At 68.6% G+C, this 56533-nt stretch carries 51 protein-coding genes (1 of these 51 cut by a window edge); 31 read left to right on the forward strand and 20 right to left on the reverse strand.

Translation table 11 applies throughout. The features are described 5' to 3' along the window. Positions 1 to 1237: 1237 nt before the first annotated feature. From DPQ23_RS12065 to DPQ23_RS12075, 3 genes are read left to right on the forward strand one after another with little or no spacing between them, the layout of a single operon-like run. Complete coding sequence (locus tag DPQ23_RS12065) at positions 1238 to 1996, forward strand: ImuA family protein (protein WP_112875110.1); 759 nt, start codon at positions 1238 to 1240, stop codon at positions 1994 to 1996. Next, positions 1911 to 3434: a Y-family DNA polymerase gene (locus DPQ23_RS12070; protein WP_112875048.1), complete on the forward strand. Its 1524-nt coding sequence runs from the start codon at positions 1911 to 1913 to the stop codon at positions 3432 to 3434. The genes DPQ23_RS12065 and DPQ23_RS12070 overlap by 86 nt, the downstream gene beginning before the upstream one ends. Then, positions 3431 to 6700, forward strand: a complete 3270-nt coding sequence (locus tag DPQ23_RS12075) for an error-prone DNA polymerase (RefSeq protein WP_112875049.1) — start codon at positions 3431 to 3433, stop codon at positions 6698 to 6700. Before DPQ23_RS12070 ends, DPQ23_RS12075 begins: the two co-directional genes overlap by 4 nt. Before the next feature lie 59 nt (positions 6701 to 6759). Here the strand turns inward: DPQ23_RS12075 and DPQ23_RS12080 are convergent, their stop codons facing one another. From DPQ23_RS12080 to DPQ23_RS12090, 3 genes are all read right to left on the reverse strand, one after another. Next, a complete protein-coding gene (locus DPQ23_RS12080; protein ID WP_112875050.1) occupies positions 6760 to 7695 on the reverse strand; it encodes a DUF2493 domain-containing protein in 936 nt (311 codons plus the stop codon). Between the two features lie 333 nt (positions 7696 to 8028). Continuing rightward, positions 8029 to 9072: a DUF7146 domain-containing protein gene (locus DPQ23_RS12085; RefSeq protein WP_112875051.1), complete on the reverse strand. Its 1044-nt coding sequence runs from the start codon at positions 9070 to 9072 to the stop codon at positions 8029 to 8031. Then, positions 9072 to 13427, reverse strand: coding sequence for a strawberry notch-like NTP hydrolase domain-containing protein (locus tag DPQ23_RS12090; protein WP_476704032.1), 4356 nt, complete (start codon positions 13425 to 13427; stop codon positions 9072 to 9074). The genes DPQ23_RS12085 and DPQ23_RS12090 overlap by 1 nt, the downstream gene beginning before the upstream one ends. A gap of 247 nt (positions 13428 to 13674) precedes the next feature. On the opposite strand from DPQ23_RS12090, the gene DPQ23_RS12095 reads away from it, so the two are divergent. Then, complete coding sequence (locus DPQ23_RS12095; RefSeq protein WP_112875053.1) at positions 13675 to 13950, forward strand: AbrB/MazE/SpoVT family DNA-binding domain-containing protein; 276 nt, start codon at positions 13675 to 13677, stop codon at positions 13948 to 13950. Continuing rightward, positions 13937 to 14326: a type II toxin-antitoxin system VapC family toxin gene (locus tag DPQ23_RS12100; protein ID WP_112875054.1), complete on the forward strand. Its 390-nt coding sequence runs from the start codon at positions 13937 to 13939 to the stop codon at positions 14324 to 14326. Before DPQ23_RS12095 ends, DPQ23_RS12100 begins: the two co-directional genes overlap by 14 nt. Before the next feature lie 68 nt (positions 14327 to 14394). On the opposite strand, the gene DPQ23_RS12105 is transcribed toward DPQ23_RS12100, so the two are convergent. From DPQ23_RS12105 to DPQ23_RS12130, 6 genes are all read right to left on the reverse strand, one after another. Further along, positions 14395 to 14814 carry a DUF6915 family protein gene (locus tag DPQ23_RS12105; protein WP_112875055.1) on the reverse strand — a complete coding sequence of 140 codons (420 nt, stop codon included), beginning with the start codon at positions 14812 to 14814 and terminating at the stop codon, positions 14395 to 14397. 11 nt (positions 14815 to 14825) lie between these two features. After that, complete coding sequence (locus tag DPQ23_RS12110) at positions 14826 to 15305, reverse strand: DUF6878 family protein (protein ID WP_112875056.1); 480 nt, start codon at positions 15303 to 15305, stop codon at positions 14826 to 14828. Positions 15306 to 15405: 100 nt separating this feature from the next. Beyond that, a complete protein-coding gene (locus DPQ23_RS12115) occupies positions 15406 to 17544 on the reverse strand; it encodes a ParB/RepB/Spo0J family partition protein (RefSeq protein WP_112875057.1) in 2139 nt (712 codons plus the stop codon). A 115-nt stretch (positions 17545 to 17659) separates the two neighbouring features. Next, entirely contained in the window at positions 17660 to 18148 is a 489-nt protein-coding gene (radC, locus tag DPQ23_RS12120; RefSeq protein ID WP_112875058.1) for a RadC family protein, read from the reverse strand. Between the two features lie 225 nt (positions 18149 to 18373). Continuing rightward, positions 18374 to 19351, reverse strand: coding sequence for an ArdC family protein (locus DPQ23_RS12125; protein ID WP_476704031.1), 978 nt, complete (start codon positions 19349 to 19351; stop codon positions 18374 to 18376). A gap of 326 nt (positions 19352 to 19677) precedes the next feature. After that, the gene (locus DPQ23_RS12130; RefSeq protein WP_112875059.1) at positions 19678 to 20946 is read right to left on the reverse strand and encodes an integrase family protein; all 1269 of its coding nucleotides are present in this window, start codon (positions 20944 to 20946) and stop codon (positions 19678 to 19680) included. A gap of 503 nt (positions 20947 to 21449) precedes the next feature. On the opposite strand from DPQ23_RS12130, the gene dut reads away from it, so the two are divergent. The 4 genes from dut (at position 21450) to DPQ23_RS12150 (ending at position 25632) form a co-directional block, all read left to right on the forward strand. Continuing rightward, entirely contained in the window at positions 21450 to 21938 is a 489-nt protein-coding gene (gene dut / locus DPQ23_RS12135) for a dUTP diphosphatase (protein ID WP_112875060.1), read from the forward strand. Position 21939: 1 nt separating this feature from the next. Continuing rightward, positions 21940 to 23055 (forward strand): HesA/MoeB/ThiF family protein, encoded by a 1116-nt coding sequence (locus DPQ23_RS12140; protein WP_240602679.1) that lies wholly within the window; start codon positions 21940 to 21942, stop codon positions 23053 to 23055. 83 nt (positions 23056 to 23138) lie between these two features. Beyond that, positions 23139 to 25187, forward strand: a complete 2049-nt coding sequence (locus DPQ23_RS12145) for a M3 family metallopeptidase (protein ID WP_112875061.1) — start codon at positions 23139 to 23141, stop codon at positions 25185 to 25187. 7 nt (positions 25188 to 25194) lie between these two features. Next, entirely contained in the window at positions 25195 to 25632 is a 438-nt protein-coding gene (locus DPQ23_RS12150; RefSeq protein WP_240602681.1) for a hypothetical protein, read from the forward strand. A 120-nt stretch (positions 25633 to 25752) separates the two neighbouring features. Here DPQ23_RS12150 and DPQ23_RS12155 read toward each other — a convergent pair whose 3' ends face one another. Further along, complete coding sequence (locus tag DPQ23_RS12155) at positions 25753 to 26400, reverse strand: SH3 domain-containing protein (RefSeq protein WP_112875062.1); 648 nt, start codon at positions 26398 to 26400, stop codon at positions 25753 to 25755. A 258-nt stretch (positions 26401 to 26658) separates the two neighbouring features. On the opposite strand from DPQ23_RS12155, the gene DPQ23_RS12160 reads away from it, so the two are divergent. Beyond that, on the forward strand, positions 26659 to 27660 hold the full coding sequence (locus tag DPQ23_RS12160; protein ID WP_112875063.1) for a 2-hydroxyacid dehydrogenase: 1002 nt from the start codon (positions 26659 to 26661) through the stop codon (positions 27658 to 27660). A gap of 418 nt (positions 27661 to 28078) precedes the next feature. On the opposite strand, the gene infC is transcribed toward DPQ23_RS12160, so the two are convergent. Next, positions 28079 to 28669, reverse strand: coding sequence for a translation initiation factor IF-3 (infC, locus tag DPQ23_RS12165; protein ID WP_240602684.1), 591 nt, complete (start codon positions 28667 to 28669; stop codon positions 28079 to 28081). 159 nt (positions 28670 to 28828) lie between these two features. On the opposite strand from infC, the gene DPQ23_RS12170 reads away from it, so the two are divergent. The 6 genes from DPQ23_RS12170 to DPQ23_RS12195 all read left to right on the forward strand — a co-directional run bounded on the left by DPQ23_RS12170 (position 28829) and on the right by DPQ23_RS12195 (position 34116). After that, positions 28829 to 29461, forward strand: a complete 633-nt coding sequence (locus tag DPQ23_RS12170) for a hypothetical protein (RefSeq protein WP_162630731.1) — start codon at positions 28829 to 28831, stop codon at positions 29459 to 29461. Continuing rightward, positions 29458 to 30522, forward strand: coding sequence for a glycosyltransferase family 2 protein (locus tag DPQ23_RS12175; protein ID WP_240602686.1), 1065 nt, complete (start codon positions 29458 to 29460; stop codon positions 30520 to 30522). Before DPQ23_RS12170 ends, DPQ23_RS12175 begins: the two co-directional genes overlap by 4 nt. A gap of 130 nt (positions 30523 to 30652) precedes the next feature. Beyond that, positions 30653 to 31162, forward strand: coding sequence for a bifunctional 3-hydroxydecanoyl-ACP dehydratase/trans-2-decenoyl-ACP isomerase (fabA, locus tag DPQ23_RS12180; RefSeq protein ID WP_112875064.1), 510 nt, complete (start codon positions 30653 to 30655; stop codon positions 31160 to 31162). An 18-nt stretch (positions 31163 to 31180) separates the two neighbouring features. After that, on the forward strand, positions 31181 to 32410 hold the full coding sequence (gene fabB, locus DPQ23_RS12185; RefSeq protein ID WP_112875065.1) for a beta-ketoacyl-ACP synthase I: 1230 nt from the start codon (positions 31181 to 31183) through the stop codon (positions 32408 to 32410). An 18-nt stretch (positions 32411 to 32428) separates the two neighbouring features. Next, the gene (locus DPQ23_RS12190; RefSeq protein ID WP_112875066.1) at positions 32429 to 33217 is read left to right on the forward strand and encodes an enoyl-ACP reductase FabI; all 789 of its coding nucleotides are present in this window, start codon (positions 32429 to 32431) and stop codon (positions 33215 to 33217) included. Between the two features lie 62 nt (positions 33218 to 33279). Continuing rightward, complete coding sequence (locus tag DPQ23_RS12195; protein ID WP_112875067.1) at positions 33280 to 34116, forward strand: alpha/beta fold hydrolase; 837 nt, start codon at positions 33280 to 33282, stop codon at positions 34114 to 34116. Positions 34117 to 34226: 110 nt separating this feature from the next. On the opposite strand, the gene DPQ23_RS12200 is transcribed toward DPQ23_RS12195, so the two are convergent. Further along, complete coding sequence (locus DPQ23_RS12200; protein ID WP_112875117.1) at positions 34227 to 35591, reverse strand: YaaC family protein; 1365 nt, start codon at positions 35589 to 35591, stop codon at positions 34227 to 34229. Continuing rightward, a complete protein-coding gene (gene thyX, locus DPQ23_RS12205; RefSeq protein WP_112875068.1) occupies positions 35578 to 36492 on the reverse strand; it encodes an FAD-dependent thymidylate synthase in 915 nt (304 codons plus the stop codon). Before thyX ends, DPQ23_RS12200 begins: the two co-directional genes overlap by 14 nt. Before the next feature lie 126 nt (positions 36493 to 36618). On the opposite strand from thyX, the gene DPQ23_RS12210 reads away from it, so the two are divergent. After that, positions 36619 to 37047: a VOC family protein gene (locus DPQ23_RS12210; RefSeq protein ID WP_112875069.1), complete on the forward strand. Its 429-nt coding sequence runs from the start codon at positions 36619 to 36621 to the stop codon at positions 37045 to 37047. Between the two features lie 15 nt (positions 37048 to 37062). Here the strand turns inward: DPQ23_RS12210 and DPQ23_RS12215 are convergent, their stop codons facing one another. Further along, a complete protein-coding gene (locus tag DPQ23_RS12215) occupies positions 37063 to 37581 on the reverse strand; it encodes a MarR family winged helix-turn-helix transcriptional regulator (protein WP_112875118.1) in 519 nt (172 codons plus the stop codon). A gap of 60 nt (positions 37582 to 37641) precedes the next feature. Next, positions 37642 to 37932: a succinate dehydrogenase assembly factor 2 gene (locus DPQ23_RS12220; protein ID WP_240602687.1), complete on the reverse strand. Its 291-nt coding sequence runs from the start codon at positions 37930 to 37932 to the stop codon at positions 37642 to 37644. A 69-nt stretch (positions 37933 to 38001) separates the two neighbouring features. Between DPQ23_RS12220 and DPQ23_RS12225 the strand changes: the two genes are divergently transcribed. The 3 genes from DPQ23_RS12225 to DPQ23_RS12235 all read left to right on the forward strand — a co-directional run bounded on the left by DPQ23_RS12225 (position 38002) and on the right by DPQ23_RS12235 (position 41358). Next, positions 38002 to 39204 carry a pyridoxal phosphate-dependent aminotransferase gene (locus tag DPQ23_RS12225; protein ID WP_112875070.1) on the forward strand — a complete coding sequence of 401 codons (1203 nt, stop codon included), beginning with the start codon at positions 38002 to 38004 and terminating at the stop codon, positions 39202 to 39204. 77 nt (positions 39205 to 39281) lie between these two features. Next, a complete protein-coding gene (locus tag DPQ23_RS12230; RefSeq protein WP_112875071.1) occupies positions 39282 to 39665 on the forward strand; it encodes a host attachment family protein in 384 nt (127 codons plus the stop codon). A gap of 151 nt (positions 39666 to 39816) precedes the next feature. Then, positions 39817 to 41358: a phospholipase D family protein gene (locus DPQ23_RS12235; RefSeq protein ID WP_205961459.1), complete on the forward strand. Its 1542-nt coding sequence runs from the start codon at positions 39817 to 39819 to the stop codon at positions 41356 to 41358. A 46-nt stretch (positions 41359 to 41404) separates the two neighbouring features. On the opposite strand, the gene DPQ23_RS12240 is transcribed toward DPQ23_RS12235, so the two are convergent. Further along, positions 41405 to 43552: a malate synthase G gene (locus tag DPQ23_RS12240; RefSeq protein WP_112875072.1), complete on the reverse strand. Its 2148-nt coding sequence runs from the start codon at positions 43550 to 43552 to the stop codon at positions 41405 to 41407. Positions 43553 to 43657: 105 nt separating this feature from the next. Here DPQ23_RS12240 and DPQ23_RS12245 point away from each other — a divergent pair, with 105 nt between their 5' ends. After that, complete coding sequence (locus tag DPQ23_RS12245) at positions 43658 to 44437, forward strand: IclR family transcriptional regulator (protein WP_112875073.1); 780 nt, start codon at positions 43658 to 43660, stop codon at positions 44435 to 44437. 23 nt (positions 44438 to 44460) lie between these two features. Here DPQ23_RS12245 and parC read toward each other — a convergent pair whose 3' ends face one another. Continuing rightward, positions 44461 to 46689, reverse strand: coding sequence for a DNA topoisomerase IV subunit A (parC, locus tag DPQ23_RS12250; protein WP_112875074.1), 2229 nt, complete (start codon positions 46687 to 46689; stop codon positions 44461 to 44463). Positions 46690 to 46924: 235 nt separating this feature from the next. On the opposite strand from parC, the gene DPQ23_RS15455 reads away from it, so the two are divergent. The 10 genes from DPQ23_RS15455 to DPQ23_RS12300 all read left to right on the forward strand — a co-directional run bounded on the left by DPQ23_RS15455 (position 46925) and on the right by DPQ23_RS12300 (position 53739). Continuing rightward, entirely contained in the window at positions 46925 to 47287 is a 363-nt protein-coding gene (locus tag DPQ23_RS15455; protein ID WP_162630732.1) for an SH3 domain-containing protein, read from the forward strand. Positions 47288 to 47313: 26 nt separating this feature from the next. After that, positions 47314 to 48138, forward strand: a complete 825-nt coding sequence (locus DPQ23_RS12260; protein WP_112875075.1) for an SDR family NAD(P)-dependent oxidoreductase — start codon at positions 47314 to 47316, stop codon at positions 48136 to 48138. Between the two features lie 25 nt (positions 48139 to 48163). Further along, positions 48164 to 48364, forward strand: coding sequence for a twin transmembrane helix small protein (locus DPQ23_RS12265; protein WP_112875076.1), 201 nt, complete (start codon positions 48164 to 48166; stop codon positions 48362 to 48364). Position 48365: 1 nt separating this feature from the next. After that, on the forward strand, positions 48366 to 48938 hold the full coding sequence (locus DPQ23_RS12270; protein WP_112875077.1) for a cob(I)yrinic acid a,c-diamide adenosyltransferase: 573 nt from the start codon (positions 48366 to 48368) through the stop codon (positions 48936 to 48938). A gap of 144 nt (positions 48939 to 49082) precedes the next feature. Continuing rightward, a complete protein-coding gene (locus DPQ23_RS12275; protein WP_112875078.1) occupies positions 49083 to 49841 on the forward strand; it encodes an electron transfer flavoprotein subunit beta/FixA family protein in 759 nt (252 codons plus the stop codon). After that, positions 49841 to 50776, forward strand: coding sequence for an electron transfer flavoprotein subunit alpha/FixB family protein (locus DPQ23_RS12280; RefSeq protein ID WP_112875079.1), 936 nt, complete (start codon positions 49841 to 49843; stop codon positions 50774 to 50776). The genes DPQ23_RS12275 and DPQ23_RS12280 overlap by 1 nt, the downstream gene beginning before the upstream one ends. Positions 50777 to 50906: 130 nt before the next feature. Continuing rightward, complete coding sequence (locus DPQ23_RS12285) at positions 50907 to 51782, forward strand: 3-hydroxybutyryl-CoA dehydrogenase (RefSeq protein WP_112875080.1); 876 nt, start codon at positions 50907 to 50909, stop codon at positions 51780 to 51782. Between the two features lie 55 nt (positions 51783 to 51837). Continuing rightward, positions 51838 to 52926, forward strand: coding sequence for a type III polyketide synthase (locus tag DPQ23_RS12290; protein WP_240602689.1), 1089 nt, complete (start codon positions 51838 to 51840; stop codon positions 52924 to 52926). Next, entirely contained in the window at positions 52923 to 53405 is a 483-nt protein-coding gene (locus DPQ23_RS12295) for an isoprenylcysteine carboxyl methyltransferase family protein (protein ID WP_112875081.1), read from the forward strand. The genes DPQ23_RS12290 and DPQ23_RS12295 overlap by 4 nt, the downstream gene beginning before the upstream one ends. A gap of 73 nt (positions 53406 to 53478) precedes the next feature. After that, a complete protein-coding gene (locus DPQ23_RS12300; RefSeq protein ID WP_112875082.1) occupies positions 53479 to 53739 on the forward strand; it encodes a hypothetical protein in 261 nt (86 codons plus the stop codon). Here DPQ23_RS12300 and plsY read toward each other — a convergent pair. The 3 genes from plsY to DPQ23_RS12315 form a co-directional block, all read right to left on the reverse strand. Then, positions 53736 to 54338, reverse strand: a complete 603-nt coding sequence (plsY, locus tag DPQ23_RS12305) for a glycerol-3-phosphate 1-O-acyltransferase PlsY (RefSeq protein ID WP_112875083.1) — start codon at positions 54336 to 54338, stop codon at positions 53736 to 53738. The two genes, DPQ23_RS12300 and plsY, sit on opposite strands and share 4 nt — an antisense overlap. After that, positions 54331 to 55605 (reverse strand): dihydroorotase, encoded by a 1275-nt coding sequence (gene pyrC, locus DPQ23_RS12310; RefSeq protein WP_112875084.1) that lies wholly within the window; start codon positions 55603 to 55605, stop codon positions 54331 to 54333. The genes plsY and pyrC overlap by 8 nt, the downstream gene beginning before the upstream one ends. 87 nt (positions 55606 to 55692) lie before the next feature. Beyond that, positions 55693 to 56533 carry the 3' portion of an aspartate carbamoyltransferase catalytic subunit gene (locus DPQ23_RS12315; RefSeq protein ID WP_112875085.1) on the reverse strand. Its footprint extends 128 nt past the window's final position, so the window shows 841 of its 969 coding nt (coding positions 129–969); its start codon lies beyond the right edge, outside the window — the gene reads right to left on this strand; the stop codon is at positions 55693 to 55695.

Raw genomic sequence — 56533 nt, forward strand, 5'->3', positions numbered from 1 at the left:
ACACCGCCCTCGGCATGCCTGTCACTGAAGCTGTGGGATAGCTCTGACCGGGAGAAGGGCAACCTCGGCCATCACCCGATTTGTGCAACAGAGCCGCCCAGCAGCGGCATGTACATTCTCTGAGCAGTCTGCCTGCTCACTCGAGATGCGTGGTAGCGCAGAGGCAAGCCGACGCATGAGCTCGCAATAGAGTTCGTTGAAATAGCCGTCGTCGTTGTCGTTTCGCGTGTTACGTATAAGATAAACGATGCATTCAGATTTAATGTACAGGGGTGACGATCTGTCTCGGATCTTCAAGGCTGCAACGATCTCCTCGCGCGGCTGTTTGGTCAGCGTTACCAGTGCCTGTTCAACGTCAGCGCGACGCGTGTAGGGCGTGCCGTCAGATCGACACTTGGTAAGCAGTTTTACGTCTCCATTATCCAAATGCATGCTCTTGATCTACCTACACGTTCAGCAATGATAGCCGCACAATATTTACCCCGATAAAACGAACAGCCTTCTATCAACTTTGCTCGCCTATTTTATGAGCATATAGATTGATGATGATAATGATCCCAGAAGCATTTTTTCAATGTTAGATTATGTCGTGATGCGACGAGTGACCTTATGATTATTGGGGCAACATTCCCCCGCAGCGAAGCTACAGATTGGTTTGCTGCAGCTTGGATCAGTGATCCGCTATCCTGATCTTGCCGCACATGTCATGCTGCACCGCGGTCAGTCGGCTTTCTGCCTTTGTAGGTCATTCGCCTCGGCTACCCGCTACGCGTGACATCGACCGCTGCTTACTTTTCTTGCTGCACCTGCGATGCAGCACTGCCGTAAATCCTCTTCCCGCCCATTGTTGACCTCGGTTGGGTGCGTGAGCGGCCGCAACGCGGAAGTACCAATGTCTCTCTGTAGCATAGGTGCCGGTTGGTGTCCGTCGCTCGGACTTCATCCGAGTTAGCTTAGCCGAAGATGTTGAGGGCAATCAAGGTGAGCGCCTAAGCGGGACTGGGCTCGAGATTTCCGATGCTTTCGCGAGTGATCCGGACAAGGTCCCGGATCGCCTGCTGGTTCATGGTCAGATCATACAAGTGGCAAATAACTTACTTCCAGCGGTCTGCACCCACCCTAACGGCCGTGACCCGCATCGCACCTGGATCAGGTTCCTGCCGGACGGATTGACTTTTCACTACGTCGAGAACAAAAAGTGAACTGATAGAGTGCACAAAGTGGAGACCGCCGTCGCATGCCCGCCCAAGCCGATCCTGCCATCGCTGCGCTGCGCGCACGGATTGCGTGGATCGAGGGCGAGGTCGGCTCTGCGCGCGAGGTGCTGCCCTTCGGCATTCCTCAGCTCGATCGCAAGCTCCCGGGCGGCGGTCTGGCGCTCGGATGCCTGCACGAGATCGCCGGCGGCGGCAATGGCGCAATCGACGGAGCCGCTGCAGCCTGTTTCGCCGCCGGCATTGCCACGCGGCTGCCGGGCAAGGTGCTCTGGTGTGTCGCGCACCAGGATCTGTTCGCGCCGGGGCTCGAACAGGCGGGGCTCGCCCCTGACCGCGTGATCCATGTCGAGACCGGCGACGACAGGACTGTGCTGGCCTGTATGGAGGAAGGGCTGCGGCATGGCGGTCTGACGGCGGTCGTGGGTGAAGTGCCGAAGCTGCCGATGACGGCCTCACGGCGGTTGCACCTGGCAGCGCGGGAAAGCGGGACTCTTGGAATCGCGCTCCGCCGTTGGCGGCGGCACGCAGATGCCTCGGACTTCGGCCAGCCCACGGCGGCGATGACGCGGTGGCGGGTCTCGGTGCTGCCCTCAGCGCCCCTGCCGGTGCCGGGGGTCGGGCGGCCGCGCTGGCTCGTCGAGCTGATACGGGCGCGCGCGGGCGAAAATCTCGATATCGAACTGGAGGCATGCGATGGCACGGGTCGTCTCGGTGTTCCTGCCGAACTGGCCGACGGACCGACTAAGGCGGAAGGCTGGCGACACCGCGCCGCCCGTTGATGCGCCTTTCGTCGTTTCCGGCCGCGTCGGCAACCGCCGCATGCTGACGGCCGTCGATGAGGCGGCACAGGCGCTCGGGCTGCGCGCGGGCATGCCGGTCAGCAAGGCGCAGGCACTGGTGCCCGGGCTGCTGATCGAGCCGGCTGATCCCGTGGCGGATGCAGACAGCCTGGAGCGGCTGGCGCTGTGGATGCTGCAACGATTCAGCCCGATCGTGGCGGTTGATCAGTCGGACGGGATCGTAATCGACTCGACTGGCACCGCTCATCTGCATGGCGGCGAGGCGGCGATGCTGGACGCCCTAGTCGGCCGGCTGGTCATGTCCGGCCTCTCGGCGCGCGCCGCGGTTGCGGATACCTGGGGCGCAGCCCATGCGCTGGCGCGTCACGCCGCGAATCCGACCTGTCTGGCAGTACCCGGCACCACAGAGGCGGTGCTCGCGCCGCTGCCGCTGGAGGCCCTGCGCCTCTCACCCGCCATCTCCGCAGGTCTGCGCGATCTGGGCTTCGCCAGCATCGGCGGTCTGATCGGTCAACCGCGCGCACCACTGACCCGTCGCTTCGGGCCGGAGCTCTGCCGCCGGCTGGATCAGGCTTTGGGCGAGATTGCCGAACCCATCGAGCCGGTCCGGCCTGACGACCTGATCGAGATCCGCCGAAGCTTCGCCGAACCCATCGCCGCGGCCGAGACCATCGCCCGCTATATCTGCAAGCTCGTCCTGGCGCTCTGTGAGCGGCTTGAGGAACGCGGTCTCGGCGCCCGCCGTCTCGATCTCATCTGCCACCGGATCGACAACGACCTCCAGATCGTCCGCATCGGTCTCGCCAAGCCGGTCCGCGACCCGAAGCGCCTGACCCGGCTGCTCTGCGACAGGATCGAAACCATCGCGCCCGGTCTCGGCATCGAGATCATGTCGCTGGCTGCCACCCTCGCCGAGCCGCTGGCGGCGAAGCAGACGGCCAGCAGCCTGCTCGAGGACCCGGCGCCGGACCTGTCGGGCCTGATCGACACGCTCGCGAACCGGGTCGGGGCGCGCGCCATCTACCGCTTCGCCCCGGTTCCGAGCGACGTGCCCGAGCGTTCCGTCCGCCGCATCCCGGCGCTCGCCGACGACACCGGCGCCGGCTGGCCCAGCCACTGGCCGCGTCCCGCGCGGCTGCTGCCCCGTCCCGAGCCGATCGAGACCCTGGCGCTCCTGCCCGATCATCCGCCGGCTTGGTTCACCTGGCGGGGCATTCGCCGACGGATGCGGCGCGCCGATGGACCCGAGCGGATCTTCGGGGAATGGTGGACGCGCGAGGCCGAGAGGACGGCCGTGCGCGACTACTTCCGGGTCGAGGACGAGGCGGGCGCGCGCTACTGGATCTTCCGCTCCGGCGACGGCCAGGACACCGCCGCCGGCTCGCACCGCTGGTTCCTGCACGGGGTGTTCGGATGAGCGGAACCCGCTACGCCGAGCTGCAGATGACCTCGCAGTTCTCCTTCCTGCGGGGGGCGTCGTCCGCGCAGGAACTGTTCACCACCGCCGCCGTCCTGGGCATCGAGGCGCTGGCGGTCACGGACCGCAACTCGCTGGCAGGGATCGTCCGCGCGCATGAAGCGGCAAGGGAGACGGGAGTGCGGCTCATCGTCGGCTGCCGGCTGGATCTCGCCTGCGGGATGGCGGTGCTGGTCTACCCGACGGATCGCCCCGCCTATGCGCGGCTCTGCCGTCTGCTGTCGCTCGGCAAGGGACGCGCGGGCAAGGGCAAGTGTCACCTCACCTGGGAGGATCTGGTCGCCTATGGCGAGGGGCTGATGGCGGTGCTGGTGCCGGACCTCGTTGACGACACCTGCGGCCTCCAACTCCGCCGGCTGCGCGAGGCGTTCGGCGATCGCGCCTATCTCGCGCTGACGCTGCGCCGGCGCCCCAATGACCAATTGCGGCTGCACCACCTCTCGAACCTGGCCGCGCAGATGGGCATCGCCACCGTCGTCACCAACGACGTGCTCTACCACGAGCCGGGCCGCCGCATCCTGCAGGACGTTGTCACCGCCATCCGCCACAACACCACCGTGGAGGAACTCGGCTTCCGCCGCGAGCGTCACGCCGATCGCTACCTCAAGCCGCCCGCCGAGATGGCGCGGCTGTTCGCGCGCTACCCCGAGGCACTGGCCCGCACGCTGGAGATCGCCGGGCGCTGCCGCTTCTCGCTCGACGAACTCCGCTACCAGTATCCCGAGGAGCGTGACGACCCGACCCTTACCCCGCAGCAGACGCTCGAGCAGCTGACCTGGGCAGGTGCAGCCTGGCGCTACCCGGAGGGCGTCCCCGACGAGGTGACGGCCACCTTGGGGCACGAGCTGCGGCTGATCGGCAAGCTCGCCTACGCCCCCTACTTCCTGACCGTCCACAGCATCGTGCGCTTCGCCAAGTCGAACGGGATCCTCTGCCAAGGGCGCGGCTCGGCCGCGAACTCGGCGGTGTGCTACGTCCTGGGCATCACCTCCATCGACCCCGGCCGCAACGACCTCCTTTTCGAGCGCTTCGTCTCCGAGGAGCGGCACGAGCCGCCGGACATCGACGTGGACTTCGAGCACGAGCGCCGCGAGGAGGTCATCCAGTGGGTCTACGAGAACTACGGCCGCGACCGCGCCGCCCTCTGCGCCACCGTGATCCGCTACCGCGCAAAGGGGGCGCTGAGGGACGTTGCCAAGGCCCTGGGCCTGCCCGAGGACCTGATCCGGGCCTTGTCCTCGCAACTATGGGCCTGGTCGGCGGAGGGCGTCACCGACGACCAGATCCGCGAGCTGAACCTCGACCCCACCGACCGGCGCATCCGCCTGACCATGGAGTTCGCGGCCCAGCTACGCGGCGCGCCGCGGCACCTCAGCCAGCATCCGGGCGGCTTTGTCCTGACCCATGACAGGCTCGACGATCTGGTGCCCATCGAGCCGGCGGCGATGGCGGACCGCCAGATCATCGAGTGGGACAAGGACGACATCGACGCGCTCAGGTTCATGAAGGTCGATGTGCTGGCGCTCGGCATGCTCAGCTGCCTGCGCCGGGGACTGGACCTGCTGGCCGAGCACAAGGGCCTCCGGCTCGACCTGGCGACCATCCCGCCCGAGGACCCCCGCACCTATGCGATGATCCGCCGCGCCGACACGCTCGGTACCTTCCAGATCGAGAGCCGGGCGCAGATGGCGATGCTGCCGCGCCTCAAGCCGCGCACCTACTACGACCTCGTCATCCAGGTCGCCATCGTCCGCCCCGGCCCGATCCAAGGCGACATGGTGCATCCCTATCTGCGCCGCCGTGCGGGGCTGGAGCCGGTCGACTATCCCACCCCCGAGCTCGAGAAGGTGCTCGGCAAGACCCTCGGCGTACCCTTGTTCCAGGAACAGGCCATGCGGGTTGCCATTGAATGCGCGGGCTTCACGCCTGGCGAGGCGGACATGCTCCGCAAGTCGATGGCGACGTTCAAGTTCACCGGCGGGGTCTCGGCCTTCAAAGACAAGCTGGTCAGTGGAATGGTCGCGCGCGGCTACGATTCCGTGTTCGCCGAGCGCACTTTCCGCCAGCTGGAGGGCTTCGGCTCCTATGGCTTCCCCGAAAGCCACGCCGCGAGCTTCGCGCTGATCGCCTATACCTCAGCCTGGCTCAAATGCTGGCACCCGGACGTGTTCTGCGCGGCCTTGCTCAACAGCCAGCCGATGGGCTTCTACGCGCCAGCGCAGATCGTGCGCGACGCTCGCGACCACGACGTCGAGGTCCGGCCCGTCTGCGTCAACGCGAGCCGCTGGGACTGCACGCTGGAACCCGCAGGCGACGACACCCGCTTCGCCGTCCGCCTCGGCCTGCGCATGGTGAAAGGGCTCGCCAATGTTCATGCCGTGGCCATCGTCACCGCACGGGCCGATCGGCCCTTTGCCTCGCTCGAGGATCTCTGGCGCCGCGCCGGGGTGCCGGTCTCGGCGCTGCCCCGGATCGCCGAGGCCGACGGCTTCCGCCCTGCCCTCAGCCTTGCCCGCCGCGACGCACTCTGGGCCATCAAGGGCCTGCGCGACGAGGAACTGCCGCTCTTCGCCAAAGCGTCGCAGCGAGAGAACACGATGATCTCCGAGGCCGATGAGCCCGCCATCGCGCTCCGTCCCATGGCCGCCGGGCGCGAGGTGGTCGAGGATTACAGCCGCACCGGCCTCAGCCTTCGCGAGCACCCAGTCGCCTTCCTTCGCGAGGACCTGCGACGCCGGCGTATTGTCACCTGCAAGGACGCCATGGAGACGCGCGACGGCCGCTGGCTGGAAGCCGCCGGCATCGTCCTCGTCCGCCAGCGGCCCGGCTCGGCGAAGGGCGTCATGTTCATCACCCTCGAGGACGAGACCGGCATTGCCAACGTTGTCGTGTGGCCGAAGGTGTTCGAGCAGCACCGCCGCATCGTCCTCTCTGCCGGCATGATCGTGGTAAAGGCCCGGGTGCAGCGCGAGGGCGAGGTCGTGCACCTGGTTGCGCACAGGATCACCGATCTCTCCCGTGAACTGGCCAGCGTCGGAGAGCGGGCGGCTTTCCCGCTTCCGCACGGCAGGGGTGATGAGGTCGGCCACGGATCACTCACCGGCAATCCGCACTCTCTGCCCTCCAAAGGGCCCCGCTCCCGCGATATCTACATCCCGGACCTGCATATCGACTCGATCAGAGTGAAGACGCGGGACTTTCGGTGAACGGGAGTGCCGGACATGCCGATCTGATGTCATCGACATGACGGAAGGTAAGGTGGCGCTTACGCGCCACCCTCGAACTTCATGACCGGGATGCCGAGCTTGCGGGCCTTGTCCGCAAAGTTCTCCTGGATCCCGGTGCCGGGGAAGACGAGGACGCCGACCGGCAGGACGTCCAGCATGGCGTCGTTGCGCTTGAAGGGCGCGGCCTTGCCGTGTTTCGTCCAGTCGGGCCGGAAGGCCACCTGCGGCACCTTGCGGTGATCGGCCCAGCGGGAGGCGATCAGTTCGGCTCCCTTCGGCGAACCGCCGTGCAGCAGCACCATTTGCGCGTGCTTGGCATGGACCTGATCGAGCTTCGCCCAGATCAGGCGGTGATCGTTGAAGTCGGCACCCCCGGTCAGGGCCACCTTGGGGCCGGCGGGCAGCATCACCTCGGTCTCGGCCCGGCGTTTCGCGGCCAAGAAGTCGCGGCTGTCGATCATTGCGGCAGTCAGGTTGCGATGGTTGACCATCGATCCGGTGCGGGGCCGCCAGGCACTGCCGGTGTGATGCTCGAAGGCGTCGGCGGCGAGGTCGCGGAAGAGCTCCATGCTGGCGCGCCGTTCGATCAGGGTCTGCCCCTCGGCCGTGAGGCGTTCGAGTTCGACCGATTTCACCTCGCTGCCGTCCTGTTCCCGCTGGAGGCGGCGCTGCGCCTGCTCGTTGTCGTCGAGATCGCGTTCCACGCGGGCATTGGCGCGGTGGAAGAGATTGACAGTCCCCCAGAGCAGTTCCTCGAGATCGGGCTCGAGGCGGGTGTCGCCGAGCGTCGCCACGAGGGCGTCGAAGATGTCCGCGACGGCGGTGGCGACGGTATTGCCCTCGGGCAGCGGCCTCGGATCGGGTTCGTCCTGGAACGGGCGCCAGCCGTAGAGCTGGAGTTCGGTGAGGGTGTGATCGGTCTGGGAGGAGGTGTGGACCGGCTCGTCGCCTGCATATTCGGTTTCGCTTGTCATCGGGAGCGTCCTTTGTTCGGGAAGACCGCGACCATCGCGGCCTTCGCAGGCGTCGAAAGCGCACGGGCGGGACGGGTTGGCAGCCCTCGCTCGCTCCGCGAGGGCCTTGATGGCGGCGGCCGACTATTTTGCCTCGCGATGCAAAGGCGGCGCAGCCGCCGGCGGAAAATAGTCGGCCGCCGCCATTGCCTGTCCGGCCCGTTTGTGCGCCGATCGCCCTCCCGGAAGGCCGTGGGTGCGGGACTCTCCGACGAAGGATGCGGCTGCCGATGGCGAGCGAACGAAACTGACAGGGGCGGAGCATGGGCCGCGCTTCCGGGTCCGATCGAGTCCTCACCTCTCCATGAAACGGCGGACGTCTTCGGGATGGAGCTGATCCTTCAGACCCGCCCTGAGGGCATCGACGCCATGGCGTCGCAGATCGTCGTTGAAGTCCCCCGCGACCGGCGACACCGAAATTGCCTCGATCCCGAGGCTCGCTGCTCTGGCGACAAGGCTGTCTCTTGCACCGTCCCCGGCCGGGTCGCGATCCCTGATGACATAGAGCCGGCGCAGCGCAGGCGGGAACAGGATGGCAGCGAGGTGAGCGGCCGAAAGCGCCGCCAGCATCGGCATGCGGGGCAGAACCTGACGGGGCGACAGCACGGTCTCGATGCCCTCGCCAACGGCGAGCACCTCATCGGCGGTGCCGAAGCGGACGCCATGCCCGAGAAGGTCGCCCATCGCCCGCCGCGGTGTCTCGACAGCAGCCTTGCCGGAACCGTCCCGGGCGAGCCAGGTGCGATGCGCGCCGGTCTGTCGTCCGGTGAGATCGGTGACGGCGGCGACCATCGCCGGCCTGATCTCGGTGGGCGAATGCGCCTCAGACCGGTAATAGCACCGGGGATGGTAGCGTAGCGCGGTGGTGCCGGAGAGGGACGTGATCGCCCGCCCGCTGAGATAGATCTCCGCAAGCGTGCCGTGGATCGGCTGCGACATGGCGAAGAGCCGCCGCGACGTTTCTGGTGAACCGGATGCCGGGCTGGACGTCCTGCCGGTCGGCGCCCTCGTCATTTCCGGTTCGGGATGCGGGAGCGAGAGAAACCGGCGCGCTTCCTCGGCAGCTTCCTTGAAGTCGGCGAGGCCGAGCGCCTCGCGGATGACATCAAGCAGGTCGCCATGCTCGCCTGTGGCCATGTCGGTCCATTTCCCCGCCGCGCCCTTGCCGGATTCCGGTCCGGTCAGGCGCACGAACATCGAGCGGCCGGGGTTGTTCTGGACATCGCCGACCAGCCAGTATCGTCCAGCCCGGTGGCCGGACGACAGATAGTGGCGGCACACCGCCTCGGCCTCGCGGCCAAGGTGGATCGCCAGTTCAGAGGCGTCGTGACGCGGCATCAGACTGTCTCCCGCTCACCGATGCGCTGGACCGGCCAGCGGTCGAGGAGCTTGCCGAGCACGACCGGACCACTGGCGTCTACCGGCACGAACATCCGCAGTTTCCAAGAGATGATCTCGTGAAAGAGGCCATAGGCCGTGAGGCGCTGGCGCATCGTATCGGTGAAGCCGGAGAGTTCGATGCGGTTCGCGCCCATGACGCGAACCCGGCGAAGCTGAAGACCCTCGGCGAGATCGAGGATCGTCCGGCCCTCCATCAGCGCCGCGAAGGCGTCGTCCGGCGTGATCGATGCACTGCCGCTCGTGACCGCGTTCGCGGCCCAGGCCGGCGAGACCTTGCGGCCGATGATGCGCTCGCCCGCATCGGTCTGAAGCCGATAGACGCGGGTGGACTCGTTCGGCAGCCGCTTCCAGATCGGCAGCAGCAGCCCCGTCACCATGTGCAGGGTGGACTCAGTAAACTCTGGCACCTCCTCGAGTTCCGCGTTCCAGGCCGATGCGAAGGCGTCCGGGTCGGCCTCGACCCAATGGGTCTCGCCCATCATCCTGGTCGGGATGTTCTGCGCCTCCATCGGCCGGATCAGCCTGACGCGGCGTTCGATCTCGCCATCGTCCAGCATGACGCTGGTGGTGGGGATCTGCACCGCCGCCCGGCAGGAGCGCTCGTTGACCAGCAGCTTCGCGCGGGGATCGTCGAGTTCGGCCAGGGCGCTATCCAGCGTCACCGGCCGGTTCCGCTTGCGTTCGGTGATGGTCAGCAGGCTGGTTGCCGCCCCGGTGCGGGGGTGGGTGTAGATCACCTGCCCGTCGGCGACGGTGAAGCTTTCGGCGCGCAGGGTCTCCAGCCCGGCGTCATAGGTGCCGGAGGCGATGGCGCCCTCGATCCGCGCGGTCAGAAGCCCTTCAAAGGCAGTGAACAGCACGCCCTGAAGCTCGATGGTCAGCGCCAGCAGCCGGTTGAGGAAGGTGGTGATGGCGGGCAGATCATCCTTGATGCCGTTCGAGTCCATCAGCTTCAGCCCGGTGGCAGCCTCGAACCGCTCCAGCGAGCAACCCTCGACCTTGCCGCGCACCAAGAGGAGATAGAGCTGGCGCAGGGCATCACGCGCGTAATGCGACTCCAGATTGTCCTCGGGACGGAACAGGCCCTGACCGCCGGTCTGGCGCTGGCCGCGCGTGATCGCGCCCAGCGTGTCGAGGCGGCGGGCGATGGTCGAGAGGAACCGCTTCTCGGCCTTCACGTTGGTCGAGATTGGCCGGAACAGCGGCGGCTGGGCCTGATTGGTGCGATGCGTGCGGCCGAGGCCCTGGATGGCGGCGTCCGCCTTCCAGCCCGCCTCGAGCAGATAATGGACCCGCAGGCGGGTGTTCTTCGCCGACAATTCGGCGTGATACGACCGGCCGGTGCCGCCCGCGTCCGAAAAGACCAGCACGCGCTTGGCATCGTCCATGAAGGCGGCCGTCTCGGCGAGATTTGCCGAACCCGCGCGGTTCTCCACAACCAGCCGGTCGATGGTGACGCCGCGCTTGCGGACGATCCGGCGCGAGCGGCCCGTCACCTCGGCCACCGTGTCGGTGCCGAAATGCTGGATGATCTGGTCCAGCGCGCCGGGAACCGGCGGCAGCGATGCCAGACTGGCGATCATCTCGTCCCGTCGGGCGACGGCCTCGCGGCTGAGGGCGGGCTGGCCGTCGCGATAGACCGGGCGCGAGGACAGGTTGCCCTCGCTATCGGTAAAGGGCTCGTAGAGCTGCACGGGGAAGGAATGGGCGAGGTAGTCGAGGACATATTCGCGTGGCGACAGGTCCATTTTCAGGTCGCTCCAGTCCTCGGTGGGGATCTCCGCCAGACGACGCTCCATCAGCGCCTCGCCGGTCGAGACGATCTGGATGACGGCCGAATGGCCCGCGTCCAGATCGGCGGTGATCGAGCGGATCAGCGTCGGGGTCTTCATGCTGGTCAGCAGATGCCCGAAGAAACGCTGCTTGGCGGACTCGAAGGCCGAGCGCGCGGCCGATTTGGCCTGCCGGTTCAGCGTGCCGGAGCCGCCGTCGCCACCAGTGATATTGGCGGCCTGCATCGCCGCATCCAGATTGTTGTGGATGATGGCGAAGGCATCGGCATAGCTGTCGTAGATACGGACCTGTTCCGGGGTCAGCTCATGGTCGAGCAACTCGTATTCGACGCCTTTGAAGGAGAGCGAGCGGGCGGTGTAGAGGCCAAGGGCGCGCAGATCGCGGGCCAGGACCTCCATGGCCGCAATGCCACCCGCTTCGACCGCCTCCACGAACTCGGCCCTGGTCGAGAACGGGAAATCCTCGCCGCCCCAGAGGCCGAGCCGCTGCGCATAGGCGAGATTGTGGACCGTGGTGGCGCCGGTGGCCGAGACATACACGACGCGGGCCCGCGGCAGGGCGTGCTGGAGGCGCAGCCCGGCGCGGCCCTGCTGCGAGGCGGCGACATCGCCGCGTTCTCCCTTGCCCCCTGCGGCATTCGCCATGGCATGCGCCTCGTCAAAAATCACCACGCCATCGAAGTCTGCGCCCAACCATTCGGTGATCTGCCTGACCCGCGAAACCTTCTCGCCGCGGTCGTCGGAGCGCAGCGTGGCATAGGTCAGAAACAGGATGCCTTCGTTCAGCGTGATCGTTGCGCCCTGGGGGAAACGGCTGAGAGGCGTGACCAGCAGTCGCTCCATACCGAGCGCGCTCCAGTCCCGCTGTGCGTCTTCGAGCAGCTTGTCGGATTTGCTGATCCAGACCGCCTTGCGCCGCCCTTGCATCCAGTTGTCGAGAATGATGGCCGCCGATTCCCGGCCCTTTCCGACGCCGGTGCCGTCGCCGATCATGAAACCCTGCCGGAAACGGACAGCGCCTGTGGCGTCCTCCGGCGCGGCGGACAGGCTGTCGAGCGTGTCATCGACCGTCCATGCCCCGGCGAGGAAGCCGGCATGGGCCTCGCCGGCATAGATCACGGTCTCCAGCTGCGCCTCGGACAGCCCGTCGAGAATGTCCTCGGGCAGCGTCGGCCGGTAGCTCGGCTTCGGCGGGGCGACACTCGCCATCGACGCGGATTGCACGAGCTGGGTTGGATGCGGCTGCGCCCCGGCAATGCGGATGGTCTGAAGACCGTAGTCCTCGTAGATCGCATCCGAGAGGCGACCGCCCTCGGCCGGTTCCCAATCCACGGCCTCATAGGCGAGCGGCACCCCGTCCGGCTCGGCCAGCGGCGCGGCGGATGCGGTCTTCGCGGCCCGGTTGACATGGCCGCGCACGGTGCGAGGCGCCGGGGTGCAAGGAGCCGATGGGGCAACCTGCACGGCAATGCTGGGATCGACCGGCAGCCGGGCCGGAAGCCGGTTGGCCAGCCAGCCGATCAGCATGGCCACGTCCGGGGCGACACCAGGCGCTTCCGGAAACACCGCTGCGTTTTCGGCGGGCAGCTTGTCGATGACGGTCAGCCGCGTGTCGATGGTGGTGCCATGCTTGGCATAGACCGAGCCGTCGATGGCGGCGGAGAAGACCACTCGGCCGCGTTCCTGCAGCCGGGCCCAGGAGGCGGTCCAGGCGGGATTGTCGGGCGCGAAGCTCGCGCCGGTGATGGTGACGAGCCGCCCACCGGGCGCCAAGCGTGCCAGCGCTGAGGCAACATGGCGGAAGGCGGCATCGGCCATTCGGCCCTCGACATTTGCCACGGCGGAGAACGGCGGGTTCATCAGCACCACGGTCGGGATCAGGCCGGGATCGAGATGATCGTCGATCTGGGCGGCGTCGAAGCGCGTCACGGAAAGGGCCGGAAAGAGGGAAGACAACAGGCCGGCGCGCATCTCGGCCAGTTCGTTGAGCAGGAGCGTGCCGCCGGCGATCTCAGCCAGGATGGCGAGGAGCCCGGTGCCGGCCGAGGGCTCCAGCACCCGGTCGGCAGGCGTGATCGCCGCCGCCGTCACCGCCACGAAACCGAGCGGGATCGGGGTGGAGAACTGCTGGAAGGTCTGGGCTTCCTCAGACCGGCGCGTATGCGGCGGCAGAAGCCCGGCAATCTTGCCGAGCTGGGGCAGGACCGCCACCGGAGACCCGGCTTTGCGGAAAAGCACATTGCCGTATTTGCGCAGGAAAAGGACGGTCGCCGCCTCGCAGGCGTCATAGGCAGTTTTCCAGTCCCAAGCTCCAGCGGCGTCGGAAGCGCCGAAGGCTGCTTCCATCGCACTGTGCAGGGTTGCGGCATCGACGCGCTGACCGCGTTCGAGATGGGGCAGGAGCAGCCCAGCAGCAGTGAAGGCGCCGGCTGCCGTCTCCACGCCGTGGCCGACTGCCAGCGCAGTGACAGTACCAGCCTCTGCGGGTGCGGGGATCATGTTCATGGGGAGTTCCTCGGGAGAGCGGGGCGGGATCAAGCCGCGCAGTGCTCTCTTGACCGCACCGGCTTACCCTCCTCCCGGCCGCACTCTCCCTCTGAGACCCTGGCGACAGTCGCCGAGCGGCACGCGCGGTTCTCCACAGGCGCAAACCTCTTCCGGCCCGCCCCGGGTTCTTGATCCGCGCGGCTTGATCCGCGCCGCGATGGCTCTTATCTTACGATTGTCTTACAGGTGGACCTTGCCCATGGCTCAGCCCGATCCCCTGATCACGACCGTCTCCACCAAGGGGCAGGTCATCCTGCCCAAGGCGATCCGCAAGCGCCGGGATTGGGATGCCGGCACGCGGCTGATCGTCGAGGAAACCCCGGATGGCGTCCTGCTGAAGCCCGCCCCCGCCTTCGTACCGACCCGGCCCGAGAATGTCTTCGGGATGCTGCCTTTCGCGGGCGCGCCGAAGTCGCTCGAGGAGATGGAGGCCGGGGTGCTGGCCGAGGCCCGCAGGCGTCATGGTCGCGATTGATACCAATATCGTCGTCCGCTACCTGACCGGCGATCACCTCGAGCAATCGGCCCGCGCCCGCGAGATCTTGGACGGGCAGCGGGTGTTCGTCCCGGTGACGGTGGTGCTGGAGACGGAATGGGTTCTGCGCAGCGCCTATGGCTACAAGCCCGAAGATGTCGCACGGGCATTGCGGGCCTTCGGAGGCCTGCCGGCAGTGACCATCGAAGACGCGGCGACGGTTGCCGCCGCGTTCGATCTTGCCGAGCGGGGAATGGATTTCGCCGATGCGCTGCATCTCGGCCGGTCGGAGCGGCAGGACGCGTTCCTGACTTTCGACCGCAAGTTCGTGAAGGCGGCGCAAGCCGCGGGGATCGGCTTCGTCCAGGAGGCGTGACCGCAGCTGCCATGAAGGTGTGGTGGCCGGCGGTGATCGTCTCCTCCGGGAGCCGGCGTTGATTGCGGTTATGCTGCGGAGGGTCCGGGAGCGGGGTCAGGTGGACTGCCGCCGCCCGGCCGGGTTTCCGGCGCGACAGCGAAGGGATCCACCAGCTTGTGAATCGGCTGCGCGCGGCCCATCCAGGGCTCAGGACGGATTGAACGCACCCAGTCGGCGAAGCTCGGGATGAAGCCGAAATCCTCCAGCACATGCTGTTCGCCGATCAGACGGACGGGCACGACGCGGCCGGTCGAGATGGTGACGGTCGCCCCGAAGACGCGCTCCAACTCGAATATGCCCTGGGCGTGATGACGCAGGGCCCGGTGGCGGAAGTCGGCGGTGATCTCCTTCGATTCGTCGAACCACTGGTGGAGCGGGAGATAGTCCTCTGCCGTGCCGCCCCATTTGCGCGCTGACGACAGCGCGTGATGATAGGAATATCCCAAGTTTGCCTCCCTCAGAAGCTGTGGGTGTAGTTTTCGGAAGCGGTGTAGCGCTCGTTGTAGTCGAGCGTGATCGTCCGCTCCGCGACGTCGAAGGTGATGTCGCCATAGGCGCCGTCGTTGTTTTCCCAGCCGCCATGCGTTCGCTCGAGGACATCATAGGCCAAGCTTTCGACGGCCGTGGCGAGGGTGACGGTCGAGCGCTCGGGCTCGGATTGGCCCCAGACCGCCTGTGCGATCTCGATTCTGGCGTCAGGCATGGCGATATCATCATCGCCAGACCGCACGTCGACATTCTCGATCTGACCGGAGTCGCTATAGCCATCGAAGGTCACGACCACATGGGTGATCCCGGCCGATGCGAGAGCATCGAGCAGAACTGTCTTGTTCAGACTGAAAAGTTCGGCTTCGAGCCGGCTTCGCAGGGCGGCCAGCGTCGTCCAATCGAAAGGCGTCGGGCTGGTTTCCGGTGCGGTTTCGGAATTGTCGGACATGGGTGTCTCCTGACACAAATGCGCCCGGCGCGATGGCCGGGCTGTTGAACGATCGAGAGCGAAGCGGCGGGGCGACCGGAGCCGCCCGCGCTTCTCGAACTCACTCGGCTGCGGCCATGTGTTGCGCCTCACCCTTCTCGCCGGCGGCCTCCTCATCACCGCCGTCACCCGTCAGGAACTCGGGGAGTTCGTCGGCCTCGACATCCTCTGCGGTGTCGGGCTCGGCAGGGGCATCGATCATGCGCAGCGGTTCCGGCAGCCAGCCGGCATCGGCGAGCAGGCGTTCCGCCTCCCTGGCCATATCGCCCTTCTTCAGATGGTCGATGAGCTGGGCAGCTCCTTCGCCCGCTCCCTCGCGCACGGCTTCGAGGATACGCGGCTTGGTTACGCGGCCGAGGTAATTCGCCACGCACGGCCGCCAGCCCGCCGCCACCATGTCGAGGCCCGTGGCCCGCGCCAGCCGATCCGCCTGCGCGAGACGCACGTCGAGCCCGTGCTGGCTCACGCCCGTCCCGCCATAGGGGTTGGGCTTTTCATGGAGCGCGTTGACGCCGAAGCTCACGCAATGGGCGAGAAGCTCCATCCGGGAACCGTCGTCGAGATCAGCCAGCCAGTCCCACAGCGCCGCATCGTCACCGGGGATCAGATCGCCCCAGCGTTCGTGCCGCGCCGTGACCGATTGCGCCGAGGCGCTGTCGCGAAGATCCTCGGTTTGCGCCGGCAGATGGACCTCACGGACCTGAGCCTCGAGGCAGCCCTGCGTCGAATGCGGCAAGAAGCTGTCCGTGACCAGCCGGTGCAGGAGCGCGGTCATGGCGACCTGCGGGTTCATCGCCACGGCATCGCGCAGCGCGAGCGTGCGATGCGCGGTCAGTTCGCTGACGAGGCGGTCGGGAAGCGGCCGGATCGTCTCCGCCCCATCCTCTTCGTCCTCAGCCTCGATGGACGCCCCGCCAAGAGTGATGACGGCGCGCTGGACGCTGACCGGTTGATCGCCCTCGGGTGCTGCGCCCGCCGGGGCCCCGGCTTCACCCTCCTCCGGTCCGGCCGTAGCCTCGTCCTCGGGCCGAACATAGCCGCGTTCGACCATGAGCGCGCCATCCGCGTCGATGCTGACGAAGGCCCCGGCCCGCGCCATCTGCTCCGGAGCGTAGATCATAGGACGGCGGTCGAATGCCTCCAGCGCCTGCTCGATCTCTCCCAGACGTTGATCGATCTCATCGGGCAGTTCGTCGGCCTCGGCATGGTCAGCATCAAGCCGGTCGTATTCGTCGCGCAGCGCCTCGCGCGTCGCCCGCTCCTCCTCGGTGAGATCGACCGTCGCGCCCGCCAGTTCCCGCAGGCCGTGAGCATGGCCGTAGGGAAAGGTCACGGCGACTTCGATCCATTTCCAGCCTTCGGCCGCAATCGTCTCGGCTTCGGCTTTGAGCTTCTCCGTGACGAGCCGATCGAGCAGAACGGAATCCTGAAGCCAGCCGCCATCATCGGACTGGAAGAGATCGCGCAGCACGTAGCCGCCCGCGGCTTCGTAGGCCTCGAGGCCGACGAAAACGGTGCGCTTGTCGGAGGCGCGAACCGCGGTCTCGGTCATCAGGCGACGGATATGATAGGGCTCCTTCTGCCAGCCATCCCTGATCGCCTCCCAGACCTGCTGCTGGCGCGCATGGTCCTCCGAGACGGTGAAGGCCATGAGCTGTTCGAGCGTCATGCCGTCCTCGGCATAGATGTCGAGCAGCGCAGGCGAGACCGCAGCCAGGCGCAGGCGCTGCTTCACGACCTTGGCGTCGACGAAGAACGCGGCCGCGATGGCCTCCTCGGACATGCCCTTCTCGCGCATCGCCTGAAAGGCGCGGAACTGGTCGAGGGGATGAAGTGGGGCGCGCTCGATGTTTTCGGCGAGCGACAGCTCGTCGATCAGGATGTCGGCTCCAGCCTCCGACACGATGCAGGGCACAGGCGCGGTCTTCACTAGGCGCTTCTGCCTTACCAGAAGCTCGAGCGCGCGGAACCGGCGGCCGCCGGCGGGTACCTCGAACATGCCGGTCTCCTGGCCCTCGGCATCGAGGACCGGACGGACATGCAACGACTGGATCAGGCCGCGCCGGGCGATGGACTCGGCCAGTTCCTCGACCGAGACGCCGGCCTTGACCCGCCGGACATTCGCCTGGGAGAGTACCAGCTTGTTGAAGGGAATGTCGCGCGAGGACGACAGGGTGATCTTCTGCACGGCAGCAGCCATGTTCGTGACTCCATGACGGACGCCGGGGAGCCTCTCTCTCCGGCAACCAGCCCGTCACCCAATCCCATCCCTCCTTTCACTCTCCCGACCGTGTGCGGCGCAGCGCCACGAGGCATCAGAGATCCCCGCGGGCGCGCAAGCTCGTCTCCCGGCCGGCGCCGACGATGATGTGGTCGTGGAGCGTCACGCCGAGAGCCTTGCAGGCTTTCTGGATTTCCTTCGTCATCGCGAGGTCGGCCGCGGAGGGCTCGGGATCGCCGGTCGGATGATTGTGGACGATGATCAGCGCCGCCGCGTTGAGCGCCAGGCTCCGCCGCAGCACCTCCCGGGGATAGACCGGGACATGGTCGACCGTGCCGATGGCCAGGCATTCATCGGAGATGAGCCGGTTCTTCCGGTCGAGATAGAGGACATGGAAGCGCTCCACCTCACCCCGGATGGTCAGGGCGCAATAGTCCAGAACTGCCTGCCAGGACGACAGGACCGGGTTCTGGTTCAAATGGCGCAGCAGGATCTGCCGGGCCTCGTAGACGACCGCCTGCTCCTGGGCCGAGAACTGGAGGGGCTGCGGTTCGATGGCAGGTTTTCGTTCACGTCGGATCATTGGTGATGCTCCTCGACGGACAGCCGGCCGGGCGCCGGGGCTTTCGCCGCGTTACTACCAGAAGCGCCGCCCTCTGACGCGAAGACAGAGAGCGGCGCAGGATCGCGAAGTCGGGCAGCTAGGAATCTGCCTTTCCGGGCTCGCAGACGGGATCGAAGGCCTTCACGCCGAGAAGGTGATCGACGCGGGTAAGGAATTGTTCGCGCTGGCCGCGGGTCAGGCGGATCATGCCGCGGCAATCCGCTCGGTCGACGCTGCATCCGGTTCGGCGCCATCCTCGTCCGGCAGATGCCCGAGCAGCCAGTCGGCCGCCTTGCCGGCCTGCGAGGCCGCACGGACGATGGCGCGATTGTCCTCACGCAGCACTTCGAGCCACGAGCCGATGTAGTCGGCGTGGCGCACGGTCGGCACGATCCCGAGCGAGGCGCAGCAGAACGCCGCGCTCATCTCGGCCACCAGTTCCTCGAACGCGTATTTCCTGGTACCGAAGCTGCCCGAGAAATCCCGCGCGAGCCGCGCGGCATGACCCGTCGCGTGGCCCATTTCGTGCAGGGCGGTCCGGTGCCAGTTGATCGGCTCGAAATACGCGGCGGGCGGCGGCACCTGGACATAGTCGAGCGCGGGAACATAGAAGGCGCGGTCGCCGCCGATGCGAAAGTCGATTCCCGTCTCGCGGATCAGCGCCTCGACCCGCGGCTCGATCATGCCCGGCGGCGGGGGCGGCGCCTCGACCGCAATGTCGTTGGGCAGGCCCTCACATTGCGCCGCGTTGAAGACGGTGAAGCGCTTCAGGAAGGGGATGCTGCCGGCTTCCTCGCCTGCCTCACGGGCGCGACGCTTCTCGTCCTCGGGCGTGAAGCGGTCCGCATAGACGACGGTCGTCCCGCGCTCGCCCTTGCGGACATTGCCGCCCAGCGACAGTGCCTGGCGGAAGGTGAGCCAGTGCTGGCTGGGGTAGCCGTTCTGCACCACGGCGCCCCAGAGGATCAGGATATTGATCCCGGAATACTGGCGCGAGGTCGCGGCGTTTCTCGGCACGGCCAGCGACGCCTTCGCCGCCGAGGTTCCCCAGGGCTGGACCCAAGGCAGCCGGCCCTCCTCTAGCTCGGCGATGATCTTGTTGGTGATGTCGTCGTAGATGCTTGTGCGAGAACCGCCATCATGGGCGGCGCGATCCTGTCTGGCCATCGGGATGATCTCCACGACGGGCGCCGGAAGCCACTCCTCCCGCCTCAACCCGTCACGGAAAACCGCCCGAACTCTCCCTCTACCGGTGTCGCACTCGCTAGCCGACGTGAGGCAACATCACAGCTGCCCACTTGGCTGAATCACGCCAAAATTCATGCGCTAGATCCGGCGTGAGCGGGAGCGGTGCCGGTCGACATCTTCGTGCGTCAGTACCGGGTGACCAGGGCTTCGCTGCCCGTTGAGAGTCAGGGAACTCCAACCGCCAGCTCCGCACATCGGTGCACCGGTTCAGGGGACTTCACGTCGAACTTCAAGGACAGGGGCCGCATCCGGACTCTCGGTCACCCGGCTCGATCCACTTGAGGTGTTGGTGCGGTCTCCTGCGCGGTGTCGAGCAGGGCGGCGATCTCCTCGCAGGTGCGAGTAACGGCGAGCTTCAGCGCCTCATCGATATGGACATAGCCCTGAGTCACGCTTTGAGCGGCATGGCCAAGAAGAGCCCTGATCGTCAGTTCGGAAAAACCGAGGTCGCCTGCGACACTGCCGAAGGTGTGACGCAACGTATGTGGTGTGACCCCTTTGATCCCCACGCTGGCGCAGAGCCTGACGAGGCACGCCTTGGCTGCTGTAAAATGGCCCTCGCTGATATCGGATGGGAAAACATAGGGGCTCTTGCCTCGAATCGGCTGGCACGCAGCAATCTTCGCGGCGGAGGGACCGATCGCGCGGACCTGCGCGTCTCCCTTCGTGTCGGGAAAAGCCACATAGCCCGCATCAACGTTGAGCCAAGGCTTTTGGAGCCCCTGGCCTTCCGAAATGCGAAAGCCCGTGAGAGCGAGGAATCGGATGATGGCAAGGGCCACAGGATTTTCGCCGTTACGCTCCGCGTGCCGCATTGCGGCGCCCAGTAGCTTGATTTCAGCCACGCTCAGACGCCGCCGCTTCTTCTTGCCAGCGAGCTTTCGCGCGCCCCGGCTAGGATGGCTCTCAAGCTTGTCGAGACGAGCGGCATGACCAAGGATGCTCTGGAGTGTTCCAACAGCGCGGGACGCAACGCCGGGGCCGCCAGTCGGGACGCCACCTCGGCCCTTGCCTCGCGGCTTCGCCGTCTTGCCAGCCACGATATCGGATTGCATCCCCTCAATGTCGGCCACCCTCAGGGTATGTGCAAGGCGCTTGCCCAAGAGCGGCTTAATATGCGTTTCTATACGGCTCTTGTCCATGGCGAGCGTCGACTTCTTGATGGGCCTATTGCGTCGACCGAGGACGCGACCGGCCTCAGCCTCCTCGAGATACCAATTGCAGAGATCAGAAACTGTGACCTGATGGTGAGGATCGTCATTGGAGTCGGCGGGATCCTGACCGGCGGCAAGGGCACCAAACTTGATCCTGGCCTCATCGCGCGCGTTCTCGACGGTCATGATTCCAAAGCGACCGAGATTGATGCGGCGGCTTTTCCCTTCCGCATTGCGGTATTGGATGATGAAGGTCTTTACCCCTCCCTTGGTCACACGGACGCCAAAGCCCTTCAGCTCTCCATCCCATAAGAACGCTTGTCCCGCAGGCGGCGGCTCCAGCGCCTCAACGGCCTTCTTGGTCAACTTGGCCACGCCGCTTCCTCCACATGCTTACACGGCTTCACCATAGCACCCGTGTAAGCAATATGTAAGCAGATGGAATGAAGCTGTGGGGTTGCCGTGGCGAACTGCAGCGCAAATAGCTCCAGTTAAAGTTCTGTTTTTAGCTGCTATCTCGCAATATTGGGTGCTGTGGCGTATGATCTTCCTGATCTTGCCAAGGTTAGGGTCGTGAGTTCGAATCTCATCGCCCGCTCCAACATCGAAAGGCCGGTCCCGCGGGGCCGGCCTTCGTGTTTCCGGGGCACGCTTGCAGGGTGGCGCATCGCATCGCCCGCCCATTCGCCGCGCCATCGGTTCGCCATCGGTTCGCCACAGGGGCGACCCTGCCCCGCTGGCCCCCCTTGCTTCCACGCACCCCGCTTGGCCGTGACCCGACGTGCCCCCCCCTGCGCCCCCGTGCCCGCGCCGCGCCGCGTTGCCCCGCGTCGGCCGCGCGCGTAAGCAGGGGGGCGGTTCACCCGAAAGGCGCTGCCATGATCCCCCATCCCCCTGCCCCCGCGCCCGTCCCGCCGGTCGAGCTGCGGGTGCTGGACCCGCGCCTGCACGACTGGGGTCTGCCGCGGCCGCAGACGGCGATGGCGGCGGCGGTGGATCTGTTCGCCTGCCTCGACGCGCCGCTGGACCTGGGCGCGCAGGACGCGGCCGTGCTGGTGCCCTCGGGGCTGGCGATCCACATCGCGGACCCGCAGCTTGCCGCGATGATCCTGCCGCGATCGGGGCTGGGGCATCGCGGGCTGGTGCTGGGCAACGGCATCGGGCTGATCGACGCCGATTATACCGGCCAGATCATGATCAGCCTGTGGAACCGCAACCCGCCCGGCAGCGCCCCGATCACCCTGCGGCCGGGCGACCGGGTCGCGCAGATGCTGTTCGTGCCGGTGGTCCGGCCGCTGATGCAGGTCGTGCAAACGTTTTCGCGCGACTCCGGCCGGACCGGCGGCTTCGGCTCGACCGGAGTCTGAGATGGCCTGGCTTGGCCTGGGGGTCCTGACCGCGCTGGGCTGGTGGCGCTTTGGCGCGGCCCGTGTCCTGCTGGCCCTGGCGGCCGCCTGGGCCGTGTGGGTGCTGGTGGCGCTGCGCGCCGGGGGGATGGACGACCGGACCACGGGCCGGCTGGCGCTGGGGGCCGTCCTGCTGCCCGTCGCGGCCTATGCGCTGGGCTTGGGCGCGCTGCGGCGCAGGGCTGCGGCGCGCGCAGGCGCCGCCCGGCCGGGCGAGGTGGGCGCGCCCCCGCGGCGGGCACCATTGGCGATCACGGCGTCCGCCGCGGCGCTGCCCGATGGGCCGTCGCCCCCCGCCGATCCCGCCGCCCCCCTGAGCGATGCGGAACTGGACCGTTATGCCCGCCACATCATGCTGCGCGAACTGGGCGGCGCGGGCCAGCGGCGGCTGCGGTCGGCGCGGGTCCTGGTGGTGGGCGCCGGGGGCCTGGGCGCGCCCGTGCTGGCCTATCTGACCGCAGCGGGGGTGGGGCGGATCACGGTGGCCGACGACGACAGCGTCGGCCTGTCGAACCTTCAGCGGCAGGTGATCTTTGCCACGGCCGACATCGGCCGGCCCAAGGTCCGCGCGGCGGCCGAGGCGCTGGCCCGGCTGAACCCGCATGTCGCCGTCACGCCGCTGGCGCGCCGCGTCACCGCCGATGATATCAACCTGATCGCGGCGCACGATCTGGTTCTGGACGGCACCGACAGCTTTGCCGCCCGCAGCGCGGTCAATGCCGCCTGCGTCGCGGCCGGCGTGCCGCTGATCGCCGGGTCCATCGCCCAGTGGGAGGGTCAGGTGACGCTGTACGATCCCGCGCGGGGCGGCCCGTGCCTGGCCTGCCTGTTCCCCGAGGCCCCGGCGCCCGGCCTGGTTCCGTCCTGCGCCGAGGCCGGGGTCGTCGGTGCCCTGCCGGGCGTCGTCGGCAGCCTGATGGCGATCGAGGCGATCAAGCACCTGGCCGGCATTCCCGACAGCGGGGCGGGATCGGGTCTGCGCGGACGGATGGTGCTGTTCGACGGCTTATGGGGCGAGACCCGCAGCATCGGCACCCGCGCCCGCCCCGGCTGCGCCGTCTGCGGCGGCATGGGCTGACGGCCCGGGCTGGCGGCGTGGGCGGGCACGGCATGGCGCGGGGCGGGCCCATGCCCTAGGCTGCGGGGAAAAGAGGATGTCCCATGACCGACACCGCCCCCAATCCGCAACTGACCCGGTGGACCGGCCCGGCCGGGCTGCCGCGGTTCGACCAGATCGCGGACGACGACATCCTGCCCGCCGTCCACGCCGCCCTGGCGCAGGGCCGCGCCGCGCACGAGGCGATCGCAACCGACCCCCGGCCCGCCGATTTCGCAAACACCATCGTCGCGATGGAGCAGGCCGACGAGGCCCTGGACCGCGTGATGGCGGTGTTCTCGACGCTCGCCTCGACCTGCTCCACGCCCATGCGCGAGGCGATCCAGCGCGAGCTGGCGCCGCTGCTGTCGGCCTATGGGTCTGACATCGTGACCGACCCGCGGCTGTGGGCGCGGATCGGGGCCGTCTGGGCCGCCCGCGACCGCCTGCCCGCGGCCGAGGCGCGTCTGACCGAGCTGACGCGGCGCCATTTCCTGCGCGGCGGCGCGGCGCTGGACGCCGCAGGGCGCGAGCGCATGGCCCAGATCCGGTCCCGGCTGGCAGTGCTGTCCACGCAGTTCGGCCAGAACCTGCTGGCCGACGAGCGCGACTTCGTGCTGGCCGTCCCTGACGAGCGGATGGGCGGCATCCCCCCGACCCTTGCCGCCGCGATGCGGCAGGCGGCGGCAGAGCGCGGCCTGCCCGGCCAGGTCGTGACGCTGGGCCGCTCGCTGATCGTGCCATTCCTTGAACATTCGACCGACCGCGCCCTGCGCGAACAGGCGCAGCAGGCGTTCGAGGCGCGGGGTTCGGGCACGGGCGCGGGCGGGCCCGCGACCGACAACCGCCCCCTGGTCGCCGAGATCCTGGCCTTGCGGCACGAACGCGCGCGGCTGCTGGGCCATGACGATTTCGCTTCGATGAAGCTGGAACACGAGATGGCGCGCGACGCGGGGCGGGTGCGCGACCTGCTGATGCAGGTCTGGGCCCCCGCCGCCGCCCGCGCCGCCGAGGATCAGGCCGCGCTGGAGGAGATGGCCCGCGCCGACGGGCTGAACGGGCCGCTGATGGCGTGGGACTGGCGGCATTACGCGGCCCGCCGCCGCCGGGCGCTGCACGACATCGACGACGATGCGATCAAGGCGCATCTGGGGCTGGACGCGATGATCGCGGCGGCCTTCGACGTGGCGGGCCGGCTGTTCGGCCTGACGGCCGAGCCCCTGGACGCGCCCTTGTGGCATCCCGACGTGCGCGCCTGGCGCATCCTGCGCGACGGGCGCGAGATGGCGGTGTTCCTGGGCGATTACTTCGCCCGCCCCGGCAAGCGGTCGGGCGCGTGGTGCTCGGCCCTGCAACCCCAGCACACCCTGGGCGCGGGCCAGCGGCCCATCGTGGTGAACGTCTGCAACTTCACCCCCGGCGATCCGGCAACGCTGGGCTGGGACGAGGCGCGGACGCTGTTTCACGAATTCGGCCATGCGCTGCACCATATCCTGTCGGACGTAACCTGGCCCTCGATCTCGGGCACGTCGGTCGCGCGCGACTTCGTCGAACTGCCCAGCCAGCTTTACGAACATTGGCTCGAGGTGCCCGAGGTGCTGGCCCGCCACGCCCGCCACGTCCGCACCGGCACGCCGCTGGACCCCGCGGCCGTCGCCCGGATCGTGGCGGCCGACAAGGCCGATGCGGGCTTTGCCACCGTGGAGTATCTGGAATCGGCGCTGGTTGATCTGGCGTTCCACAGCGGCCCGCCGCCCGCCGACCCGATGGCCCGACAGGCGCAGGTGCTGGCGGCGCTGGACGCCCCGGCGGCGATCCCGATGCGCCATGCGACGCCGCATTTCCAGCATGTGTTTGCCGGCGACGGCTATGCCGCGGGCTATTACAGCTATCTGTGGTCCGAGGTGATGGACGCCGACGCCTTCGCCGCGTTCGAGGAGACCGGCGACCCGTTCGACCCCGCCACCGCCGCCCGTCTGGAAAATGCAATCCTGTCAAAGGGCGGGTTGCAGCCTGCCGATGAGTTGTGGATCGAATTTCGGGAACGTATGCCCGGGGTTACGGCGTTGTTGCAGGGACGCGGCCTGACGCCGATCGTTTTCAAGAGGGAGTAACCAAAAAATGACCTATCTCAAGCCGGCCCTGGCGCTGGTCGCCGCGATGTCCCTGTCGGCCTGCATGCCCGGCGGCACCGTCACCACCGTCTCCACCCCCGGCACCGAGCCGGTCGTGGTGGTGGATGCCCCGCCGATGGCCCCGGCCGTGCCGGACGCGACCAGCGGCGTCGAGGGCGCCGACACGATGAACGGCGAATGGAACCTGGTCGCCTCGCAGTGCGGCGACGCCACCAGCGAGGGCCGCATGGTCATCGCGGGCAACAAGTTCACTTTCCCGACCACGGAATGCACCGCCACCGCGGCCGAGGTTCAGTCGAACTTCACCTCGGTGACGCTCGGCTGCTCGGCGGCCGAGAACCGCCAGTTGAACATGTCGCTGCGTCCGGGCCGCCTGCGCGTGACCGAAGGCGCGACGACGCTGACCTATTTCAAGTGCAGCTGATCCGACCAGCCTGACGCGGACGACAACGGCCGGTTCCCCGCGAACCGGCCGTTTTCATGGCGCGCGCCGCCGACCGGGCGCAGGACGCCCGCGCCGGAGGGGGCGCCGGACAGGGTGCCGTCACTCGCGGGTTTCGTCGGGGTCCACGCCCCACAGGCCGGCCTTGACCACCCACCCCTTGGCGCCCCCACCCGACACGCGGCACCACTCGATCTCGCATTCGTGCAGGCGCACGATGGCGCCGGCCTCGGCCCGCGCGATCACGGCGGCGTTCGCATCGGGCCGGGCCCGCAGCTCGGCCATGTCGGTGGTGACGATTGCCGTGCGGACGCCCGACAGCAGCGAATAATGCACCCAGCCGCCGGCGCCGTCCTGATCCTCGACCCGCCGCCAGTGGCCGAACTCGGCCACCACGCGCAGCGGCATGCCGGGGTGGCGGAACACCCAGTCGATGCGGTGCGACAGGCTGGGGCCGCGGCGGGCGTTCCCCTCGCTGCCCTTGAGCGAGACATAGCGCGGCAGGGGCAGGTTGGTGACGGGGCCGCGGTTGGGGTCGCGCGGCTCGGACTGGTGGCGGCTGATCAGCGAATCCGCCGTGACATCGGACGGATCGACCTGGACGGGGACGTCGCGCGCGGCGCTGCCGTCCCGGCCCGCGCCGTTCGCGGCCGCCGCGCCGCCCGCCTGCCCGGTTCCGCCGTCCTGCGCGGCGGCGGGCGGCGCAAGCACAAGGGTCAGCGCCAGGGCCGCGGCCAGCGCAGGGGCCATTCCCCGGGCCAGCGCACTGCGCGCGCCCCGCGCCGCTGTCGCCGGCCGCGCGCGCCCTGCACCCGCCCATCCGGCCCGGCACCGCGCCGCGGGCTGCGAAAGCTGACAGTGATGCATGGTCGTTCTTTCCTGTCCGGGCGCGTGGGGCGCCGCCGTTCTGCCCTGGACCGGCCTGCGGCCCGGCCCCCGCGGGGTCTTGTGCCTGCCCCGCCTTGCGGGCAGTTTGCCAAAACCATCCCGGCTTTGAAAGAGGTTCCCATGCCCGTTCCCGCGTCCGCTCGCCCTCGTCTGACGGTCGCGGTGACGCGCCGGCTGCCGCAGCCCGTGGAGAACCGGTTGGCCGAACTGTTCAACGTCCGCCTGCGCGAGGTGGACGTCAAGATGACGCGCGACGAGCTGAGCCAGGCGATGCGCGACTGCGACGTGCTGGTGCCGACCGTGACCGACCACATCGACGCGGGCCTGCTGGCGCAGTCCGGCGAGCGGATGCGGCTGATCGCCAACTATGGCGCGGGTGTCGATCACATCGACGTGTCAAGCGCCCGCCAGCGCGGCATCCTGGTGTCCAACACCCCCGGCGCCACCACCGAGGACACCGCCGACATGACGATCGCCCTGATGCTGGCGGTCACACGCCGCATCCCCGAGGGGTTGGCCGAGATGCAGTCCGGGCGATGGGAGGGCTGGTCCCCCACCGCGCATCTGGGCGGACGGATCGGCGGGCGGCGGCTGGGCATCCTGGGCATGGGCCGCATCGGGCAGGCCGTCGCGCGGCGCGCCAACGTGTTCGGCATGCAGGTGCACTACCACAACCGCCGCCGCCTGCGCCCCGAGATCGAGGAGTCCCTGCAGGCCACCTATTGGGAAAGCCTGGACCAGATGCTGGCCCGCGTCGACATCCTGTCGATCAACGCGCCGCACACGCCCAGCACGTTCCACCTGCTCAGCGCCCGGCGGCTGAAGCTGATGAAGCCCAACGCGGTGATCGTGAACACCTCGCGCGGCGAGGTCATCGACGAGAACGCCCTGACCCGGATGCTGCGGGCGGGCGAGCTGTCGGGCGCGGGGCTGGACGTGTTCGAGCATGGCCACGAGATCAACCCCCGCCTGCGCGATCTGCCCAACGTGGTGATGCTGCCCCACATGGGATCGGCCACGGTCGAGGGACGGCTGGAGATGGGCGAGAAGGTCATCATCAACATCAAGACCTTTGCCGACGGCCACCGCCCACCGGACCTGGTCGTTCCGGGGATGCTGTAGGGCGCCCCGGCGCCTGCGACGGCCCACCGGCGCGGCGGCGGGAAGGCCGGGCCGATGGCGAGAACGCCTTGCGTCCCCCTGGCCGGCAGCGGTCGCCCCTTTCCGTGCCGGCGGGCGCGGTGCCGACAGCGGTCGCTCGGGCGCCCTGGCCTGCCGGCGGCCGGCATGTCTGTATGGGCGGGGGCGCTGTTCCGGCCTGCGGCGCAGGGGCGCGAACCCTGTCATGGCAGACTGGTCCGGCGTGTGCCGATGACGCCAAACGATTCCAGTCGCGCGAATCGCGCGGCGGCATGACAGGCCGCTGTGGAAAGCAGACGCCGGGTGGCAGCCGGCTGACGCGAGCGTCTGCCCCTTTCACAGGAAACGGCCTGCCCCGGTGTCCCGCGGGCAGGCCGTCCGAACCCTGGATCGCGCCGCCCTAGCGGGGGGCGATCATCATCACCATCTGGCGGCCTTCCAGCTTGGGCATGGTCTCGACCTTGCCCGCGTCGCCGACGTCGGCCGAGATGCGGTTCAGCAGCTCGACGCCCAGCTGCTGGTGCGCCATCTCGCGGCCGCGAAAGCGCAGCGTCACCTTGACCTTGTCGCCCTCGCCCAGGAACTTCATCACGGCGCGCATCTTGACGTCATAGTCGTGCGTGTCGGTGCCCGGACGGAACTTGATTTCCTTGATCTCGATGATCTTCTGCTTTTTCCGCGCCTCGGCTTCGCGCTTTTGCTGTTCATACTTGAACTTGCCCAGATCCATGATCTTGCAGACCGGCGGCACCGCGTTCGGCGAGATCTCGACCAGGTCCAGGCCCGCTTCCTCGGCCAGCTGCATGCCGCGCGCGGGTGTGACGACCCCGATGTTTTCGCCCTCGGCGCCGATCAGGCGAATTTCGGGGACGCGGATGCGGTCGTTGGTCCGGGGGCCGGTGTCACGGGTCGGCGGGGCATTGTGCGGTCTGCGGGCTATGGCAGTGGTCCTTGGATAGCTGATACGATGGCGCAGAGATAGCGGCCGCACGCCCGCGTTTCAACCGCGATTGCGGGGCGCACGGGGGGGTTTCAGGGGGTTTTTCCTCTGCTTTCGCCCGCTGCTGCGGCTTTTCGGCGGGGCCCATCTGTGCGATAGCGGGCCGACCGGCGCGGCTGCGCCGCAGGCGACGACACAAGGGGGCGGCCGATGGCGCGTGCTGTGATGTTGGTTCTGGTTCTGGTCCTGCTGGGGCTGGGTGGCTGGGTCTGGATGCGCGGCGAGGGGCCGCAGCCTGTCGCGCCGGCCGGCTCGCCCAGCGCGGCCCTGCCGCCGCAAGGGGCGGAACAGGCCGCCGACGCAGCCGGCGAGGCGGCCGATGCCGCCGCCGACGCCGCCGCCCTTGCCGCGGACGCGGCGGCCGAAGCCACCTCTGCCGCCCGCGAGGCGCCCATCGAGCCTGCGAGCGAAGCCGCGCGCGCAGCCCAGGCCGCGGCCGAGCAGGCGATCGAGGCCGCCGACCTGGCCGCGGATGCGGCCGCCCAGGCCGCCCAGGGCAGCAGCGCCGCTGACGCGGCCGCCGCGACCCAGACCGCGGGCGAGGCCGCCCGGCAGGCCGCCGACGCGACCCGCGACGCCGCAGGCGCGGCTGCCACGGCCACCGACATCGAGGCGCTGCTGACGCCCGAGGGATTCGACGCCGACCGGGTCGCCGCCGTCATCGATGCAAGCGACATCGCGCCCGCGCAGAAAACCACCCTCAAGGCCGTGGTCGCCGCCGCCGCGACCAACCCCGACCTGCTGCGGTCGGCGCTGCAACAGGTCAAGGCCGTGATGCCATGAACGCCGAAGCCGCGCGGCCCGGGGCGTTCCAGGCCGCCCCGCCCGCGTCTGCCGCGGCCTCCGGCGCGGCGGCGGACGGGACGCAGGACGCGCCCTCGATCCGGCCCGCGCCGGCCGACCCCACCGGCCTCCACGCGCCCACTACCCCGCCGCCCGCCGCTGCCCCCGTTGCGGCTCGCCCCCGCCGGCCCGAGCCGCTGGCCCGCTTTCTGGCCGAGGCGGGCGCCACCGCCCTGGCGCGCGGTCCCCTCGCCGTCATCCTGATCGAGGATGGTGTCGAGGTCGCCTCGACGCTGGAGCATCACCAGCGCGCCGGGTTCAAGACGATCCTTGCCGTCTCGCCCGAACCGCTGACCGCGGCGCAGGTGCCGATGGACCCCGGCGGGCGCATCATCAACCTCATCCACGACAGCCGCCGGCCCGGCGCGCACACCGATATCGTCAATGCGGTGATCAAGGCCGCACCCCGCGACAGCTGGCTGTATTACGGATACAACGCCGAATACCTGTTCTATCCGTTCTCGGACAGCCGCACGGTGGGCGAGATGCTGGCCTTTCACGCCGAGGAACGGCGGCGCGCGATGCTGACCTATGTGATCGACCTTTACGCCCCGGACCTGACGCGGTTCCCGGACGCCGTCAGCACCCACGAGGCGATGTTCGACCGCACCGGCTATTACGCGCTGGCGCGGTCGGACCGGCAGGGCCAGCACAAGCCCCGCCAGCTGGACTTTTTCGGCGGGCTGCGCTGGCGGTTCGAGGAACACCTGCCCCCCGACCGCCGCCGCATCGACCGCATCGCCCTGTTCCGCACCGAGCCGGGGCTGCGCCTGCTGCCCGACCACCGGCTGAGCGTCGAGGAAATGAACACCTATTCCTGCCCGTGGCACCACAACCTGACCGCGGCCGTCGCCTCGTTCCGGGTCGCCAAGGCGCTGGCCCGCAATCCCGGATCGCGCACCGAGATCGCCACCTTCACGTGGCGCAACTCTCAGCCCTTCCGCTGGAGCGCGCAGCAGCTGATGGACCTGGGGCTGATGGAGCCGGGGCAGTGGTTCTGACCCGGCGCGGTGCCGCCCTGGCGCCGGCCCGCCCGCCCGCGGCGGCCCTGCCCTTGCACGGCCGCCGGGCAGGGTGATAGACCCAAGGCCAACGGCACCGGCACGGGCCGGGCAGCAGGGCGGAGAGACGATGGCGATGGACAGGACCAGCTTCGACCGCGACGCGCTGCTGGCCTGCGCGCGGGGCGAGTTGTTCGGTCCCGGCAACGCGCAACTGCCCGAGCCGCCGATGCTGATGATGGACCGCATCACCGACATCAGCGCGGACGGCGGCCTGCACGGCAAGGGCCATGTCGTGGCCGAGTTCGACATCACCCCCGACCTGTGGTTCTTCGCCTGCCACTTTCCCGGCAACCCGATCATGCCGGGATGCCTGGGCCTTGACGGGCTGTGGCAGCTGACCGGGTTCAACCTGGGCTGGCGCGGCTGGCAGGGGCGGGGCTATGCGCTGGGCGTGGGCGAGGTCAAGCTGACCGGCATGGTCCGCCCGGACCGCCGGATGCTGACCTACAAGGTCGATTTCACCAAGGCCGTGCAGACCCGCCGGCTGACCATGGGCGTCGCCGACGGCATCGTCGAGGCGGACGGCGAGGTCATCTATCAGGTCAAGGACATGAAGGTCGCTCTCTCCGAGAGCTGACGGGAGGGAGGCCGCATCATGCGCCGCGTCGTCATCACCGGGCTGGGGATCGTCTCGCCCATCGGCAACAATGCCGCCGAAGTCACCGAAAGCCTGCGCGCGGGCCGCTCGGGGATCGTGGCCGCGCCGGACTATACCGAGCACGGGTTCCGCAGCCAGGTCCACGGCGTGCCGACCATCGACATCGCGGCGCACGTGGACAAGCGCGACCTGCGCTTCATGGGCGAGGGCGCGGCCTGGAACTTCATCGCCATGCAGCAGGCGGTGGCGGATTCCGGGCTGGAGCCGGGGGACGTCTCCAACGACCGGACAGGGCTGATCATGGGGTCGGGCGGGCCGTCCACCTCGAACTTCTTCAACGCCCACCAGACCGTCATCGAAAAGGGCGCGCCCAAGCGGATGGGGCCGTTCATGGTGACCCGCTGCATGTCGTCCACGAACTCGGCCTGCCTGGCGACGCCCTTTGCCATCAAGGGCGTGAACTATTCGATCACCTCGGCCTGTTCGACCAGCGCCCATTGCATCGGCAACGGAGCCGAGCTGATCCAGATGGGCAAGCAGGACATCGTCTTTGCCGGCGGCGGAGAGGAGCTGGACTGGACGCTGTCGTGCCTGTTCGACGCGATGGGGGCGATGTCGTCGAAATACAACGACACGCCCGCGACGGCCTCGCGCCCGTTCGACGCGACCCGCGACGGATTCGTGATCGCCGGCGGCGGCGGCGTCGTCGTGCTGGAGGAGCTGGAGCACGCCCTGGCGCGCGGCGCCAGAATCTACGCCGAAGTCACCGGCTACGGCGCGACCAGCGACGGCTATGACATGGTCGCCCCGTCCGGCGAGGGGGGCGAGCGGTCGATGCGGCTGGCGCTGTCCACCCTGCCCGAGGGGCGCCGGATCAGCTATGTCAACGCGCACGGCACCTCGACCCCCGCCGGCGACGTGACCGAGATCAAGGCCCTGCGCCGCGTCTTCGGCGAGGGCGCGGTGCCGCCCGTGTCGTCCACCAAGTCGCTGACCGGCCACAGCCTGGGTGCCACCGGCGTGCACGAGGCGATCTATTGCCTGCTGATGATGCAGGAAGGCTTCATCGCCGCGTCGGCCAACATCACGACCCTGGACCCCGAGATCCGCCCCGAGGAAATTGCCATGCAGCGCGTGGACGGGGTGGACTTTGACAGCGTGTTGTCGAACAGCTTCGGCTTTGGGGGCACCAACGCAACGCTGGTGCTGTCCCGTTATCGCGGCTGATTTTCGACAAGGATTGACATGGCTGGTTTGTTGCAGGGCAAGCGCGCGCTCGTCATGGGTGTCGCGAACGAGCGGTCCATCGCCTGGGGGATCGCGCGCGCGCTGTCCGAGCAGGGGGCCGAGCTGGCGTTTTCCTATCAGGGCGAGGCGTTCGGGCGGCGCGTGCAGCCGCTGGCCGCCTCGCTGGGGTCCGACCTGCTGGTCGATGTGGACGTCACCGACGACGCGTCGCTGGACGCGGCCTTTGCCACGCTGACCGACCGCTGGGGCAGTCTGGACATCCTGGTCCACGCCATCGCGTTTTCGAACAAGGACGAGCTGACCGGCCGGTTCGTCAACACCAGCCGCGCCAATTTCCGGCAGTCGCTGGACATCTCGTGCTATTCCCTGATCGAGGTCGCGCGTCGGGCCATGCCCCTGATGGCCCCCGGCGGCACCATCCTGACGCTGACCTATGCCGGGTCGAACCGGGTGACGCCGTTCTACAACGTCATGGGCGTGGCCAAGGCGGCGCTGGAATCGGCCGTGCGCTATCTGGCCAACGACCTTGGCCCGCAGGGCATCCGCGTGAACGCCATCAGCCCCGGCCCGATGAAGACGCTGGCCGGCGCGGCCATCGGCGGGGCGCGCAAGACCTATCGCCACACCGAGGCCAACGCGCCCCTGCGCGCCAACGCCACGCTTGAGGCGATCGGCGGCACGGCGGTGTGGCTCGCGTCCGACTGGGGCGCCTGCACCACGGGCGAGGTGGTGACGGTGGACGGCGGCTATCACGTCCTGGGCATGCCGCAGCCCGAGAACATCTGACGCCGGACCGGGGCGCCGCCCCGGACCCCGGGATATTTCCACAAGACAGAAAGAGGGTCTGGATGGAAACGCAGTTCTTCACCGCGCCCGACGGCGCCCGTCTGGCCTATCGCGATCAGGGCGCGGGCCTGCCGGTCCTGTGCCTGGCCGGGCTGACGCGCAGCATGGACGATTTCGATTACCTTGCGCCGACGCTGGCCGACTGCCGGATGATCCGCATGGATTACCGCGGGCGCGGCCAGTCGGACTGGACGGGGGCGGACACCTATACCGTCCCGGTCGAGGGCGCGGACGCGCTGGCGCTGCTGGATCACCTGGGGATCGGCCGCGCGGCGGTCGTCGGCACCTCGCGCGGGGGGCTGATCGCCATGTATCTGGCGGCGGTGGCGAAAGACCGGCTGCTGGGCGTCTGCCTGAACGACGTGGGCCCCCAGCTGCGGCGCGAGGGGCTGGAGGCGATCAAGGACTATGTCGGCCGCCGCCCCACCGTCCGCACGCTGGCCGAGGTGGCCGAGCGCCTGCCCCAGACCCTGCGCGGCTTTGGCGAGGTGCCCCATGGCCGGTGGGAGGAGGAGGCCGCGCGCCTGTATCGCCAGGTCGAGGACGGCGTGAACCTGACCTATGACCCCGCCCTGCGCGAGTCCTTCCTGGCCGCGTTCCAGAACCCCGACGCCACCGCCTGGCCCCTGTTCGACGCGCTCGAAGGTCTGCCACTGGCGCTGATCCACGGCGAGGGCTCGGACCTGCTGGGCGAGGACGCGGTCGAGGAGATGCGCCGGCGGCGGCCGGACATGATCTACGGCAAGGTGCCGGGGCGGGGGCATATCCCGTGGCTGGATGAGGGCGAGAGTGTGGCGGTGGTCAGGGATTGGGTGGGAAGGGTTCGGGAAGCATGCTGAAGCCGAAGTAGAGAGTACGGTATGCCCTTAGTATAAACTAGTCGGCAGAAAGGGCCGAACGGCACGTGCAGCACATGCCATTCGCCTTCGTTCGACGCTGAAAGACACCTCTACTCCAATGTGCTCTCTTGGACAACGGGATTATATCGGGACAGGCATCTCAGCACCAATAATAAGAATTTTCTCTCAAAATTTGAAAAATAATGACGCGTGAGAAGAGATGTGTCTGTAGAAACTTCGTTTAGTATAACGTTTCCCCACTCCTCTGGGCGATATCGCATTATGCAGGAGTAGATGTGATTAAGAAGAAAATGAACGCAGACTTCAGGCAGCAGGATTGGATAGAATGGATTTTCGATATACGATAGCCGGCCACTAACATCAGAGTATATCAATGCTTTAACGTCTGCTGATTTCGTAGCCGGGACAGGAACGATATACTTGCCAAATCTTTCTGTTATCTCGAAGCTTTCGAAAGATTTTTCTACACTTTCTCGTGTAGGCAAGGATGTTCCATCTCCAATTTGAAACTCCCATGTAAGTGCACGAGGGTTGTTGGCATTAACAATCTCTAGCGGGAAAGCCCGAGACCGACGCCCAGTCATTAGAGAGTAATAGTTTGTCATTTCTGGGAGCATGCTAAGCAATGTGCCAATGCTAGCATCTATTCGAGTACTATAAAAAGCCTTGATGCTCTCGGTTAGGTTTTGCGTGAATTCAATGGATTTGGTTTGAATAGCGTGAGTAGGGAAGGATGAGAACAATTCGCTAAACGTACCCGTTGGACTATCTCCCCCAAATTGACACTGGACTTTATCTGGAAGGTAAACCATTCCATGAGAACTTGGAAGATTATCCTTCCCAAACCTGATTGGATTATTTAGAATGATCATTCCATATGAGTAGGCTGTTACCGAATAGAAGTGGTTCAGCGGCTTAACCATCAAAGATCCGCTGCACCCCGCGAAATACAGCTCCCTTCCCTGGCTAAAGCAGTTCTTTAGCTTCGCCGCTTCTTCGTTTCCAATTCCGGCATTCTTAGTGGTTCCAGTTGTGAGCTTTCTTCGTTTATATAAAGACCTGATTTGCTCAACATTCTCCAAACTTTCGACCAACTCAGCTAGAGAGCTCTTATAGTCGATGGCATCAAGAGGCAAAAGCTTATACATTGCTTCCTGACTCAAGCGAGCAGCAACTTCGGCGCGAAGCATATGAGCATAACGAGCTCGTGAATACTTGCTGTCCTTGGGGCTTTCTATACCCTGCTCTCTCATCATCGCAGGCAAGCCTCCCGGGCGGATTTTCTGATCTTCTACAGAAAGGGACTTCCACTCCTCCTGCACCCGTTCATAAGCTTTTATCAACGCCTCATAGTCAGTCTCAAAATCAAAAATCGGCTGTCCCTGAGCTCGATTTTCGACCATCACGAAGTCATCACTTAGAATCTTTTCAATTGCACTATCAGCTTTTTGCATTCCACACCCCCTCAAACTCCCGCCACTCGCCCTTGCTCATCCCGCTGGTCTCCTGCGTCACCGTCTCGCCAGCCAAGCGCCGCTTCAGCACCTCCACGGCCTTCCCGGACAACGACACCCCGCCCAGCCGATAGTCCTCGAAGGCCGCATAGGCCAGCGGGACCCAATCCGCCACGATCCGGCACATCGCCTCGGCATAGACGCGGATCTCGTATTGCGCGTGGGCGTCGGCGCGCAGGCGCAGGAAGTGGAACAGGTTGTGCAGGTCGGTCTTCCAGTACCACTGGGTATAGATGTTCGCCGGCAGGTTCATCCGCGCCAGTTCCCGCGCCAGGCCCTGCTGGCCGTCCTGCGACAGCATCCCCTCGTAATGGTCATAGGCGCGCATGGCGTCGTCCCGCAGGATGTCCAGGACGCGCTGCGCCTCGGGGCCCGACAGCACCGCGCCCCGGCCCTGGTTGTTGACCGTGGATTGCGCGGCCAGCTGTTCCGGGGCGGGGATATAGAACTCGCGGTCGAGGATCGAATAGCGCGCCGAATATTCGTTCACGTTCGCGGTGCGGTGCCTGATCCACTGGCGCGCGACAAAGACGGGCAGCTTGACGTGGAACTTGACCTCGCACATCTCGAACGGGGTCGAGTGCCAGTGCCGCATCAGATAGCGGATCAGCCCCTCGTCGTTCTGCACGGCCTTGGTGCCGCGGCCATAGCTGACCCGCGCCGCCTGCACGATGGCCGAATCGTCGCCCATGTAGTCGATGACCCGCAACAGCCCGTGGTCCAGGACCGGATGGGCCACGTACAGGTGCCGCTCCATCCCTTCGCTGACGGCGCGCAGGGTGGGGCGCGGGGTGGCGCGGGCCTCGTCGATCTCGGCCTGTTGGTCGGGGGTCAGGGGCATGGTCGGTCCTTTGCAACGGTGCCCACTTGTGGACCGCCGCGCGGCACCGCGTCCAGAGGGGCGCCCCCCTCTGGCCCAGGGCGTGCGGGCGTGGCACGATGCGCCCCAGGCCAAGGGGGAACACCGATGAAGATCCGCTATCTGCACACGATGGTCCGCGTCGCCGACCTGGACGCCACGATGCGATTCTTTGCGCTGCTGGGGTTGGTCGAGACGCGGCGGATCGACAACGACAAGGGCCGCTTCACCCTGGTCTTCATGGCGCCCCCTGGACAGGACGACACGCCCGTCGAGCTGACGTGGAACTGGGACGGCGACGACGGCCTGCCATCCGACAGCCGGCATTTCGGCCATCTCGCCTATCAGGTCGAGAACATCTACGCGATGTGCCAGCGGCTGATGGACGCGGGCGTGACGATCAACCGCCCGCCGCGCGACGGGCACATGGCGTTCGTCCGCAGCCCCGACAACATCTCGATCGAGCTGCTGCAGGAAGGCGAGAGCCTGCCCCCGCAGGAGCCCTGGGCCAGCATGCCGAACACCGGCCACTGGTAAGGACACCGCCCGCCTTCAGTAGATATAGCGGATCTGGTCGGCCCAATAGCGTTCCACCCGCCGCCATTGCAGGTTCACCTGCGGCAGCGGCGGGTCTTCCAGCACGCCCGACATCCGCAGCCCGTCGGCATGGCGGGCGAACAGCCGCGCCACCGTGTCGCGCACCCCTGCGCCGCGATCGCTGAGGCGGACCCGCACCGACCGGCGGTCCAGGTCGCAGCGGGCATGGTGGACATAGCCCATCTGCACCAGCTTCTTGAGGTTATAGCTGACGTTGGACCCCTGATACATGCCGCGGGACCGCAGCTCGCCCGCCGACACCTCGGCGCCGCCGAGGTTGTAGAGTAGCAGGCCCTGCACGGGGGTCAGGTCGTCCTGGCCAAGGCGCTCGAATTCGTCCTTGACCAGGTCCAGCATCAGCCGGTGCAGCCGGTCGAGGATCTGCAGGCTTTCCAGATAGGCCCCCGTCATGTCCGGGCTGTGGGCAGGATCAGGGCCGGGATCGGCAGGAAGGATCAGGGCAAGGCGTGTCATCGGCACCATCCGCATTCAGGCGTGATGGGGTCAGACTGTCGCAAAACAACCAAGATTCGGTTAAGCGCCGCGGATTTCCCGCAGCCGCCCCGCCGCCTGCGCCGCGATATCGTCCAGCAGCCCGCCGTGGCGATCCGGCCCGGCCGTCCCGCCGTTGATGCGCGCGGTCACCCACGGGTACAGGTCCTGGTCGTTCTCGTCCAGCAGCGCCTCGTAGCGGTCCAGCGTGTCGTCATCCATCGCGTCCAGCCGCGCCTCGGCATAGGGGCCGAGGATCAGGTCCATCTCGCGCGTGCCGCGTCGCCAGCTTCGCATCATCAGCCGCTTCAGCCGCGTTGCCCGGTCTTCCATGTCGCCCCCGCTTGCGGCCCTGCGGTCCCCCGCCTATCACGAGCCGATCCCCGGAAAAAGGCGCCGACCATGAGCTTTCTGTCGCAGACCCTGGCCCGCGTCAAACCCTCGCCCACCATCGCCATGACCGGCCTTGCGCGCGACCTGGCCGCGCAGGGGCGCGACATCATCAGCCTGTCGGCCGGAGAGCCTGATTTCGACACACCCGCGCATATCCGGCAGGCCGCCAAGGCCGCCATCGACGCGGGCCACACCCGCTATACCGCCGTGGACGGCATCGCCGAGCTGAAGCGCGCGATCTGCGCCAAGTTCGCCCGCGACAACGGGCTGGATTACGCGGTGGACGAGATCACGGTCGGCACCGGCGGCAAGCAGGTGCTGTACAACGCCCTGATGGCCACGCTGAACCCGGGCGACGAGGTCATCATTCCCGCACCCTACTGGGTCAGCTATCCCGACATGGTGACGCTGGCGGGCGGCACGCCGGTGATCGTGACGGGGGGCGTGGACCAGGGCTTTCGCATCACGGCCGACCAGCTGGCCGCGGCGATCACGCCGCGCACGAAATGGGTGATCCTGAACTCGCCGTCGAACCCCACGGGCGCGGGCTACGCCGAGGGCCAGCTGCGCGCCCTGACCGACGTGCTGCTGGACCACCCCCATGTCTGGGTGCTGGCCGACGACATCTACGAACACCTGGTCTTCGACGACTTCCGCTTTGTCACCCCGGCGCAGGTGGAACCCCGGCTGCGGGACCGGACGCTGACGATGAACGGGGTCAGCAAGGCCTATGCCATGACCGGCTGGCGGATCGGCTATGGCGGGGCGCCGGCGGCGCTGATCCGGGCCATGGGGGCGATCCAGTCGCAATCGACCTCGAATCCCTGTTCCATCAGCCAGTATGCGGCGCTGGCCGCGCTGACCGGGCCGCAGGATTACATCGCGGACAGCCGGGCGGTGTTCCAGCGCCGGCGCGACCTGGTCGTGGCCGGGCTGAACCGGTGCGCGGGCGTCACCTGCCCCACGCCGCAAGGGGCGTTCTACGTCTATCCCTCGATCGCGGGGCTGATCGGGCGGCGGACGCCCGGGGGCGTGGTCATCGCCGACGACCAGACCTTTGCGATGGAACTGCTGAACGCCACGGGCGTCGCGGTGGTGTTCGGCGCGGCCTTCGGCCTCAGCCCGCATTTCCGCATCAGCTATGCGGCGTCGGACGCCCAGCTGGCCGACGCGGTGGGCCGGATCGGCGGGTTTTGCGCCAGCCTGTCCTGACCGTGCGCCCGGGCCACGGCCGGAACCGGACAGGCCAGCCGGCGTTGGCCCCGGAAACTCTTTGAAAGGACAAGGACATGCTGCCCCACAACGCTCTGGTCGTGGTTGCCGACGGCCATCAGGCCGTGCTGTTTCGCAACGTCGCCCCGCAGGGCATCGACCTGCACGAGGTCGAGCGGCTTTCCCCCCAGCACCTGCAGGACGAAAGCCAGGGCAAGCAGCCCAACGAGACGACCCCCCGGGACGAGGACGAGGCGACGTTCGCCAAGCAGCTGGCGGAGCGGCTGAACACCTTGGTGCTGCAGAACAAGGTGGACGCGCTGGCGGTGATCGCCGACCCCTCGACCCTGGGGTCGATGCGCAAGCACTATCACAAGATGCTGGAACAGAAGCTGGTCAAGGAATTGCCCAAGACGCTGACCGGCGCCACCGGGGAAGACATCGCGCGGGCGCTGGCCTGATGCGGGCCCCGGTCTGATGATCCGGGCCCGGGGTGGCCGGGATCGCGGCCGCCCCGCTGCGCGGCCGGACGGATGACCACCATCGGCCGGCGTGCGCAGGGGCGCGCGGGCGTCAGCGGGTCAGGCCGCTGTGAAAAGGCCGCGGCGCAAGGTGTTGACGACGATCCTGATCCTGCTTTGCCTGTGCGTGGCGGCTCTGCTGGTCGCGCATGTCGTCTTTCGCCCGCCGCCCCTGACCGGGCGCAGCGTCAGCACGACCATCCCCGCCTCTGACCGCACCGCGCTGGGCCGGACCGTCCGCGCCGCGGCGGCGGGCGGGCCCCACGACAGCGGGGTGACGCCGCTGCTGACCGGGCTGGATGCCCTGGGCGCGCGCATCGCGGTCATCCGCGCGGCCGAGGAAACGCTGGACCTGCAATACTATATCTGGCAGCGCGACGCGACGGGGCTGACGCTGCTGACCGAACTGCGCGCGGCGGCCGACCGGGGCGTTCGCATCCGGTTGCTGCTGGACGACAACGGCATCGCGGGCCTGGACGCGGATCTTGCCGCGCTGAACACCCTGCCCACGGTCGAGGTGCGGCTGTTCAACCCGTTCATCCTGCGCCGCCCCAAGTCGCTGGGCTATGCCTTCGACTTTCTGCGGCTGAACCGCCGGATGCACAACAAGTCGCTGACGGCGGATGGTGCGGTCACGATCCTGGGCGGGCGCAACATCGGCGACATCTATTTCTCGTTCGGGGCGGGCCCGCATTACCTGGACACCGACGTGCTGGCGGTGGGGGCTGTCGCCGCGGATGCGGGGGCGGACTTCGATGGCTACTGGGCATCCGGTTCGGCCTATCCGGCGGAACTGATCCTGTCGGACGCGCCGGGTGGGCTGGAACGCACGCAGGCGGATGCCAACCGCCTGACCGCCGGTCCCGCGTGGGCCGCGCACCTGGACGCCGTGCGCTCGGCCCCCCTGATGGAGCGGCTGGCCCGCGGGGGCGAGATCGTCGAGTGGGCCCCCGTCACGCTGATGAGCGACGATCCCGCCAAGGGGCTGGGCAAGGTCCGCAACCGCGACCTGCTGTATGCCCAGCTGATGCGGCTGATGGCGGCGCCCGGCCGGTCCGTGGACATCGTCTCGGCCTATTTCGTGCCGGGGCGGCGGCTGACCGAACGCCTGGCCCGCCTGGCGCGAGAGGGACGGCGCGTGCGCGTCCTGACGAACTCGCAAGAGGCGACGGACGTGCTGGTCGTCCATTCGGCCTATGTGAAATACCGACCCGCCCTGCTGCAGGGCGGGGTCACGCTGTTCGAGATGCGGGCCACCGCCGGCACCCCCCGAGAGCCGCGCGTGCCCGGCGCCTCGACCCGCGCCAGCCTGCATTCCAAGACCGTGACGATCGACGGCGAGCTGATCTTCATCGGCTCGTTCAACCTCGATCCCAGGTCGGTGATGCTGAACACCGAAATGGGCGTGCTGATCGAAAGCCGCCGCGTCGCGGCGCTGGTGAACGAAGGGCTGGACCGCGTCCTGCCCACGCTGTCCTATGGCCCGGTGCTGGACGAGCGCGGCCGGATCGTCTGGCAGCAGCCCGCCGGCGACGACCCGGTGCTGATCCACAAGACCGAGCCGGGCACCAACCTGGCCGAGCGGGTGTTCCTGTGGCTGCTGGGCCGCCTGCCCATCGAGTGGCTGCTGTAAAGGCTGGCGCGCGCGTCCGCCCGCATCCGGCCCCAGACGGCCCTTGTCAGGCCGAGGCTGCCTGCCGCTTGGCCGCGCGCCGGGCGGCGTGCAGCAGCGGCTCGGTATAGCCCGACGGCTGGTCGGCCCCCGTCAGGATCAGGTCGCGGGCGGCGTTGAACGCAGGCCCGTCCAGCGCGGGCGCCATCGGGCGATAGGCCGGGTCCCCCGCGTTCTGCTGGTCCACCTTGGCCGCCATCCGCGCCAGCGAATCCTGCACCTGCGCCGTTGTGATGATCCCGTGCATGAGCCAGTTCGCCAGATGCTGCGAGGAAATCCGCAGCGTCGCGCGATCCTCCATCAGCGCCACGTCGTCGATGTCGGGCACCTTGGAACAGCCGACGCCCTGATCGACCCAGCGCACGACATAGCCCAGGATCGACTGGCACGAATTGTCGATCTCGTGCGCGACCTCGGCCTCGGACAGGTTCGCGCCCGCCAGCAGCGGCGGCGTCAGCAGGGCGCTGCGGGACGGCGGCGTCCGGCCGGCCAGCGACTGCTGCACCGCGGCCACATCGACCAGGTGGTAATGCGTCGCGTGCAGCGTGGCCGCGGTGGGCGAGGGCACCCAGGCGGTGCTGGCCCCGGCGCGCGGATGGGCGATCTTGGCCTCCAGCATGGCGGCCATGTCGTCGGGGCGCGCCCACATGCCCTTGCCGATCTGCGCCCGGCCCGCCAGCCCCAGCGCCAGCCCGGTGTCCACGTTGCCCGCCTCGTACGCGGCCAGCCAGGGCTGGTCCTTCATCGCGGCCTTGGGCACCACCGGCCCGGCCTGCATCGAGGTGTGGATCTCGTCGCCCGTGCGGTCCAGAAAGCCCGTGTTGATGAACACGCAGCGCTCGCGCACCGCGGCGATGCAGGCGGCCAGGTTGGCCGATGTCCGGCGCTCCTCGTCCATGACGCCCAGCTTGACGGTGTTGGCGGGCAGGCCCAGCACCTGCTCGACACGCCCGTACAGCCGGTCGGCAAAGGCCACCTCGTCGGGGCCGTGCATCTTGGGCTTGACCACATAGACCGACCCGGCGCGGCTGTTTCTGGGCCCGTCCGTCCGGTTCAGGTCGTGCATCGCCGCGGCCACCGTCACCATCGCGTCCATGATCCCCTCGGGCGTTTCCTGCCCGTCCAGCAGCACCGCGTCGGTGGTCATCAGATGACCCACGTTGCGCACCAGCAGGACGGCGCGCCCGGGATGCGTGGCCGGCCGGCCCTGCGGGTCGAGATAGTCGATGTCGGGGTTCAGCCGCCGGGTCATCGTCCGGCCGCCCTTGTCGAAGGTCTCGGCCAGATCGCCGCGCATCAGGCCCAGCCAGGCGCGATAGACATGCACCTTGTCGTCGGCATCGACGGCGGCGACGCTGTCCTCGGCGTCCTGGATGGCGGTCAGCGCGCTTTCCAGCAGAACATCGGCGATGCCCGCGGGATCGTCGCGGCCGATGATGCTGTCGCGGTCCACGACGATGCGGATCATCAGCCCGTTGACCCGCAGGAACACGTCGCCGCCGTCGGTATAGCCGGCGAACTGCGCCGGATCGGCCAGCGTCGTCGCCGCTGCGCCCGCCGTCACCCGCAGCGCGCCGTCGGCGACCGCCAGCCCGGTGACGTCGGCCCAGCGCGCGCCGTCCAACGGTGCCACGCGGTCCAGATGCGCGCGCGCCCAGGCGATCACCTGCGCCCCCCGCGCGGCGTCATAGCCGCCCGGCGCGGCGCCGCCCGGCAGCGCGTCGGTGCCATAGAGCGCATCGTACAGCGATCCCCAGCGCGCGTTCGCCGCGTTCAGCGCAAAGCGGGCGTTGCTGACCGGCACGACCAGCTGCGGCCCGGCCATGCCCGCGATCTCGGGGTCCACGTTCCGGGTGTCGACGCGGAACGGCGCAGGCGGGGGCACCAGATAGCCGATCCCGGTCAGGAACGCCTCATACGCGGCGGCATCATGGGGCTGGCCGCGGCGGGCGCGGTGCCAGTCGTCGATCTGGCGCTGCAACTCGGCGCGGCGGTCCAGCAGGGCACGGTTGTCCGGCCCCAGGTCGCGCAGGATCGCGGCATAGCCCGACCAGAAGGCGTCTGCCGTGACCCCGGCGATCAGCACCTCGTCTTCGACCAGACGCGCCAGTTGGGCGGCGACGGACAGGCCGTGGCGTTCGACATAATGGGTCATGGCATTCTCCTGCGACTGGGCGGTGAATACCACCCGGCGCGGGCGGACGTGACAGGGCCGCGTATTTTTCCCATGATGCGGAAAGTAGGCGAAGGGAGGGGGGCCATGGCCGAGGCGCGGGACGGGGTTCAGTCGGTGGTGCGGGCGCTGTCGCTGTTGCGGCTGATCGGGCAGGCGGACGGCGGCACGCGGCTGAGCAATCTGGCACGGGCCGCGGGGCTGCCGGTGTCCACGGCGCACCGGCTGCTGACCACGCTGGAGCAGCAGGGCTTCGCCCAGTTCGAGCCTGCCGGCGCTGTCTGGCACATCGGGCGCGAGGCGTTCTCGGCCGGCATGGCCTATGGCCGCAAGCTCAGCTTCGTGGCCCCGGCCCTGCCGCTGCTGCGCCGCCTCCGCGACCTGACGCGCGAGACGGCGAACCTGGGCATCCTGGACGACGACCACCTGATCACCCTCAGCCAGGTCGAAAGCCGGGAAATCCGCCGCGCCCTGTCGCCGCCCGGCCGTCGCGTGCCGGTGTTCTCGTCGGCGATGGGCAAGGCGATCCTGTCGACCTGGCGCGACGACGACATCCTGGCGCTGGCGGACCGCGCGGGGCTGCCGCCGCTGACGTCGAAAAGCCTGCGCACGCCGCAGGCGGTGCTGGACGACATCGCCCTGACCCGCCGCCGCGGCTGGGCCCTGGACGACGAGGAGTTCGGGATCGGCCTGCGCTGCCTTGCCGCGGTCGTGTGGTCGCCGCAGGGCGAGGCGGCCTGCGCGATCTCGATTTCCGGCGCGGCGGTGCGGCTGACGGACGACCGACTGGACGCGATGGGCGCGCGGGTCGGTCAGGCCGCGGCCGAGCTGACGGCGCTGCTGGGCGGCGCCGCCCCCGCCGACTGATCCGCCGACTGATCCGCCGACGCTCAGCCGAAGCGGTTGTCGCGGGGAAATCCGCGCGGCGCCATGCGCCCGGCGGTTCCGCGCTTGGCCAGCCATTCCGTCAGGTCGGGTTCGGTGCGCGTGCGGCCCGCCGGGTCCAGCCACGACAGCCCGACCGACAGCGTGATGCATTTCGCATCCGCCAGGCCGCCGTCCTTGAACTTCTGCATCCGCACGCCCTTGCCGCGCGCCATCTCGGGCAGTTCGGACAGCGGGAAGACCAGCAGCTTGCGGTTGTCGCCCACGACGGCCAGGTGGTCGCCCTCGACCCGGCGCACCAGCAGCGCCTCGCCGTTCAGCACCTGCTTGCCCGCGCGCGTCTGCGCCAGGATGTCGGCCGCGTTCACCACGAACCCGTCGCCCGCGCGCGAGGCGACCAGATACTGCTGGTCCGCGCGCCAGGGGAACATCGCCAGCACGGCCGCGTCGTTGGGCAGGTCGATCATCAGCCGCAGCGGCTCGCCCAGGCCGCGCCCGCCCGGCAGGTTGTTGGCGGGCAGCGTGTAGAAGCGGCCGTTCTGGCCAAAGATCATCAGCTTGTCGGTGGTTTCCGCGTGCAGCGCCATGAACGGCCCGTCGCCGTCGCGGAACTTCAGCTCGGCGTCCAGCGGCTGATGGCCCTTCATCGCGCGCACCCAGCCCATGCGGGACAGGATCACCGTCACCGGCTCGCGCTCGATCATGGCGTCGTAATCGACAGGCTGCACATCCTCGGAGGCGGTGATCTCGGTCCGGCGGGCGCCTTCGGGGTTGGACTTGCCGAACAGGCCGCGGACCGCGCGCAGCTGTTCGGCGATGCGGGCCCACTGCCGGCGCTCGTCGGCCAGCAGGGCCGTCAGCCCGCCCTGCTCGTCCGACAGCCGGTCGCGTTCGGCGCGCAGCTCGATCTCCTCCAACCGGCGCAGGGCGCGCAGGCGCATGTTCAGGATCGCCTCGACCTGCGGGTCGGTCAGGCCGAACTCGGCCATCATCACCGCCTTGGGCTCGTCCTCGGTGCGGATGATCTCGATCACCCGGTCGAGGTTGAGATAGGCCAAGATGTAGCCGTCCAGCACCTCGAGCCGCGCTGCGATCTTCTCCAGCCGGTGGGCCGAGCGGCGCAGCAGCACCTCGCGCCGGTGGTCCAGGAACGCGCGCAGCAGCTCGGTCAGGGAACAGACCCTGGGCGTGCGCCCGTCGATCAGCACGTTCATGTTCAGCCCGAACCGCACCTCGAGGTCGCTGACCCGGAACAGCGCGGCCATCAGCTGGGCCGCGTCCACGTTGCGCGCGCGCGGTTCCAGCACGATCCGCACGTCGTCGGCGGATTCGTCGCGCACATCGGCCAGGATCGGGATCTTGCGGGTGGTGACCAGTTCGGCCAGCCGCTCGATCAGCCTGGATTTCTGCACCTGATAGGGTATCTCGGTCACGATGACCTGCCAGGCGCCGCGCCCCAGATCCTCGATCTGCCAGCGCGCGCGCAGGCGCAGGCTGCCGCGGCCGGTGCGATAGGCGGCCGCGAGGGTCGCCGCGTCCTCGACCAGCACGCCGCCGGTGGGGAAATCGGGGCCGGGCATGATCGCCATCAGCGTCTCGTGCCGGGCCTCGGGCGACTTGATCAGGTGCAGGCAGGCGTCCACGACCTCGTGCAGGTTGTGGGGGGGCACGTTCGTGGCCATGCCGACCGCGATGCCCGACGCGCCGTTGCACAGCAGGTTCGGGAACGCCGCGGGCAGGACGACGGGCTCCTCCAGCGTGCCGTCATAGTTGGGGCGGAAATCGACCGCGTTCTCGGCCAGCCCCTCCATCAGCGCCTCGGCGGCCAAGGTCAGCCGCGCCTCGGTATAGCGGCTGGCGGCCGGGTTGTCGCCGTCCAGGCTGCCGAAGTTGCCCTGCCCGTCCACCAGCGGATAGCGCATGGCGAAGGGCTGCGCCAATCGCGCCATCGCGTCATAGATCGCCCCGTCCCCGTGCGGGTGATAGTTGCCCATCACGTCACCCGAGATCTTGGCCGACTTGCGGAACGCGCCGGTCGGCGACAGCCGCAATTCGCGCATCGCATACAGGATGCGGCGGTGGACGGGCTTCAGCCCGTCGCGCGCGTCGGGCAGCGCGCGGTGCATGATCGTGGACAGCGCATAGGTCAGATAGCGCTCGCCGATGGCCCGGCTCAGGGGCTCGGACGTGGTGGCCTGCGGCAGGTCGGGGTCGGGATCATCGGACTGGCTCATCGGCGCTGATCTACGCCCGGTTGCGGGTTTGGTCCAGCCCGACCGCGGCATTCGTGCAACAGGGCCCGATCATGACAGTTTGATGATCCTGTCGCGGGAACGGCGTCGGGGGCGCCGCGTTCCTGCCTGTAACCAGCCGTCGGCACGACGGCGGCCCTGCCCCCCGCCGCACGCCCCTGCCCGGGCCGCGGCTGAACCGAAAGGACGGCACCTTGTCCGGCGCCTGCTAGATCCCATGTTCCGTGTCATCGCCCTTTCCCTCGTTGCGCTGTTCGGCCTGCTTGCGCTGCTCGATACAGACTGGACCGACAGCACCCCGCCGGCCCGCAGCGCCGGGCTGATGCCGGGGGTCATGCCGCCCGCCGCCCGCGCCACGCCGCAGCCGAGCGCGCCGTCTCTGCGCGCGGTGTATGTCGCGGACCCGCAGGCCGGGATCTTTACCGCGCCCACGCCGGACGCGACGGTGGTGCGCGATCTGCCGCAGGGCGAGATGCTGTACCTGCTGGGCGAACACCGCGACGGCTTCGTCGCGGTGCGCGATGCAAGCGGCCAGAGGGGGTATGTGCCCGTCAGTCACCTGTCCGAGCAGCCGGTCTGATCTTGCCCCCTGCGCCCACGCCGGACGTGCGTCCCCGGACCGTGCTGATCACCGGCTGCTCGTCGGGGATCGGGCTGGACATGGCGCGGCGGATGCACGCGCGGGGCTGGCGCGTCATCGCCACCTGCCGGCGCGCCGAAGACCTGGCCGCCCGCCGGGCCGAGGGGATGGCGGTCCTTCCGCTTGATTTGGCAGACGAGGACAGCACCCGCTCCTGCGCCGAGGCGGCGATGGCGATGGGGCCCATCGACGCGCTGGTCAACAACGCGGCCTTTGCCCTGCCCGGCGCGCTCGAGGACCTGCCGCGCGGGGGCCTGCGCGCCATCTTCGAGGCGAACCTGTTCGGCACCCATGATCTGACCCGCCGCCTGATACCCCAGTTCCGCGCCCATGGCGCCGGGCGGATCGTCAACGTCAGCTCGGTGCTGGGCCTGATCGGCATCCCCTGGCGGGGCGCCTATGTGGCGACCAAGTTCGCGCTGGAGGGGATGACCGATGTCCTGCGGCAGGAATTGTCGGACACCCCGATCCGCGTGGTGCTGATCGAGCCCGGCCCGATCACCAGCCGCATCCGCGCGAACTCGATCCCTCATTTCGAACGGTGGATCGACTGGCAGTCCAGCGCGCGGGCCGATCACTATCGCGCCAGCCTGCTGCGCCGGCTTTACCAGCCGTCCGGGCCGGATCGGTTCGAGCTGCCGCCCGCCGCGGTCAGCGACCGGCTGGTGCACGCGCTGGAAAGCCCGCGCCCGCGCGCGCGCTATGCCGTCACACGGCCCACCGTCGTCGTCGGGATCGCGCGGCGCGTGCTGCCCACCCGCGCACTGGACTGGGTGGCCCGGCGCAGCTAGGGTTCCCGCGAAAGGCGGTGGCGCCATGCAGGACAAGCCTCTGTTCATCCTGGCCGCGCTGGCGGTCCTCGCCGTCACGGCGATCCTGGCCACCGGCATCGGCGGCTTTGCGCGCGGCGGCGAATTCAACCGCAAGCACGGGAACCGCCTGATGCGATGGCGGCTGATCGCGCAGGCGGTGGCGATCGCGCTCATCATGGCATTCGTCTGGTTGCGAGGGAACTGACATGGTCGTGCTGAACCGGATCTACACCCGCACGGGCGACGGCGGCGACACGGCGCTGTCGGACGGCAGCCGGGTGCGCAAGCACGACCCGAGGGTCGAGGCCTACGGCACCGTGGACGAGCTGAACGCGACCCTGGGGCTGGCGCGGCTGCACGCGGCAGGCGAGATGGCCGACCGCCTCTCGGTCATCCAGAACGACCTGTTCGACCTGGGCGCAGACCTGTCGCGCCCCGGCATCGCCGCCGACGCGCAGGCGCCCTATCCGGTCCTGCGGATGATTGCCTCGCAGGTCGAGCGGCTGGAGGGTGAGATCGACGCGATGAACGCCCGCCTGTCGGCGCTGCGCAGCTTCATCCTGCCCGGCGGCACGGCGCTGGCGGCGCATCTGCATCTGGCCCGCACGGTCGCCCGGCGCGCGGAACGCTGCACGACGGACGCGGCCACCGGGGGGGACATCAACGCCGACGCGATCCGCTATCTGAACCGGCTGTCGGACTGGCTGTTCGTCGCGGCCCGGGTGGCCAACGACGAAGGCGCGGGCGACATCCTGTGGGTGCCGGGCGCCTCGCGCTGAGGCACGGGGTCCGCTGGCGGGTCGGTCCACGCCCGCTGCGCCGCAGCGTCCCGCGCGGCCACGCATTTTTTGCCCTGTCAAACGCCCGTCCCCGTCGCTATCTCCATGCGCAGGTTTTGAACGCAATACAGGGGAGAGAGGCCGATGAAGGTTCTCGTGCCGGTCAAGCGGGTGATCGACTACAACGTGAAGGCGCGTGTAAGGTCTGACGGGTCTGGCGTGGATCTGTCGAACGTGAAGATGTCGATGAACCCGTTCGACGAGATTGCGGTCGAGGAGGCGATCCGCCTGAAGGAGAAGGGCGCGGCCTCCGAGGTCGTCGTCGTCTCGATCGGCGTCAAGCAGGCGGCCGAGACGATCCGCACGGCGCTGGCGATGGGGGCGGACCGGGGCATCCTGGTGGTGGCGGCCGACGACGTGCACCAGGACATCGAGCCCCTGGCGGTGGCCAAGATCCTCAAGGCCGTGGTGGAGCGCGAGCAGCCCGGGCTGGTGATCGCGGGCAAGCAGGCGATCGACAACGACATGAACGCGACGGGGCAGATGCTGGCGGCGCTGCTGGGCTGGGGGCAGGCGACCTATGCCTCCGAGATCGCGATCGAGGGGGATGCGGCGCGGGTCACGCGCGAGATCGACGGCGGGTTGCAGACGCTCAGCGTGCGGCTGCCGGCGGTGGTCACGGCCGACCTGCGGCTGAACGAGCCGCGCTATGCGAGCCTGCCCAACATCATGAAGGCCAAGAAGAAGCCGCTGGAGGAGACGACCGCCGCCGATCTGGGGGTGGACGTGACGCCGCGGCTGACGGTGGTGAAGACGGCCGAGCCTGCGGGGCGCAAGGCGGGCGTCAAGGTCGGCTCGGTGGACGAGCTGGTTGCGAAACTGAAAGAAGCGGGGGTGGTGTGATGGCCGTTCTTCTGGTCGCCGAACTCAACAACGGCAAGGAACTGGCGGTGGACGCCACCGCCAAGGCGCTGACCGCGGCCAGGACGCTGGGCGAGGTGACGGTGCTGGTCGCGGGCCACGACTGCCACGGGGCCGCGGACCGCGCGGCGACGCTGGACGGCGTCGCCAGAGTGCTGTGCATCAGCGCGCCAGCGCATGCGCACGGGCTGGCCGAGCCGCTGGCCGACCTGATCGTGGGGCTGGCGGGCGGGTTCAGCCACATCGTGCTGCCCTCCACGGCCAGCGCCCGCAACATCGCGCCCCGCGTCGCGGCGCTGCTGGACGTGATGGTGATCCCCGACGTGATGGAGGTGGTGGACGCCGACACCTTCGCCCGGCCCATCTATGCCGGCAACGCGGTCCAGACGGTGCGGTCCGCCGACCGCGTCAAGGTGCTGACGGTGCGGACCGCCAGCTTCGAGGCGGCAGGCACGGGCGCGGCCGCGGCCCCGGTCGATCACAACGAGGTCGCGGGTGATGCGGGCGGGCTTGCGACCTGGGTCGAGGACAAGGTGGCGGCCTCCGACCGGCCCGAGCTGACCTCGGCCAAGCGGATCGTGTCGGGCGGGCGGGCGCTGGGGTCCAAGGACGCCTTCGCCATCGTCGAGGCGCTGGCCGACAAGCTGGGCGCGGCGGTCGGCGCCAGCCGGGCCGCGGTCGATTCGGGCTATGCCCCCAACGACTGGCAGGTGGGCCAGACCGGCAAGGTGGTGGCCCCCGAGCTCTACATCGCCGCCGGCATCTCGGGCGCGATCCAGCACCTTGCCGGGATGAAGGACAGCAAGGTCATCGTCGCCATCAACAAGGACGAGGAAGCCCCCATCTTCCAGGTCGCCGACTACGGACTGGTCGGCGACATCTTCACGATCCTCCCGGAACTGACGGAAAAAATCTGAGAGGGAATTGAGAGGGACTGGGGCATCGCCCCCGAACCAGCCGCCCGCAGCCCCGCTGCGGGCGGTTTGCCATTGCCGTTGCGTCCGGGTTCGCCCTATCGTCACGACGGTCAAACGGCAGGAGAAGAGCATGGCGGTTCAGTCGGTGGGCGTCGTCGGCGCGGGTCAGATGGGCAACGGCATCGCCCATGTGTTTGCGCTGGCAGGCTTCGACGTGCTGATGACCGACATCTCGCGCGAGGCGATGGACAAGGCCGTCGCCCTGATCGACCGCAACCTGGAACGGCAGGTCGGCCGCAACAAGATCACCGCCGACGACAAGGCCGCCGCGATGGCCCGCATCAGGACGACCGAGACGCTGACCGACCTGGGCGCCTGCGACCTGGTGATCGAGGCCGCCACCGAACGCGAGACGGTCAAGCAGCAGATCTTCGACGCGCTGCTGCCGCACCTGACGCCCGACACGATCCTGACGTCCAACACCTCGTCCATCTCGATCACGCGGCTGGCCAGCCGCACCGACCGGCCCCACAAGTTCATGGGTTTTCACTTCATGAACCCCGTCCCGGTCATGCAGCTGGTCGAGCTGATCCGCGGCATCGCCACCGACGACGCCACCTATCGCACCATGCTGGGCGTCGTCGAAAAGCTGGGCAAGACCGCCGCCAGCGCCGAGGATTTCCCGGCCTTCATCGTCAACCGCATCCTGATGCCGATGATCAACGAGGCGGTCTATACGCTGTACGAGGGCGTGGGGAACGTCAAATCCATCGACGAGTCGATGAAGCTGGGCGCGAACCATCCCATGGGGCCGCTGGAACTGGCTGATTTCATCGGGCTGGACACCTGCCTGGCGATCATGAACGTCCTGCACGAGGGGCTTGCGGACACCAAGTACCGCCCCTGCCCGCTTTTGACCAAATACGTCGAGGCGGGCTGGCTGGGCCGCAAGACCGGGCGGGGGTTCTACGATTATGCGGGCGACACGCCGGTGCCGACCCGGTGACGGAACAGAAGCGCCGCCCGCGGCTTGGTGTCGGGCCATGTGAAAGACGCGCATCGTGACGCTGCACCAGTCCTTGCCCCTGGGCGATCCCGCCGCGCCGGCTGACGTGACCGTGCGCCTGATGGGGCTGGCGACCGCCCTGCCCCCTCATGTCCTGCGCCAGTCCGACGTCATCGCGCGCGCGCGAGAACTGCTGGCGCCGCGCTATCCGCAGTTCGAGCGGATCGTCACCGCCTTCGAGAACGCCGGCATCGACAAGCGCAGCTCCGTGGTGCCGATGGACTGGTTCGGCGGCCCGCACGGGTGGAAGGCGCGCAACGACGCCTATCTGGCGGGCGCGACGGCGCTGTTTCAGGACGCGGCCGCCGGCGCGCTGGCGGCCGCGGGGCTGGAGGCCGCGCAGATCGACACGATCGTCACCGTCTCGTCCACCGGCGTCGCCACCCCCACGATCGAGGCGCGGGCGGCCCGTGCGATGGGATTTCGCGCCGACGTGCAGCGGGTGCCGCTGTTCGGGCTGGGCTGCGCGGGGGGCGTCACGGGCCTGTCCATCGCCCGCGACATGGCCGCGGCGCGGCCCGGATCGCGCGTCCTGATGGTCGCGGTCGAGACCTGCACCCTGCTGTTCCGCATGGACCGCATGGACAAGGCCGACATCATCGCCACCGCGCTGTTCGGCGACGGCGCGGGGGCGGTGGTGCTGGGGTCGGGCGCGGGCGACCACGGGCCTGCGGTTGGGCGGGGCATCCAGCACATGTGGCCGAGCACGCTGGACATCATGGGCTGGGACGTGGACGACATCGGGCTGGGGGTCATCTTCGACCGCTCGATCCCGGCGTTTGCCGAGGCGGAACTGGCGCAAGCGGCGGCCGCGATGCGGCCCGGGATGGGCGACACGCCGGTGGCGCGCATGGTCTGCCACCCCGGCGGGGCCAAGGTGGTGACCGCGATCGAGGCCGCGCTGGACCTGCCCGACGGCAGCCTTGACGCCGAACGCGCGGTGCTGCGCGATGCGGGCAACATGTCGGCGCCAACGGTTCTGTTCGTGCTGGAACGGGTTCTGGCCAGGCGCCCGACGGGTCGGCTGATGCTGTCGGCGCTGGGGCCGGGGTTCACCCTGTCGATGCTGCCGCTGGACCTGTGATGGGCGCTGCGCTGTTCATCGGCTTTCTGGTCGTGCAGCGGCTGGCCGAGCTGGCGCTGGCGCGGCGCAACACCGCGCGGCTGATGGACCGCGGCGCGGTCGAGCATGGCGCCGCGCATTATCCGCTGATCGTGGCGCTGCACGCGGGCTGGCTGGCCTGCATCGCGGTCCTTGGCTGGGGGCAGCCGGTCCACGCCGGCTGGCTGGCGCTGTTCGTGCTGTTGCAGGGGTTGCGGCTGTGGATCCTGGCCACGCTGGGGCCGCGCTGGACGACGCGGATCATCGTCACGGGCGAGCCTCTGGTCCGCCGCGGCCCGTTCCGGTGGCTGCGCCATCCGAACTATGCGCTGGTCGTGGCGGAAATCGCCGTCGCCCCGCTGGTGCTGGGGCTTGTGGGGGTGGCGGCAGCGTTCACCGTCCTGAATGCCGTCGTCCTGTCGATCCGCCTGCGGGCGGAAAACCGGGCGCTTTATTCCTGACGCGCAGGCCCGCCGTTAACGTTTTCTCGACAGAGTCGTGCTTTGCTGCACCGGCAACAGGCCAGAGGATCCCATGCGCACTTTCTTCGTGAACTCGTTCGAGCGTGTCGTCGGCGTCATTGTCGTTCTGATGGGGATCGCCATCGTGGTCGCGGCCTTCGCGGCGCTGACCCAGCCGCAGGGCGGGGTGCTGCCCTTCCTGGCTATCCTGGCGGGCGGCTTTGTCTATCTGGTGCTGATGGCGGGCTTTGTCTATCTGCAGATCGGCATCCACGCCAACACGAAACGGGCCGCAGACGCGGCCGAGGCGGTGCTGGCGCGGCGCGCGGTCTAGCGCGGCTTCGCCCCGCCGATCCGGGGCTCGGTCCCCGCCAGCAGGCGCTGGATGTTGGCGCGGTGGCGCAGGACGATCAGCACCGCCATGAACAGCGTGACACCGGCGAGCCCGCGCAGGCCCCAGATCAGGGCAAAGACGGGCGCGCCCGCGGCCGCAACCAGCGCCGACAGCGACGAGAGGCGCGTGATCGCCGCCGTCGCCAGCCACAGCGCGCAGGCCATCACACCCAGCGCGGGAAACAGCGCCAGCGTCGTGCCCAGAAACGTGGCGACCCCCTTGCCGCCCCGAAAGCCCAGCCAGACGGGAAACAGATGGCCCAGAAAGGCCGCGCCGCCGGCCGCCAGCGCGGCCGCGTCGCCCGCCAGCCAGCGCGCCAGCAGGACGGCCATGGCGCCCTTGCCGCTGTCCAGGATCAGCGTCGCCAGCGCCGCACCCTTGTTGCCGGTGCGCAGCACGTTGGTCGCGCCGATGTTGCCCGACCCGATGGCGCGCAGGTCGCCCAGGCCCAGCGCGCGGGTGATGACGATGCCGAAGGGGATGGACCCCAGCAGATAGCCGCCCACCGCGGCGGCGATCAGGGTCGGCGCGTCAGCCATGATCGCCCCCGAACACGCGTGTGCCGCCGACCCAGGTGCCCAGCACCCGCCCCTCCATCCTTGTGCCGTCGAAGGGGGTGTTCTTGGACTTGGACCGCAGCGCGAAACGGTCCAGCACAAAGGGCGCGTCGGGGTCGAACAGCACCAGGTCGGCCGGCGTGCCCGCGGCCAGCCGACCCCCGGGCAGTCCCAGCCGCGTGGCGGGATTCAGCGACAGCGCACGCCACAGCTGCGCCAGCCCGACGCCGCCCTGGTGATACAGCCGCATCGCGGCGGGCAGCAGGGTTTCCAGCCCGACCGCGCCGGGGGCCGCGACCTCGAACGGCAGGCGCTTGGCCTCCTCGTCCTGGGGGGTGTGAAAGCTGCCGATCACGTCGATGCGGCCGTCGGCCACCGCCTCGACCAGGGCCATGCGGTCGTCCTCGGAGCGCAGGGGCGGGGTCAGGCGAAAGAACGTGCGATAGTCGCCGACATCGTATTCGTTCAGCGTCAGGTGATGGATGGACGCGCCGGCCGTCACGTCCAGCCCCGCCGCCCGCGCCCGGTCCAGAACCGGCAGGGCGGCGGCCGTGGTGATCTGGTCGGCGTGCCAGCGCACCCCGGTCAGTTCCGCCAGCGCCAGGTCGCGTTCCAGCCCCATGCGTTCGGCCATCGGCGACACCGCCGGGATGCCGTAAAGCGAGGCGAACTTGCCCGCCGTCGCCGCAGCACCCCGCGATAGCCCCGCGTCCTGCGGATGGCCCACGATCAGCGCGCCGAGGCCGCGCGCATAGGCCATGCAGCGCGACAGCAGCCGCGTGTCGGTGACGACCCGCACCCCGTCGGTGAAGGCCAGCGCGCCCGCGTCCATCAGGAATCCCATCTCGACCATCTCGCGCCCCTCGCGCGCGCGGGTCAGCGCGGCCTGGTGGCGGATGCGGACCGGCTGTTCGGCGGCGCGGCGGGTCACGAACTCCAGCCCCTCGGGCGTGTCGATGGGGGGCAGCGTGTCGGGCCGGGCGACGATGGTGGTCACGCCCCCCGCGGCGGCGGCCAGCGCCGCCGAGCGCATCGATTCGCGGTGCCGCTCGCCCGGCTCTCCGATCTTGACGCCCCAGTCCACGATCCCCGGCGCAAGGCAGCGGCCGCCGCAGTCGATGACGGTCGCGCCTTCGGGCGCGTCGCCGTCCAGCGCGACGATGGTGCCATCCTGCACGGTCAGGCTGCCGGGTTCGTCGCTGAGCGCCTGGGGGTCGATCAGGCGGGCGTTCTGGAAGTGCAGGATCATCGGGCAGCCCTTGTGGCGGTCACGGCCGCAGCCGCGGGATCGGCAAGCGACGCGACCGCCGTGCGGCCGTCACGGCGGCGCGGGGCCTCAGACATAAACGCCCCCACCCGCCGCCCGTGCGCCGCGTTCGGCCCGCAGGTTGCGCGCCAGCAGGTCCATCGCAGCCATGCGGACGGCCACGCCCATCTCGACCTGGTCCTGGATGACGCTGCGGTTGATGTCGTCGGCGATGGTGCCGTCGATCTCGACGCCGCGGTTCATCGGGCCGGGGTGCATCACGATGGCATCGGGTTTCGCCAGCGCCAGCTTTTCGGCATCCAGCCCCCAGCGGTGGAAATATTCGCGCTCGGACGGGATGAAGCCGCCGTCCATGCGCTCCTTTTGCAGGCGCAGCATCATCACGACGTCGGCATCCTGCAGTCCCGCGCGCATGTCCTCGTGGATCTCGCAGCCCCAGTCGGCCGCACCGCGCGGCATCAGCGTCGCGGGCCCGACCAGCCGGACGCGGTTTTCCATCTTGCCCAGCAGGATCAGGTTCGACCGCGCGACGCGGGAATGGGCGATGTCGCCGCAGATCGCCACGGTCAGCCGGTGCAGCCGCCCCTTGGCGCGCCGGATCGTCAGCGCGTCCAGCAGCGCCTGGGTGGGATGCTCGTGCCGCCCGTCGCCGGCGTTCAGCACGGCGCAGTTGACCTTGCTGGCCAGCAGGTTCACCGCGCCGCTGTTGGGGTGGCGCACCACCAGCAGGTCCGGCTGCATGGCGTTCAGCGTCAGCGCGGTGTCGATCAGCGTCTCGCCCTTTTTCACGCTGGACTGGGCGACGGCCATGTTCATCACGTCCGCGCCCAGCCGCTTGCCGGCCAGCTCGAAGCTGGACTGGGTGCGGGTCGAGGCCTCGAAGAACAGGTTGATCTGGGTCAGCCCCTCA

Source organism: Paracoccus endophyticus (assembly GCF_003286075.1).
GTDB lineage: Bacteria > Pseudomonadota > Alphaproteobacteria > Rhodobacterales > Rhodobacteraceae > Paracoccus > Paracoccus endophyticus.

Excerpts from the sequence above, each read along its gene's own strand:
- DPQ23_RS12230 (WP_112875071.1), top strand. The coding sequence starts at position 39,282 with ATGCTGCCCCACAACGCTCTGGTCGTGGTTGCCGACGGCCATCAGGCC.
- DPQ23_RS12150 (WP_240602681.1), top strand. The coding sequence starts at position 25,195 with ATGACCTATCTCAAGCCGGCCCTGGCGCTGGTCGCCGCGATGTCCCTG.
- DPQ23_RS12275 (WP_112875078.1), top strand. The coding sequence starts at position 49,083 with ATGAAGGTTCTCGTGCCGGTCAAGCGGGTGATCGACTACAACGTGAAG.
- DPQ23_RS12160 (WP_112875063.1), top strand. The coding sequence starts at position 26,659 with ATGCCCGTTCCCGCGTCCGCTCGCCCTCGTCTGACGGTCGCGGTGACG.
- DPQ23_RS12175 (WP_240602686.1), top strand. The coding sequence starts at position 29,458 with ATGAACGCCGAAGCCGCGCGGCCCGGGGCGTTCCAGGCCGCCCCGCCC.
- DPQ23_RS12085 (WP_112875051.1), bottom strand. The coding sequence starts at position 9,072 with ATGCCGCGTCACGACGCCTCTGAACTGGCGATCCACCTTGGCCGCGAG.
- DPQ23_RS12220 (WP_240602687.1), bottom strand. The coding sequence starts at position 37,932 with ATGGAAGACCGGGCAACGCGGCTGAAGCGGCTGATGATGCGAAGCTGG.
- thyX (WP_112875068.1), bottom strand. The coding sequence starts at position 36,492 with ATGCCCCTGACCCCCGACCAACAGGCCGAGATCGACGAGGCCCGCGCC.
- DPQ23_RS12210 (WP_112875069.1), top strand. The coding sequence starts at position 36,619 with ATGAAGATCCGCTATCTGCACACGATGGTCCGCGTCGCCGACCTGGAC.
- DPQ23_RS12240 (WP_112875072.1), bottom strand. The coding sequence starts at position 43,552 with ATGACCCATTATGTCGAACGCCACGGCCTGTCCGTCGCCGCCCAACTG.
- dut (WP_112875060.1), top strand. The coding sequence starts at position 21,450 with ATGATCCCCCATCCCCCTGCCCCCGCGCCCGTCCCGCCGGTCGAGCTG.
- DPQ23_RS12100 (WP_112875054.1), top strand. The coding sequence starts at position 13,937 with ATGGTCGCGATTGATACCAATATCGTCGTCCGCTACCTGACCGGCGAT.
- DPQ23_RS12110 (WP_112875056.1), bottom strand. The coding sequence starts at position 15,305 with ATGTCCGACAATTCCGAAACCGCACCGGAAACCAGCCCGACGCCTTTC.
- fabB (WP_112875065.1), top strand. The coding sequence starts at position 31,181 with ATGCGCCGCGTCGTCATCACCGGGCTGGGGATCGTCTCGCCCATCGGC.
- DPQ23_RS12090 (WP_476704032.1), bottom strand. The coding sequence starts at position 13,427 with ATGATCCCCGCACCCGCAGAGGCTGGTACTGTCACTGCGCTGGCAGTC.
- DPQ23_RS12245 (WP_112875073.1), top strand. The coding sequence starts at position 43,658 with ATGGCCGAGGCGCGGGACGGGGTTCAGTCGGTGGTGCGGGCGCTGTCG.
- DPQ23_RS12200 (WP_112875117.1), bottom strand. The coding sequence starts at position 35,591 with ATGCAAAAAGCTGATAGTGCAATTGAAAAGATTCTAAGTGATGACTTC.
- DPQ23_RS12075 (WP_112875049.1), top strand. The coding sequence starts at position 3,431 with ATGAGCGGAACCCGCTACGCCGAGCTGCAGATGACCTCGCAGTTCTCC.
- DPQ23_RS12285 (WP_112875080.1), top strand. The coding sequence starts at position 50,907 with ATGGCGGTTCAGTCGGTGGGCGTCGTCGGCGCGGGTCAGATGGGCAAC.
- DPQ23_RS12080 (WP_112875050.1), bottom strand. The coding sequence starts at position 7,695 with ATGACAAGCGAAACCGAATATGCAGGCGACGAGCCGGTCCACACCTCC.
- radC (WP_112875058.1), bottom strand. The coding sequence starts at position 18,148 with ATGATCCGACGTGAACGAAAACCTGCCATCGAACCGCAGCCCCTCCAG.
- DPQ23_RS12065 (WP_112875110.1), top strand. The coding sequence starts at position 1,238 with ATGCCCGCCCAAGCCGATCCTGCCATCGCTGCGCTGCGCGCACGGATT.
- DPQ23_RS15455 (WP_162630732.1), top strand. The coding sequence starts at position 46,925 with ATGTTCCGTGTCATCGCCCTTTCCCTCGTTGCGCTGTTCGGCCTGCTT.
- DPQ23_RS12070 (WP_112875048.1), top strand. The coding sequence starts at position 1,911 with ATGGCACGGGTCGTCTCGGTGTTCCTGCCGAACTGGCCGACGGACCGA.
- DPQ23_RS12170 (WP_162630731.1), top strand. The coding sequence starts at position 28,829 with ATGGCGCGTGCTGTGATGTTGGTTCTGGTTCTGGTCCTGCTGGGGCTG.
- DPQ23_RS12145 (WP_112875061.1), top strand. The coding sequence starts at position 23,139 with ATGACCGACACCGCCCCCAATCCGCAACTGACCCGGTGGACCGGCCCG.
- DPQ23_RS12190 (WP_112875066.1), top strand. The coding sequence starts at position 32,429 with ATGGCTGGTTTGTTGCAGGGCAAGCGCGCGCTCGTCATGGGTGTCGCG.
- DPQ23_RS12280 (WP_112875079.1), top strand. The coding sequence starts at position 49,841 with ATGGCCGTTCTTCTGGTCGCCGAACTCAACAACGGCAAGGAACTGGCG.
- DPQ23_RS12300 (WP_112875082.1), top strand. The coding sequence starts at position 53,479 with ATGCGCACTTTCTTCGTGAACTCGTTCGAGCGTGTCGTCGGCGTCATT.
- DPQ23_RS12095 (WP_112875053.1), top strand. The coding sequence starts at position 13,675 with ATGGCTCAGCCCGATCCCCTGATCACGACCGTCTCCACCAAGGGGCAG.
- DPQ23_RS12195 (WP_112875067.1), top strand. The coding sequence starts at position 33,280 with ATGGAAACGCAGTTCTTCACCGCGCCCGACGGCGCCCGTCTGGCCTAT.
- fabA (WP_112875064.1), top strand. The coding sequence starts at position 30,653 with ATGGCGATGGACAGGACCAGCTTCGACCGCGACGCGCTGCTGGCCTGC.
- DPQ23_RS12140 (WP_240602679.1), top strand. The coding sequence starts at position 21,940 with ATGGCCTGGCTTGGCCTGGGGGTCCTGACCGCGCTGGGCTGGTGGCGC.
- DPQ23_RS12155 (WP_112875062.1), bottom strand. The coding sequence starts at position 26,400 with ATGGCCCCTGCGCTGGCCGCGGCCCTGGCGCTGACCCTTGTGCTTGCG.
- DPQ23_RS12115 (WP_112875057.1), bottom strand. The coding sequence starts at position 17,544 with ATGGCTGCTGCCGTGCAGAAGATCACCCTGTCGTCCTCGCGCGACATT.
- parC (WP_112875074.1), bottom strand. The coding sequence starts at position 46,689 with ATGAGCCAGTCCGATGATCCCGACCCCGACCTGCCGCAGGCCACCACG.
- pyrC (WP_112875084.1), bottom strand. The coding sequence starts at position 55,605 with ATGATCCTGCACTTCCAGAACGCCCGCCTGATCGACCCCCAGGCGCTC.
- plsY (WP_112875083.1), bottom strand. The coding sequence starts at position 54,338 with ATGGCTGACGCGCCGACCCTGATCGCCGCCGCGGTGGGCGGCTATCTG.
- DPQ23_RS12215 (WP_112875118.1), bottom strand. The coding sequence starts at position 37,581 with ATGACACGCCTTGCCCTGATCCTTCCTGCCGATCCCGGCCCTGATCCT.
- DPQ23_RS12225 (WP_112875070.1), top strand. The coding sequence starts at position 38,002 with ATGAGCTTTCTGTCGCAGACCCTGGCCCGCGTCAAACCCTCGCCCACC.
- DPQ23_RS12265 (WP_112875076.1), top strand. The coding sequence starts at position 48,164 with ATGCAGGACAAGCCTCTGTTCATCCTGGCCGCGCTGGCGGTCCTCGCC.
- DPQ23_RS12270 (WP_112875077.1), top strand. The coding sequence starts at position 48,366 with ATGGTCGTGCTGAACCGGATCTACACCCGCACGGGCGACGGCGGCGAC.